Here is a 57,671-nt window from a genome sequence, read left to right as displayed (position 1 = left end):
AAAGTGGCGGCACGCTGACCGTTAATCGGCCGCAGGACGGATCGTTCGTCGTCGGCGGTCGTGGTTCGGCAAATGCCAACGGTGTCTACAACCTCAGTGGCGGAACCGTGGACGCCAACACCAATGTGTTCGTCGGCGGACGCGGCACCGGTACCGTGAACCAGTCGGGCGGCACCTTCGACGCGAGTGGCTTCGTGGCCATCGGACGCTACTCGGGATCCACGGGATCGTGGACGATTTCCGACGGAACTTTAAACCAGGCGAACGCCGACAACTGGCTGCTCGTCGGCGAAGAGGGGGAGGGAACGCTCACTGTCGATGGCTATGGCCTCGTCAATGCCGTTGGTGCGACACAAGTTGGCTACCAATCGTCGGGCGCAGGCGTCATCAATCTACGAGGTGGAACCTTCCGAGCCCGTTCTATCACTCGGGGAGCAGGCACGGCGACCGTCAACTTCAACGGCGGTGTGCTGCAATCTCGCCTCAGCACCAGTACGCTACTCGAGAACCTCACGGCCGCTAACGTGCAGACGGGCGGGGCGAAGATCGATACGCAGGCGTACGACGTGACACTTAGTCAGTCGCTGTTGCATGATGCGGCGCTTGGCACCTCGCCCGACGGTGGCCTCACCAAATTCGGCACGGGCACTCTCACGCTCACCACCGCGAACACTTTCACGGGCGCCACCAGCGTTAGCGAGGGAACGCTACGGCTCACGGGCGCGGCGTCGATTGCCAGTTCGGCCATCATCGAAGTCCACCCTGGCGCGTCGTTCGACGTGTCCGAGCTCGGCAGCACTTTTCAGCTGGCTGCAGGGCAAACGCTCATTAACCAGAGCGATACAACGGTTGTTGGCGACGTCACGGCTACCAGCGGATCCACCGTTACTGGCAAAGGTGTCTTTCGTCACAACGTCACCATTGCGAGCGGCTCGAGGCTGGCCGTGGGCGGTGCGACGGCCACCACCGCGCCCACGCTATCGGTGACCAACGGCGACTTCGAGACCGGCATCAACCCACCTGGTGATTCCGATGTCGACTTGTGGTTCGACGTCGATAGCTATGCCGGCGCCTCCGACTTCTGGAATACCGCACAACACGAGCAGGGACTCAGCCCCACCGCCGATGCCGGCGTGCTGCTAGGCGACGGCAACGGCGACGTTGGCGGGCCCATCGGGGTGGGCGGCCGCTGGATCTACCAGCAGATTGGCGCCAAGAGTGCAACCAGCAACTACACGGTCTCGCTCGACTATGGGGGAGACAACGCGGCCGCTGCAGATCGCGCCGTGTCGGTGCGGCTGGAAGTCTATCAAGGACAGTTCCCCGGTGCTGCCGACGACGTCGACATCGCGGGCCAGGGGCTGGCGCTGGTCGCCAGCGTCGACTCGCCAACAACCGATCTGTTTGGTGAGGGCAACTTTGCCTCGTTCAGTACCGCGCTCGACCTATCGGCCGCCAACGACACCGATCCGTTGTGGTTGCGCATCTCCAACCTGCCGGGCGCTGGTTCCGATCCTGGTTCCTGGGTAGTCATCGACAACGTGACGATCGACGAGAGCTTCGCCGCGCAAGGTTTCGAGACGCTAACCGTCGAGGGCGATCTCTCTCTCGAGTCGGGTTCGATCACCGCATTCGATATTGCCGGCGATGGTGTTGGCGATCGGCTTGAAGTGGCGGGCAATTTGCAAATTGCCGATGGATCTGTGCTAGAACTGGTGCTCGACTCCAGCGTTGCTCCCGAGTCGCTGGCAAGTGGCGATGTTTGGAACTTGCTGGACTTCGCCACAGCCACTGGTACGTTCGACCCTGCAGACTTCATCCTGCCGACCCTAAGCGGCAATTTGGTGTGGGATACTTCGAACCTGCTGGTGGATGGGACCATCGCCATCGCCCTGCCTGGTCTGCCGGGCGACTTCAACAGCGACGGGCTGGTCGATCTGGCCGACTACACCGTGTGGCGAAACCATCTGGGCGCACCCGATAGCGTGCTGCCGACGGGGAGCACGACGGATGGCTCGGGCATTGTCGATGGTGGCGACTACCTTACCTGGAAGCAGAACTTCGGCGCTGCGGCAGGCACCGCGCCGCCGACCGACCAGACCAATGTGCCGGAACCGGCCTCCCTGCTGCTGGTGCTGTGCGGAACCGCCGCAGCGCTGGCCTTGCATGGTAGAACCTCGCGGCGATGAAACCAGGGCGTCAGCTGCACCGGTAGCAGAGCAGCATCAGTGACATCACGCCGAGCAGTTGAACCAGCGACCCCGCTTCCGGCACACTCGCAGCGGTGGCCAACGGCGGCTGCGACTTGCCAAAGTTGGCCTTCCAAGTGTCGTACTGGTCTGGGCCAATCACGCCGCCGTCCAGGTCGTTCGGCAAAGTTCCGGCGGCGGCCCCGAGGTGGTTCCGCCAAACCGTATAGTCGGCGATGTCGACGGTGCCGTCGCTGTTGTAATCGCCTGCCAGCACGAAATCGAGCCGATAGATGTTGCCACCCAGTCCGCCAACGTCGTAACCGTTGTCGACAATCAACAGGTTCCCTTGTTCGTCTTCGGCAAAACTCACCACGCTCACGTAGTTACCATCTTGCGGCGCCAAAGCATCGTTCAACAGCACCAAGGTATCGCTCGGGTTGTTGGGGTCGAACGAGTCGATGTCGTCCAGATCGATCCCCCAGATGTTGCGCGACACCGAGTCGGCAAAGATGTACATGCCTTGGAACTCCTCGACCGGCCCGCGATAGACGATACCACCGGCCACGGAGTTGCCTTGGAAATCGCCATTGCCATGCCGATAGGCGAGGATGGGATTGACGTTGTCGGCCGGTGCGCGGCCACCCACGTTTGGGCCCGTCGGCGTAGCGACAAAGCCCTCGCGCAAACGCCAGCCGTAGTTGCGATCGTCGCTGGGACCGATGTCGCCGGCGATGCGGTCGATCTCTTCCCAAGTGCCCTGCCCTACGTCGCCGATATACATGTCGCCCGTCGCCGTATCAAAGCTGGCACGCCAAGGGTTGCGGAAACCATAGGCCCAAATCTCATCGAGTCCGTCCGCATCGACGAACGGATTGTCGGCGGGAATGGCGTAGTTGCGATCCGGGTCGGCGGCGAAGTCGTCACCGTCGATATCGATTCGCACAATGGACCCGAGCAGGTGATCTTTGTCCTGAGCGTAGTCGTAGGCGTCGTGCTGATTGCCACCGTCGCCCAGCGTGACATACAGATAGTTGTTGCCTTGGGCGGACTCCAGGGGGTTGAAGCCAATCCAACTACCATTGTGATTGAACGCGGGCTGATCGACTTCAAAGATCGTCTTGCTGAACGTGGCTCCGGCGGCAATGTCGCTGGGATCGGCCGTGTATTCACGCACCGCCAGCTTGAACGGCGGCGTACGTGGATCGCGGGGCAGCAAGCTCGGGGCGGGACCAGGGTAATTCACTGCCACGCTGACATAGAACTTGCCGTTGGTCGCAAAGTCGGGATGAAAGGCCGTGGAAAACAGCCCCACCTCGGGCACCGCCACTCCTTCGAAGAGGCTCGTGTCGCCGATAGCCAGAAACGGAGTGTTGAAGTCGACGCTGCCTGTGTTGCGATCGAGCAGCACGATCCGGCCATCGGCCTTGGTGATGTCGTCGCCATCGGAACCGTCGGACCCCACGCCGCCCAACTGCGACACAAAGAAGTAATCGCTATTTCCGGGGGCTACGTCCACATCGACCGGCAGGTGCAGCGCCGTGTTCACCACGTGCGGCATCGAGCCTGGGTTGAAGTTCGGCGATAAACGCGTAACGGTGTACGCGGCCATGGCGCCGGCCGCAGAGCCCCACAGGGCTACGGCCACCGCCAGGGCGGCTGACCAGGAGGTTGCACGGTGAAGTGGAAGGGTGGTGCCTGAAGTCATGAAGTGGAGATTCCCCTGTTGAACGTTCGTACGCGTTGCCGGTGTCGGGTTGTATGGGATGAGCTTTCGGTGTTTGTAGGGAGTCTGTCTGTAGGGTGATCGCATGATGGTCGTGAAAAGCTGTCGTGCGTGCTGTCCTGGGAAATCGAGCGGGAACCAGGCAAGCAGTAGGGACGCGGTCGCGGGCGTGGCGGACACAAGCGTTATGAAGGCACGACGAAAGCCTTTGACAAAGATCGATGAAAGGAGGATGAGACGTGGTAATCCGCCCAATGAATGGGCCGATTACCGCACCGCATTGACAGTAAGCCCAGCCATGGCCAATGTCAAGTTAATGGTGAGTTAACATCGACGCGCAAGCACAATGCGACGAATGGAGCGCGGCAAAAGAACACCGACTCGTTCGCGGTGTTACGCATCATTGCGAAAGTGTTGAGCCAAGTTTTGCAAATCGGGCTCCAGCAGCTCGCGTTCCGAAGGTTCGGCGATCTGCGTTAGGCAAGCCTCAGCTTCGCGCAAGTGCGCGCGGAAACTGGTTTCGTCCGACAACACCAGGGCGGCCCGCGCCACCGCTTCGTGACCATAGCCGATGTAGAAGCTCGAACTCTCGGCGGCCAATTCCAGCGACCGCAGGCCGTGCCGCATGGACGCCTCCCCCTGCCCTGCCAAGGCGAGCGTGCGGGAAAGCAACCAGTGACCAATCGAGAGATTTTCATCCGTGCAATCGGGCCGCTGCGTCCAATGCCACAAGGAGGCCGCCGCCGTGAGCACCATCGCGTCGTCTTCTGCGGGTGTGCGATCGGCGTTCTCGATCTGCGCCCAGGTACGATTGAAGCAACTCGCCGAAAAATAGCGGTGAGCTTGAACGAGATCGAAAGGTGGAGAGTCGGACATGGGGGGCTCGCAGCAACCAGGAGATGAAGCGAAGTGAGTAGGAAACGAGGCGCGTCGAAGGACCACTCTTGCAGGCCCTCTGCATCTGCTGGCAATGGCTTACATCACCCATGCCACGATGAACAGTACGAGCGCTTGAGCGTACAAGAATGTCTTAACGTGGCGACGTAGCGTCCCGTCTTCTTTGCAGATCATGTTACGAAATGGATCACTCTTACCCAGAGCCCAGAAACTGTCGGGCCCCGCATTGTTGGCTTTGGGGTCGATGCACCAAATTCCAAAGGCGTAGGCTACAGCAACGAGCGATAGTATGACCCGGCTCTCCAGCATCGCTATGTCCTCGGCCCAAAACCATCTCCACATGGGGCAACCATCAGCAAGGCGGAGTGTACCCTGATCTCACGAGCTCGACAATTCGTGTCGCGACAACGCTTTTGCGAAGTGCATTCGCCTCGCCTCACTTCGCAAGTTGTGCCTCCCACCAGTCTGGCAACTGGGGGTTGATCGATTGCCAAAGTACTCCGTGATAGGACGCTTTGCTCAACTCTAATCCGATCACTGCGATCGTGGCTGGCAGGGTTAGAGCGAAAACCAGCGGCCAACTCGGCACGGCAAACAGCGTACAGCACAGTACAAGCGTCACAAACACGGCCGACCAACCGAGTTCCAGCGGCCGGGCCACGCGAAACACGTTGCAGAACAGAAAGAAGTGGGCGACAACGAACGCCACGCCGAGCCCGAGCCACAGCGAAATCTGCATGCTCAGATAGGCTACCGCCACGCTGCCGAGTACTAGAACCGCGACATCGATGGCCGAGAGTCGGAAGCCAGGTTTAAATTTTCGGTTGGTCAAGGCGATCTGTCCGTCATTCGGGCAATGTGCCGGAGGTAGTGAAGGCCGAGTTCATTCTACCCGGGAGAAGTGGCCGGATTCGCAAGAGATCGGGTGAGCGACCAGGATGTCCGAATTCTTGCGAATCCGGCTACCATTGCGTGCTTCGATATCCACCTTTTACATCAACAGTCGTAGATATTTTACACGCCTTGCGGGAGAATGGATTTGCCGATGCTTGGGGCTCGGGAGTTGGTTTCCGGCGGCAAGTTGCCAGCGGGGCGCGGAGGGCCCTGCCCTGCCCCGCCCGGACTCCCAGTGACCTCGACCCGTTTGGCTCAACGGCTTTTTGGGTCCTTGGTTTTGGGCCAATAGGTTTTGGGCCCATGGAGTCGACATGCGGAGAACAACGCGATGGGTTTTGGCTGGGGGTGTTCGAAAGGATCGGAAAAACAAGGGTGTTTTTGACACAGGGGTGACCAAAACCGGGGAGTTTTGGGCCCATGAATTGTTTTGTCCCCCGATGGGGACAAAATCCTGGGGGACAAAACTCCTGCGGCCGGTCCGATCACTTGGGCTTGCGCTGTCAGTTGGGCTTACGCTGCTTTCGCTGTTTCGCTAACCTCTCGCGGTGGTTTACCGAAGGTGGCTAGGAACTTCGCAAAGATTGGACATGCTCGGTCGGATCTACGAGACAATTCGCGAGCGGCTGCACGTACCTCCCAGCCTGGTGGTGCTGTTGGTGGTGCTGGTGCTGCTGTACGACGTGGGCGGAGCGCTCGCGGCTGTATGGCAGATGGTCATGATGCTGCTGGCGACGCTCATCGGCGGGGGCGATCACGACGTCGTGGCCAGCGTGCTGTGGCGGACGTTGCCACTGGCCATCGCCGCGGCCGGCGTGACCTTCGCCCTGCTGAACCGCTGGCTCGATCCGCAAAGCATCAACTCGTACATCGTCATGGCGATGATCGTGCTAGCCGGTGCGATTGTGGGCAACGCGGCCTACGAGCGGTTTGGCTCGCGCACCGTGGTGCTGGCCGTGCAACCTGCCAGCGAGGCCAACGAACCGATGCCGATTGGACTGCCACGTTCAAAACTGCAGCCGGTCGGAAGCCAGCGACCCGGGGCGACGCTTGGCGAGTTGTCGCAACCGCAGCCAACCACGAACTCGGCAACAGTGTCGGTGGAGCAGACGGCCTGGCAACGATTGACGTCGATCCGTTGGTTTGCCAAGCCCGACCTCTCGCGACCGCCACAACCGGTTCAGCCGCTGAAGGTGATTCCCAAGGGTCCTGGCATCTATGGTGGCGTGGGCGGGGCAATCAACCAACTGCTCGGCTACCTGGTAGACTACGAACCGCGGCTGTTCGTTGCGTCGATTCTGGTGGGGGGCTTCGCCGGTTGGCGACTTCAGCGGCGCGTCGCGGTGGCCCACGCCGTGGTTGCTGGCAACCTGACCGAACTGTCGACGCACGAACGCAAGAAACTAAAGCAGGCGGCGTAGCGAGACGTCTGCACTCGAACCACTCAGCGGCGGTCGCTTGGGGGCCGGCGATGGTCTGGCATGCTGCAGCTTACTGCCTGCTACTCGGCATTCACCATCCACTGCATGAAGACGACATCGTGGTAGCGATCGAACTTGCGGGCGATTTCCTGCATCCGGCCCACTTCGCGATAGCCTTGCTTGCCGTGAGCAGCAATGCTGGCCTGCTGCTTGCTATCGATCACGGCGATGATCGAATGCAGGCCAAGGTCCGTGGCACGCTGCTGTTGGTCGCGGAGGATCATCGATCCCAGGCCGCGACGCATGTGGTCGAGATGCACGTACACCGAATTTTCCACCGTGGTCCGGTAACCTGCCAACAGGCGAAAGAACCCGAGCGCACCCCAGGCGACGACTTGTCCCTGGTCTTCGATAACCGTCACGGGGTGGATTTCCGCGCGGCTGGTAAACCAGTTGCGGCGCGTCTCGAGCGACATCGGCTCCAGCGCGTAAGTACTCGACGTGTTGAGCACGTAATGATTATGAATGTCGTTAATGGCCGCCAAATCGGCCTCGGTGGCCAGACGTAACAGGGGAGTGCTCATTGTCGCCGCAACGGATATCGTAAGAGAAAGACAGCCCCCCATTGTAACCAGCCGCGACCCAAAGCCCATCCCGCCCACATGAAACCGCAATTCCTGTACTTCGACCTCGGCAACGTGCTGCTGACCTTCTCCAACGAGCGTGCCTGCGAGCAAATGGCCGCGGTCGCCGGGGTGTCATACGAGGACGTGGCCCAACTGGTGATCGGTCCCCACGAACGCGAGAGCCTGTTGTGGCGGTTCGAGCATGGGCTGGTGAGCGAGGACGAGTTTTTCGAGCGGTTTTGCCGCGAACTGAACGTGGAGCCCGATCGCCGCGAATTGGAAGTGGCCGCGGCCGACATGTTCGCCCCCATCGAGTCGAGCTTTGCGCTGGTGCAAGACCTGAAGGCGGCCGGGCATCGGCTCGGCATCCTGTCGAACACGAATCCCGTGCATTGGCGCTTCCTGACCGATGGCAGATTCCCAGTGCTGTGCGACGTCTTCGAGCAGAATGTGACGAGCTTCGACGCCCGCAGCATGAAACCGGACCGGAAGGTCTACGACTTTGCCGTGCAAAAGTGTGGGGTGCCGGCCGAGGGGGTGTTCTTTGTCGACGATCGCATCGAGAACGTCGAAGGGGCCATCACCGCGGGGCTGAACGCCGTGCAGTACACCGATCACGACCAACTGGAGGTCGATTTGAAGCAACGCGGAATCGAATGGTGAGCAAGCGGTGCTAGCATCGTGTCGCTGCTGTTGCCCGCGGGCGGGAGAGCAACTATCATCCCCTCCCCGATAACCTCTGGCGCAACATTCTGAGGAACGACGCGATGCGACTGGCAGTGTTCTTGCCCAACTGGATTGGCGACGTTGTGATGGCTACGCCCGCGCTGCGAGCGTTGAAGAAGATGGTGGGCGAGCAAGGCGATTTGATTGGCGTCATGCGGCCCTACGTTTCGGAAGTGCTGGCCGGGTCGCCCTGGTTGGACGAGGAAATCCTGTATTCGCCGAAGGTCAAATCGGGCGACCGCCGCCAAAGCGGCGCCATTGCCAAGCTGCGTGCGGCTCGCGTCGACATGGCCGTATTGCTGACCAACTCGCTGCGTACCGGCTGGATGGCCTGGCGGAGTGGTGCTGCCAAACGAGTCGGGACGGCCCGCGACCTGCGTCGACTGCTAATGAATGTTCGGGTGGACACCGGAGCCGCCGCGACGATCGATGCCTACTTGAAGGTGGCCTACGCCGCGGGCTGTGGTATCGAATCTCCCCACCTGGAGTTGGGCACCACCAGCGAAGACGAAACAGCGGCCGATGCCGTGTGGAAGGCCCTCGACCTGCCGAACGACAACCGGGTGGTCGTGATGAATTCGGGCGGAGCATACGGTGCGGCCAAGCACTGGCCCGCCGAGCACTTTGCCGCGGTGGCCCGGCGGCTGGCTCACGAAGAGAACCTGCATGTGCTGGTGAACTGCGGACCGGCCGAGCGAGACATCGCTCGTGCTATCGTCCGCCGCGCCGACGACCGCCGAGTGGTGAGTTTGGCAGAGTTCGACGTGCCCCTGGGTTTGACCAAGGCGTGTATTCGGCGGTCGCGGTTGCTGCTCACCACGGACAGCGGCCCACGGTTCTTCGGCATTGCCTTTGGCAAGCCAGTGATTTCACTGTTCGGACCGACCTCGCCAGAACACACCCAAACACACTACAATCTGGAAACGTCATTGACGCTGGCGCTCGACTGCCAACCCTGTGTAAAGCGAACCTGCCCACTGGGACACCACGCTTGCATGCGGGATCTGTCGGTTGGGCAAGTGTACGGAGAGGTGATTCACGGTTTGCGAAGGTCCCAATCGGCAGCTGCGTAGCCGAGCTAACAGCAAGTATCCATGCGCATCCTGACTATTGGCGCCAAGTCGACCATCAACAACGCCTTAGCCGCTTGCGGCAACGTCGAGGTGTGGAGCATGTCGATGGGGGCCGATCAGCCCGCCGAGCCGGTGAACTGCTTGCCTTACAAGCGCAAAGGCAAGATTCATTGGGAGCCGATTTGCCAGGTCCGCGAAGCGATCCGGCAAGCGCGGCCCGATGTCATTCATGCGTTTTATCCCCGGCCGCTAGCCCACGCTGTGCTGGCCACCCAATCGTTGGGTCGTCGGGTGCCGATTGTTTCGTTCCGCGGAGTGACCTCGCAGATTAAGCGGTGGAGCCCTGACCAGTGGATCACGTACCTGTCGCCCAGGGTCACGGCCCATGCCTGCGAGTCCGGCGCCGTGCGCGACTCGCTTGTGGCCGCGGGAGTGCCAAGTGAGCGATGCCACGTGGTCTATAACTGTTTGGGCGGGGTTGGCACCGTGCCGCTCTCGCGCGATCTGGCACGCCGTGAACTCGATCTGGCCGACGACGCCCTGGTGGTGAAGATGGTAGCCAACATGCGGCCGGTAAAGGGCGCCGATGTGCTGCTTAAGGCCGCGATGGAGTGCAGCGACCTGCCCAACATCAAGTTCGTACTGATGGGGCGGGTGCTCGATTCCAAGATCGAGCAACTGGCAAGCGATCCACGACTGCAGGGACGCGTAAACCTGACGGGGTTCCAGCCCCGGGCCGCGCGGCTGCTGGCGGCGGCCGACGTGTTCGTCATGCCCTCCAGGGCCGAAGCACTGTGTGTTGCCGTGCTCGAAGCAATGACCGCCGGGGTCTGTCCCGTGGTGAGCGATGCGGGTGGGTTGAAGGAAGCCGTGCGCGCCGGGCAGGACGGCATTGTCTTTCCCAATGGGGATGTCGGCGCTTTGGCCGAGGTCCTGCGGCTACTGCACGCCGATCGAACGTTGCTCGCACGCTACGGAGCCAGCGCCCAGGACCGGGCTTTGAGACAGTTTTCCAGCGATGCGGTCGCTGCCAGGTTGCTGCAAATCTACCAACAGATGTGTGGCGGCAGGCAACCAATGGCTGCGTAAAGGCCTCACCCTGGCCGCTTCGGCCGTGAACCTGGTGTGGACTTGCGTCTTGGATGGCGAGAGAGAGTTACAGATATTCGTTGATGAGGTTCTCGATCATTTCCTGACGACCACTGGTGTTGGCGGCCGCCTCGCCTTTCTCGAGCATCAGTTTCTCGAGGCTGGCAAAGTTGTGCTTGCCGGCCTCGATGTCGGCACCTAAATCATCCGACCAGCTGGCATACCGCTGGTCGACGATCGACTGCAGGCGTCCTTCGGCACGAATTGCTGCGGCGATTTTCAGACCCCGGGCAAAGGCATCCATACCGCCGACGTGGGCGTAGAACAAGTCGATCGGTTCGAAGCTCTCGCGGCGCACCTTGGCGTCGAAGTTCACGCCGCCGGTTTTGAGACCGCCGTACTTCAGGATGGCATGCATGCACTGCGTGGTGAGGTAGATGTCGGTAGGGAACTGATCGGTATCCCAGCCCAGCAGCAAATCGCCGGTGTTGGCGTCGATCGACCCAAGCGCTCCTACTGAGCCGGTGACCTCGAGCTCATGCTGCATGGTGTGACCGGCGAGCGTAGCGTGATTGGTCTCGAGGTTCAGCTTGAAGTGATCCATCAGGTCGTACTGCCGGAGGAAGTTCAGGCAGGCCGCCGCATCGCTATCGTACTGGTGCTTGGTCGGTTCCTTGGGCTTTGGCTCGATGTAGAACTGCCCGGTGAAGCCAATCTCCTTGGCATAGTCGACCGCCATGTGCAGGAATCTTCCCAGATGATCGAGCTCGCGTTTGAGGTCCGTGTTCCACAGGCACTGGTACCCCTCGCGACCGCCCCAGAAGGTGTACCCTTCGCCACCCAGTTCGAGCGTCAATTCCATGGCCTTCTTCACCTGCGCCGCGGCGTAGGCGTACACCTCGGCATTGCAGCTCGTGGCGGCACCATGCATGTAACGCCGATTGCCGAACAGGTTTGCTGTGCCCCATAGCAGTTTGACGCCCGATCGCTGCTGTTCCTCCTTCAGCACCTTGGCGACTGCGTCCAGGTTCTTGTTGCTTTCGCCGAGCGTGGCCCCTTCGGGAGCGATATCACGATCGTGGAATGCATAGTACGGCGCGCCGAGCTTTTCGAAGAACTCAAACGCCACTCGGGCACGGTTCTGGGCGTTCTCGACCGACTCGCTGCCATCGTCCCATGGCCGCACGGCGGTTCCCACGCCGAACGGGTCGCTCAACGGGTTTCGCAGCGTGTGCCAGTACACGACGCTGAATCGCAGATGGTCCCGCATCGTGCGGCCTTCGATTACCTCATCGGCGTCGTAGTAGCGGAATGCGAGAGGATTGCGGCTGTCCGGTCCCTCGAAACGAATGGCGTCGATCTCTGGAAAAGCTGGCATAATCAATACATTCAGAAGGTCTGAGGAAGAGTTAGGTCAGCCGCCCTGCGGCTTTTTCACCGTGCTGCCCATTGTAGCGGCAGTGAACGGGCAGTGGGAGCGACCCGTTCGTGGACAGATTTGTCCTCTGCAAGTAGGCTAAATGGTTGGAACCAGAGACTGGCGCTGCACGCGATGCGCGCTAACAACTACTCTCTACGCAATCCGCGAGCGTCGCAGGCATGAAGTTACCTACTTTCTCACCGGGCCATTACAGCCTGTTTATGCTGCTGTTGGTTGTCACTCAGGCCGCCACGGCCAACGAAGTGACCAATCGTGTCCGAGTTTACTGGCCAGGAGGCGCGTTCGAGATCGACCTGTTCGGCGAAGACTCGCCACGGCACGTTGCCAATTTCCTGCAATACGTTGATGACGGAACGTACGACTACACCTACACTCATCGTTCCGCGTCGGGCTCGTCACGATTCCTCCAGGGAGGCGCCTTCTACTACTTCACGCCCTTCTCGCCGAGCACAATGCACTATTACCAGGTGCCAGCGAACCATGGAACGATCAAGAACGAATTCGACGCCAGCAACGGCCTGAGCAACACCTCCGGCACCCTGGCGGCGGCGCGAACATCCGATCTCGATTCGGCTGCCGCGGGCTGGTTTATCAACGTGACCGACAACTCCGCGGGTTTTGACCCAGGACCCTATACTGTTTACGGCGAGGTCAGCAGTGGTTGGGACCTGTTGAGTAGCTTAGTGAACTATCCAATGGTGCAGGACGTATTTACCTCCTACTCCTCCGGCGTGAGTACGGCCCCCGTGGTTAACTTTGGCACCACCGAAGATCCCGATTTTCGCCCGCCTGCTTTCTACAAGTGGGTTCGGGCACCGTTAGTGACCGGTGATTTCAATCTTGATGGCGTCGTCGACTCGGCCGACGAAGCAGTCTGGGAAGCCAGTCAGGGTGATCTCACAACTGGCAATCTCACCGCCGACGCCAACGGCGATTGGGTGGTCGATGACCTCGATCTGGCCATCCTGTACCAACACCTGGGCGAGGGAGAAGTTCAAGACCTGCCAGGTGATTTCAACGGAAATGGCATCGTCAACGACGCGGACTACCTGTGGTGGAAGACTCAGTTCGGATCGACGACTTCGCTGGATGCCGATGGCAATGGCGATGGCATGGTAGATCTGGCAGACTACGCCGTGTGGCGAAACAATTTGGGGGCCACGACTCCGGGATCTGTGGGAGCGGTGGCCGGAACTAGTGTCCCTGAACCCGCCACGGGCCTGATGGCCATGGGGGCACTAATTGCTTTGTTTGGCCACCGCGCAAAAAAAAGCGGGCCTCGAATGAGCCGGACACACGCCAAGCTGGCATGACGGTCAGGGGCAAGTCAACCGTCGTACCACATTTCATTCGAGGCCCCGCGGGCCAGCGATTCTGGGGCTGCCAAACTCCGGCGGACCGGAGCCAGCAACCGACCCTCTATACGGCAGCTAGCGTGCCAGGAATACCAGAAAGCGCCGATCGGTCTCGTCTGTTGTGATCGCAAAGTGTTGCTCCGTATGAAGTTAGTGTGAGACAGCGGCTCTTTTTCAGACGGTCTTATCCGCAGCAAACCGACGGGCCGAAGGGGGGTTCTGAGGCGTTCTGATTGGAGCAATTTGCCGCAAAGTGTAGGCAACCGATACACTGTGCCGATGGCCAGCCATGAGTTGCGAAGGTGAGTTTCAAAACGAGACTGGCGCGATGCAACTTGTTTAACAACAAGCACTTGGGCACAATGGACTGTTCACGACGGCGAACTCAGCAATGTTTTGGTGCACTGGGCCTCCGCGAGGCCGAATCCCAACTTGAGAACTCACCGACTGCATGAATATCGAATCGACGGCCGACTCGACCACCGACCAGCCACGGATGGTCCGCCCCCTCGACCAAGGGGCGCGGCAGGTCCTGATGTTGGTGAATCGAAAGGCGGGGGCCGGACGTGGTCAAGCCATTGTTGGACGCGCTGTGGAGACGCTCGCCAACCACGGGTTGAGCGTGCAACAAGTCTCCGAGATCGACCAACTGCACGATGCTACACTCGAACTAATGCAGGCGGGTGAACTGCGAGGAGTCGTCTCTGCGGGAGGTGACGGAACCATCTGTGCAGCGCTCAATTCGACACCGCCCGGCACTCCACTGGCCGTATTGCCGCTGGGTACCGAAAACCTGTTGGCCCGCTACCTCACGCACCGACGCACGCCCGAATCCGTTGCCGAGTTGCTGACCGAAGGGGTCGTAGTGCCGATGGACGCGGCCACCGCCGGAGACCAGCTATTCACCACCGTTCTTAGCGCAGGGCTCGACGCCGAGGTGGTGCGACAGGTACACGAGAACCGCCGAGGCAACATCACCCACCTGGCCTACGTCGCTCCGGTATTGCAGACCATTGCCGGTTATCGCTACCCGAAGGTTCGTATTACGTCGCTCGATTCCACAGGCGAACCGTTTACGGCCACCGGTTGCTGGTCGTTCATGCTGAATCTGCCACGCTACGCGATGAACCTGCCCATCGCTCCCCATGCCGTGGGCACCGATGGCCTGCTGGATGCCTGTGTACTGGAACGTGGTTCGTTGGGGACCGGCATGTGGTACGTGCTCAACATGCTGTGCCGGCGGCACCATGCGCTTTCCAGCGTGCACACTGCCCGACGCAGTAAGTTCCTGATCGAGAGCGCCGACGGTCAGCCGGTGTCGTACCAGATCGATGGCGACCCCGGCGGGATGCTGCCGGTGGAGGTCACTTCCCTGCCTGGTCGCATGTCGCTGGTAGTCAGCCGGAAGGTTGCCAGGAATCTTGGATTTGAGGTAAGTGCCGAGCGGGATTGATGCTACCCGGACCGTCGGTCATTATGGTCGAAATGCGGCAGATATACGCGTTGCCGCCGCGATGTATCCCCCGATTTGCCCACTCCCCTGCTCTCCGTCCCCCAAATTGCTGTGCCCAACAACCCTGCTCAGATTGGCTCGTTTCGTTGTGGTCCCGGGGAACGGTTGCTGGTAATCGCCGGCCCCTGCGTGCTGGAAACAGCGGACGCAGCGCTTGAGATTGCCGAGCGGTTGGCCACGATGGCCGAGGCGACCGGCGTCCAATTGATCTTCAAAGCCTCGTTCGACAAGGCCAACCGCACCAGCATCGACTCGTACCGCGGTCCAGGGCTGGAAGAGGGACTGCGGATGCTTGAGCAGGTGCGCACCGCCACAGGGCTGATGACCACCACCGACATCCATGAGCCCTCGCAAGCCGAGCCGGTGAGTCAGGTGTGCGATTTACTGCAAATTCCTGCCTTTTTGGTGCGTCAAACCGACCTGTTGGTGGCCGCAGCGCGAACCGGCAAGGCAGTTAATGCGAAGAAAGGGCAGTTTCTCGCCCCGGCCGACATGCGGCACGTGGTGGGCAAACTGGCCGCCAGCGGGTGCGAGAACATACTGCTGTGCGAACGAGGCACCTTTTTTGGTTACGGCCGCCTGGTCAACGATATGCAGTCCATTCCGCTGATGAAAGAACTCGGACCACCTGTGGTGTTCGATGCGACGCACAGCGTGCAGCAACCAGGCGGTCTGGGCGGCAAGACGGGCGGAAATCGGGCGATGGTCGAGCCGCTGGCCCGGGCGGCCATGGCGCTGGGATGCGACGGGCTGTTTTGCGAAACGCACCCCGATCCTGATAGCTCGCCCAGCGATGGCCCGAACATGGTGCCGCTGGACGATTTGCCCGCAATGATAGAGCGATTGCTCGCCATCCGCGAAACGGTTGGCCGCTTTTCCTGAGCCGAACACGAATCCCTCAACGAGACGATGCCTCTCATGCCGAATCGCCACCGCAACGCGATGCTTCTGACCTTGCCGCTGCTCATGCTGCCAGTGGTGCTCGCTGTTGCTGTGGGTACGACTGGCTGCGGTAATGATACCCGCAAGACGACCGCTGGGGGCCGCGTCGGAAAGTCGGCGGCCAGCAATCAGAAAAGCCAGACCTTGCTTACTACGGCGGCCAATCAGTTGGCGGACTTGCCTAACCAGTCGATCACCGAACTAAAGCCTCCCTCCGTCATTCTGGATGCCAGTCAAAGCAGCGACGGCAAAGACGTCGAGGCGGAACTCACCCTGCTTCCCGGGGCCGAGCGGCCTGTATACGTTCTGAGGGTGCCTGAGCGGAACGGGCGTTTCTCGGAAGTCGGCATTCGGCCGGGTGACCTGGTGAAGTGGTACGCCGACCGGCAATCGGAGTTGGAAAACGAATTTCGCGCAGGGAGCGGAGGTCTTACGCCCGAGCAGCTTCGCCAGATCATGCAGCTGCCCGAGGAGGAACGCGAGAAGGTAGACATTGAGATTGATCGAGAGTTGAACACCATCGAGGGCGATATAGTCTCGGTAAGCGTGTTCGAAGTGCCCGTGGCGCAGGTGGTCGACTCCAACACGCTGATGGTCGATTTCTCCGTACTAAGCGAGGAACAGCAAATTCGCCTGCCTTTCGATACGCTGTTCAAGCCGGGCGAAGACACCACGTTTCGTCTGGAGGTCATTCGCTACCGCGATTCGCGGCTTGAAGACCTGGTTGACGACCTCCGAAAGTATGCGGCTCGCGGTGCACCGCTGTTAGGGTGGGAGCCAAGTCCCGACCAGCAGGGCGTCGAGCAGATCGTCGAACGCCTGAATCAATGGCTGCGTCAGACCGCTGCCACGGTCGAGTGGCAGCCGACGTCGTTGTTGGAAAAGTTGCCGCAGTCGCTTCGCGACGATGAAGAACTTCAGCTCCTGGCCAGCGAAAAGGCGCTAGATCGCAACGCCTTCTCGCTGCCCACCGAGGAACAACGCGTCATCCAGGCCCAAGGCTACGAGGGACGCTTGCTCCAGGAAGCTAGCTGGGCACGCGACATCAGCAATCGCGTGACCGAAGGAGAGCAGGACGATGTCCGTCGCATCGACCGCATCTTCGATTGGGTAGTTCGCAACGTGCAACTTGACGAACCCAACAGCTCGCTGCCGACCTATCGACCTTGGCAGTCGCTGATGCACGGGCACGCCACCGCCGAAGGCCGGGCGTGGGTATTTGCCCAGCTTTGCCGTCAGCAGGACGTGCCCGTGGTGGTGGTTCGTGCGGGGGGCGAGGACGGGCCCCTGTGGTGTGGCGCGCTGATCGATGGCCAAGTCCGTTTGTACGATCCGCAGCTAGGGCTCGCAATTCAGAATGCTGAAGGCAACACGGCCAGTCTGGCCGAAGTGATCGAAGATCCCACGCTGCTGGCCACGCTCGACTTGGACGACGCGCCTTATCTGCCAGAGGGCACGGAACTCGACTCGCTGGAAGCTCACATCGTGGCGGGGCCCTTCGCTCTGTCGCGTCGCGCGGCACTGTTGGAGTTTCGACTGGCGGGCGAAGATTCGCTGCTGCTGCATGTCGACGCCGACAAGCTCGCCAAATTGCTTGAGGAGGTGCCCGGCATTTCGGAGGTTTCGTTGTGGGACTATCCCTTCGAGACCATCGCCCTCCAACTACACGGCCCCGAAGGAATGGCTTCGTCCGACGTAAGGCGAATTCGTGTGCTTGCCGCGCGAGAGTTCGAGCCGTTTGTGCACAAACCACTATTGTGGAAGGCTCGGTTGCTGGCGTTTCGGGGAAGTTCCGGGCAGTTGATCGATGCCAGCCGCGGCAATCTGGAGACCTCCATGCACGATTTGCGAGATGCGGGGCGGGCGTACACCAGCGAGCGGGTGCGACCCACCGACGACAAGATCGAAGCCCTGAAAGCGGATGATGCTCGTCGAGCATGGGAAGGAGCCAAGGCGAATGCTACTTACTGGCAAGGTCTCCTGTCCTATGAACGGGGCGACTATCAGGTTTCCAGCAACTGGCTCGAGAAGTCGGCCGCTTTGGCCAAGGAGAAGGTGGATAGCTCCAACGACGACGCGGCGGCCGCCTGGGGCAAGTGGCACGACGGGGCGATCTACAACCGTGCCCGGGCACTCGAGGCAATGGGCCAAATTGACCAGGCCCGTGAGTTGCTTGAGTCGAGTGAGGGCCCCCAAGCCGTAGGGAACCGCCTGCGAGCCAGGCGTTTGGCGACCCAGACTCAGGAAGATGCTGCCGAAAGCGAGTAGGCCCTGCACGAGCCCGAGCACTGCATGAATAAGATTCTCCAGCGACATTGGTTTCTCGTGCTGTTGCTGGCAGTGCTCCTAACGGGCATGACGCTCAGTTCGCACCTGCATGGTCCGCTCTCGCAGTTTCCTCGCGAAGTCGTGGTAGCGATCGTCATGTTCATCACGGCGCTGCCGATGTCGTTTGGTCAGTTGACCGCCGCAGCACGCAACGTACGGGCGGTGGGACTGGCACTGGTACTGAGCATTCTCGTGGCGCCGCCCCTGGCCTGGGGGATTGGGCACTTGTTACCCACCGATCTCAGCGTGGGGCTGTTGATCGCTGCTTGCGTACCGTGCACGTTGGCTTCGGCTGCTGTATGGACCCGCCGTGGGGGAGGCAACGATGCCATCGCCCTGTTTGTCACGTTGGTCACGAATCTCGCGTGCTTCCTCGTCCTGCCCGGTTGGCTATGGGTGATGTTGGGGCAAAAGGTCAAACTCGATGCTTGGGACTTGTCGCAGCGATTACTGCTGCTGGTGGTGGTGCCTGTGATAGTCGCTCAAGTACTACGCCGGTCGACGACCGTATTGGAGTTCGCCGCGAGCAGCAAAACCCAGCTGAGTCTGGCGGCGCAGGTGGGAGTTCTATCCATGGTGCTGTTCGGGGCCGTAAGCGCTGGCGAGACACTGGCGAGCGTCGACTCCTCGTCGGTCCCATCCTACATCTGGTGGTGGCTAGTGCTGTTGGTGCTCGTCATGCATCTGATGCTGTTTGCCTTGGGATGGTTCGGTAGTCGGGCACTGGGGCTGAAATACGCCGACCAGCTCCCAGTGGCGATCGCGGGGAGCCAGAAGACGCTGATGATCGGACTGGATGTGGCCCTATTGTTCAGCGGACTCGCTGTGCTGCCCATGGTGGCCTATCACATCGTGCAGTTGGTGGTCGATACGCTATTGGTGGATCGGCTGAAGAGCCGGGCTGAGTGACCTCACGGCTGCCCGCAGCACCGACAATAGGGAGTATTGCACGCCGCGCAGTGAGAAACTGGTTGGCAACGCGGGCGGCCGCCGAAAATACAGTGTCCGCAACCGGCACAAACGGGCAACCCAGCGTCGACCACCGCCAGGCAGCCGGGGCATTGGATGAAGTCGGACTGGGAGACATAAGGCCATCGCTTCGATGGGCCAACGGCGCCCGCCAACACTCCGCGTTCAACAGGTAGTGTCGACGCAACTTGTGTCGCTGCGGGTGGTAACGAATTAGACTATCTTGGGTGGGCGAGAACGCACACCATTGCCCCGTGCTGACCAAACCGCACACTGGCCGTGCCCGCTTTCGCCCGTTTTGTGCGGAATATAGCATAATTTCGCTGTTGGCACTTAACTTGCGTTGATGGCACTCGCTTTCAATTGGCTCCTTCTCTGATCCGGACGAAACTGAGACTTGAAGTACACGGTTATGGCAGACCACAAATTAGACTTGTTGCTGGTGGACGACGACGCAGAGCTGCGCGACGCCATGCAGGCTTACTTCTCCTCTTTAGGGCATCGAGTGGCGGCTGCCGATTGCGGCGAGTCGGCCCTCGGCACCCTGGCCAGCCACAGCTTCACCGTGGCAGTGGTCGATATGGTGATGCCTGGCATGTCGGGGCTCGATCTGCTGGCCAGAATGAAAGAGGAGACGCCCGAGACCGAGGTGATCCTGCTTACAGGCCAGGGCACCATCGAACGAGCCGTCGAGGCAATGAAGCTGGGTGCCTACGACTTCCTCACCAAGCCAGTGCGGATGAAGCAACTGGAGACGGTGGTGGGCAAGGCTGGCGAGTCGGCCAAGATTCGCAAAGAGAACACGCAGCTTCGCGCCCTGGTCGATCGCGGAACTCCCAAGCACAAGATGATTGGCAACTCGCCTGCCATGCAGGAGGTCTTCCGCCTGGTCGAGCGGGCTGGTCCCAGCGAGAAGCCAATTCTCATCCAGGGCGAAAGCGGTACGGGCAAGGAGTTGGTTGCCCGCGCCCTGCATGACGCCAGTTGCCGGTCCGACAAGCCGATGGTGGTGATCAACTGCGCGGCCCTGCCCGAACCGCTGCTGGAGAGCGAACTCTTCGGTCACGAGAAGGGGGCATTCACCGGCGCGGCAGCCTCGAAGCCCGGTTTGTTCGAAGTGGCTGACGGAGGTACGCTGTTCATTGACGAAATTGGCGAACTGGCCCCTGCCCTGCAGCCCAAGCTGCTGCGAGTGCTGGAGGATGGCTCGATGCGGCGAGTGGGTAGCCTGAAAGAGCGTCGGGTCGACGTGCGGATGATCGCCGCGACGAATCGCGACCTGAACGCCGAAGTGGAAGCCAGGCGGTTCCGCGAAGACTTGTTCTACCGCATCAACATCATGACCATCATGTTGCCACCGCTGCGAGCACGCACCACCGACGACGTGCTGTTGTTGGCTGACCATTTCGCTGGCGGCGGATGGGAGTTCGATTCTGAGTGCCGCGAGGCAATTGCCCACTATTCCTGGCCTGGCAATGTGCGTCAGCTGATCAATGCCATCGAGCGGGCGAAGATCCTCTCCGACGACGAAGTGCTGCGTAAGGAGAATCTCCCGCCTGAGGTGCTGGGAAATGTGAACACGACGGGGGCGGCGATTGTCGCGCCGGAGATCGATCTGGCGGCATTGACTCGCGCCCGCGTGGTACAGGCATTACAACACGAAGGTGGCAACAAACTGCGGGCAGCCAAGTCGTTGGGAGTAAGCCGCCGCAGCCTGTATCGATTAATCGAAAAGTACCACATCGATCCTAGCGAAGTCAGCTAGGTGCAATCAATTAGGGGCGGTTGGGCAAGTGCCCGGCACCGGTCTGGGAACCGCCAGTGCGATCATTTGCCTGGTGCCTCGAACGAAACAGGGCGCGGGGCCCAGGAGTTGCGTGCCTCCGTGGGCCCGGTGCGCCACTTCCGCCTTCTCATTCCGCCTGATTGATTCGGCGGCATCAGCCTTTGACGTTGATTTTTTTCCCTTTGGCTGCCTCGGGCTTCGGCAGGGTGATGTGCAGCACGCCGTCATGATATTCGGCGGCCACTTCGTCCTCTTCTACCGGCGAAGGCAACGAGACCGTGCGGCTGAACGAGCCAAATTTTCGTTCCATGTAGTGGGTCTTTTTGCCTTTCTCCTCCTTCTCCGCCCTGCGGTGACCGCTCACAGTGAGCATGTTGCCGTTAAGTTGAATCTCGATCTCCTCGGCCTTCAGGCCAGGAAGATCAACCTTCACTTCCATGGCGGATTCCGTTTCCTCAATGTCCAGCGAGGGAATGTGTCGTCCGCCAAACCAGGCTTCCTGCCCCTCTTCCCAGAGCTTCGAGAGCATGTGTTCCATCTCGTCGTACAGACTCTTGCCGCCGTTCCATCGGGTGGGTGGACCTTTCGTTCCACGGGTGGTTAGTCCGGCCATTTGATCTCCTCCTTTCCTCATTCGAGCAATCGACCGAAGACATTAGTGGGCCAAGGCTCGAGTTGGCAAGGAGCGTATCACGCAAGCATCACTCCTGAACCCAGTCGCGCGGCTTGGCATGCACTTCAATCTCGTTATTCACCTTCTCGACCCCTGCTGCACGGCTGGCCGTCTCCTGCGCGAGTTGCTTGAGATAGAAAGTGGGCACCTCGCCTCGCAGTACGACCATGTTGGCATCGATTTGACAACTTACGCCACTGAGGCCCGGATGGACCGCATCGCCCAGCAGCGATGATAGTGATGTGATGGCTGTTTGTGATTGCATCTTTGGCACACCATGCCTTGTGTCGGATGAAGGTGGAATCATGACATTGTCCTCCGTGAATCTAACTCTCGGGTCACGCCCTGGAGTTTTCATTCGTACAGAGAAGCAATTCACGTGCCGCGCACGGAAGTGCGTGTTCCCGCTCAGTAATAAAAGGGGGAAATTGCAAGGGGGGCTCAGTGTGCAGCGCGCATCGTGGCGCGCGGGTGCGCGAGAAGGCACAGCGGCCAGGCGAGCTAGTCGGATTGCACGGGTTTTTCAGCCCGCGGCGGCTCGACAGGCAGCACCAGTTCCAGGGCCGCCCCACCCAACGGTGAGACTTCCACCGCGATGGTGCCACCGTGGGCTTCGACTATCCGGCGGGCGATAGCCATACCCAGTCCGGTGCCCTTGGCCTTCGTGGTGTAGAAAGGCTCGAATATCCTTTCCCGTTGCTCGACATCCATGCCCGGTCCATTATCGGCCACAACCACCCTGACGGCCGTGTTTCCCTCGAGCTGTGCGGGATAGCCCGAGACGCGTATCTTCACCGGGTCGTCGCAGGCAGCCAGGGCATTCTCGAATAAGTTACGGAACACCTGTCCCAGACGGAATCGATCGGCGTGGCACTTGAGCAATTCGTCGTCGGTCTCCTCGGCAAATTCCACGTCGCGATCCGAACGCTGGAATCCCACGGCGCTCCAGGCCTCGCGCCAAATGGTGACCAGCGACGAGCGTTTGCGCTCCAAGTGCAAAGGAGCTGCGTAATTGCGCAATTCTTCCAGCAGGGCGTTTAGGGCATCGTTGGCGCGTTCGATGGCGTCTAGCTGCGTGGCCAGTGGGTCGTTGCCTTCGCCGTGCAGGCGGGCGACTTCCACGGCAATCTGGATCCGCTGCAGGGCGTTGCGACTCTCATGGGCCAATCGTGTCATCGCCTCGCCCAGTACGGCGAGTCGTTCTGATTGCACCAGCCGTCGCTCGGCCTCTTTCTGCTCGGTGAGGTCGTGGACAATGCCGGTAAACAGGCGTCCCCGCTCGAGTTTGATTTCGCTTACCGACAGCTGAATCGGGAATTGCCGGCCGCTTTTGTGCAGTCCGACGGCCTCGCGGCCGATGCCGATGATCTTGCGATGGCCGGTGGCAAGGTAGGAATTCAGGTAGCCATCGTGCTCGGAGCTGTACGGCTCGGGCATCAACATCGAGATGTTCTGGCCAACGACTTCGTGGGCCGAGTAGCCAAACATCCGCTCGGCCGCTGGATTGATCGACTCGCACCGCCCCCGCTCGTCGATGGTAATGATACCCTCGACCGCCGTTTCGAGAATTGCCTTCAGGCGGGCTTCTCCCTCGCGGGGAACTACAGAATGTGGAGTTTGCGGTCGATCCGCCATAGACATTCGATCGGGTGTGCGTGATATGTATCTGGGAACCAATAGTGTGCCAATTGGTACACCGTCCGATTGTCGGCACCAGATTGCCGGGATGCAAGGCAACCATGGGCCAAAACGCTCAGTGCGTTGCCGCACGCTCAATCTCACTGGTAAGGGGCGTTTGCCGAGTGACGCCATGCAGGTGACGGCAAATCAGGCGGTTTGAAGCGGTTTTGGGAAGAACTCCGGCATCTGTTTTGCCGTATAATTAAGTGGAGGCTCTCCGACCACCGGCGCCCGTCGGCAAGCGGTACTCTTTGAGGCGCCCGTATCGAAAGGAGCGAGCCATGAATCTCCATTCTGTCTTGTGTCCGACCGACTTTTCTCCCTATAGCGACGCGGCCCTGCGGTATGCGTCCCTGCTGGCCTCCGAGTCCGGCGCCAAGCTGTACCTGCTACATGTTGTCGACGAAAGTGCGGCCTATTGCACGGAGTACACCGGCATGGGCTACATGTCCGATATGACGCAGCGTCTGGAGCACGAATGTCAGGAGTTGCTCGAGCAGGTGTCGCCCACGGTGCCCGGGGTGCCATTCGAGCGGCAAAACTTGCTGGGTACTCCGGCAAGAACCATCATCGACTTTGCCGACCAACTTCAGGTAGACTTGATTGTCATCGGGTCGCATGGCCGGACAGGGGTTTCGCGAATGTTGATGGGCAGCGTGGCCGAAGCAGTAGTGCGAGGGGCCAAGTGTCCGGTGCTGACGGTCAAACACCCGCCTGTAGTGAGCGACGAAGAGCAGATCCCTAAAGGAATAACAATTGGCGCAGGTCAGCCTACGTAAGGAGCGTGAAGAGATGAGCGATTGGTTTGGAGGAAAGAAGCTGCTGGTGCCTGTCGACTTCAGCGAGGACAGCATCAAGGCCGTGGACGAAGCACTGGACATGGCCGATTCGCCCAGTCATGTACATGTGTTGCACGTGGCTGCCGATCTCGACATCACCACGCCGGGCGTGGTGTGGGAGACCATCAGCGAAGATACGCAGCGAAAGAACGTAGAGAAGTCGTTCAGCAAGACCTTTGCCGACGATAAGTACCAGGGAGTCGTGTACCACGTCCTGTTTGGTGACGCAGGGCATGAGATTGTCGAACAGGCCAACGCCATCAAGGCGGACTTGATCGTGATGCCGACGCATGGACGGACTGGCTTCCGACGCATTCTGCTCGGATCGACTGCCGAACGTGTTTTGCGGCTGGCTCACATCCCGGTCATGATGCTGCGGCACTAATCGCCGTTACACCTGTTGCAACGAGGGCAAGCCAGTAGATGGTCCGTAGTCAAACCGACCATTGGCTTGCCCTTCGCGGCTAAGGGCCATCATCTTCCGATTCCTGCTCGGCTGGGGCCTCTACCGTTGGCAAGCGATAACAGGCGGCCTCGAGGTTGTTTCGTACCAGCAGCAGTGGACCCGACATGGCGGGGTTGTTCCAGGTTACGCCGTCCTCGGCCAGCATCTCCAGCGAGCCGAGTTCGACGTACTTCTCGGGGTTGCACTCCACCAGCACCCCTTCACCCGTTTCGCTGAGGACGAAGATTTTGTCGCCCACCAGTAGATTCTGCCCGTGACCAAGGCCGTGTCGTCGGCGTTTCTTCCATTGCACTTTGCCCGATTCGATGTCGACGCAGCTCATCAACGTGTGATCGAGTCCATAGGCGTAGCCATCGCGAATCAGCAGATTCGAAAGCTTGGTCTTCAGCACCGGCTTTTCCCAAAGTATCTCGGCCTGCCACTTGTCGCCATCGCGGGTGATTTGTACCAACCGGCTTCCGACCGAGTAGCCCTTCGAAACCAGAAGGCGATCACCGGGGAGTGGAATCGGCTGCGAGCACGACGCCGCGCCGGACGAGCTGCCCTGTTGCTCGAACTCCCACAGTGGCTTGCCATCGCTGACGCGATAACCACCGACGGTCGATTCCTCGACCTGAATGATCTGGGGCTCGCCGGCGATCACAGCGTACACGGGCGAGGCGTACGAAGTCACCGGTTTGCCGCTTCGCCAGACCAAATCGCCGGACTCCCGATCGAAGGCCAGTAGCGAAGTGCTTTTGTCGCCCTCGGTTGCCTCGGCCACCCCACCTGCGATGACCACCAAATTCGAGTCAGGCACCACCAGAGGCGACCCTGAGTTGGCCCACAGTAGTGGCTTCAAACCGAATTCCGCCAGGTCGTGCGACCAGAGGGCTTCGCCAGTGCGGGCGTCGAGGCAGTTGACCACGCCGGTGGCGCCCATGGTGTAGACGCGCTGCTGGTGAATGGTTGGCGTGGCTCGGGGGCCGATACCGCCCAGGCCACCCTGCATGTCGCCCGGATCGTGCCGTGCGTTGTCGGTGTGTGTCCACACCACGTCGCCAGTCGACAGGCGGTAGCACACCACCAGTTCGTCTGCTCCGCGTTGTTCCTGCGTCACCGCGTAGTCGCCTACGATGGCAAACGACGACCATCCCGCCCCGATCGGTTTCTTCCAAAGGAGTTCGGGTGGCGAGGCTTTCCAGTCGCTGGCAAGTTGCACGTCAGGCACCTCGGCCCAGTATCCAGTTCCCAGAAAACGTGGATAGTCGTTGGGGGTCTCCTGCCAATCGTCGGCCACTTCGCTGAAGTCGAGCGAGTCGAGTTGCTCATCCGGATCGGTGCTCCAGGCAAACCGCACGGCCTTCCAGCGTCCATCGCCATCGTAGTCGACGTCGAGGCTCGAGAACCCTGCCACCACTACCGCCACGACACTTGCGCGGAGCAGCCACTTTTTGGTTAAACTCATTCGCTTGATTGGTGGCCAGCACAGCAGCAACCACCCCAGAGGCACCAGCCACGCCAGATTGGCGAGCACTACCGAAGCGACGGTCTGCACGTCCGACTCCAGGTGCAGCACACCGGGAATCCAGATCAGGGCGGCCAGCACCAGCAAGAAGCACCACCACAAGACAGGGAACCAGCGCACGGGCCAAGTGGCCCACGCCGCACGTGTAGCTTCAGGGTCCGACGACATGTCCAAGCTGACCTTGTATAGTAAATGTTTGCGAGTGCGAGCGGCCGCAGGCGGCTTGCTCTTCACGGCCTTTAGATAGTAGGCCGGTACTAATGACCGAACAACGCCAAACCAGATGAGCGAACCACAAATTACAGCCGTTGCCGGGGACACACGTCCACTATCCGGCAAAACCGCGCTGGTAACCGGCAGTTCCAGCGGCATCGGGCGGGCCATGGCTGTGGCCCTGGCCACCGCGGGGGCGGACGTTCACCTGCATACGCGGAGCAACCTCCGGGGAATGGCCGAGGTTCGTCAGCAGCTACAGGCCATCGGTGCAGGTGGGCGTGACTTCCAGTTCGACTTGGCTGAACAGGCGAGCAGCGAAACCTTTGTAAAGGCGGTTGACGAATCCGGGCCAGTGGACATTTGGATCAACAACGCGGGCGTCGACGTCCTGACCGGTGCGGCGGCCAATTTGTCGTTTGACGAAAAGTTGGCCGCCCTGTGGGCCGTGGACGTTCGCGCCACGATGTCGCTGAGCCGATTGATTGGTACGAAAATGGTCGCGCGAGGTTCCGGCACCATCATCAATATCGGTTGGGATCAGGCCGAGGTCGGCATGGAAGGCGACAGCGGGCAGATGTTTGCGACCGTCAAAGGTGCGGTGATGGCTTTCACACGCAGCCTGGCCCGTACGCTAGCACCCAAGGTGCGAGTGAACTGCATTGCGCCTGGCTGGATTCGCACCAAGTGGAGCGGCGAGGCGAGCGACTACTGGGACCGACGTGCCAAGTCCGAAGCATTGCTCGATCGCTGGGGCACGCCCCAGGATGTCGCTGCGGCGGTCGTGTTCCTGGCGTCGCCCGCAGCGAGCTTCATCACCGGCCATACGTTGCCCGTGAACGGTGGCTTCGCAGGGGCGTTCACAGAACCCCGCAATCTTCACGGCGAGTCGTAGCTCGTCGGCCTTGTGCATTTCGTGGAATCGATCTCTCTTCGCGACTGGGTACTTTGTCACGCGATCATATTCAATTCGTCACCGGTCGACTTGCCGAGCATTCGCTCCGTGCCATGGTGGAGACGCTCGCGCCGCAGGTGGGGTTCGAGTACACGATCAGTGTACTACCTATTACCGTGGCGGCACTCATGACTCCCAAGTGGATTGCCGGCAAGCTTTCGATCGAGCCACAGGCAACAAGCTTGTTGCTGCCCGGATACTGCCAGGGGGATACGACTCCACTCGCCGAGCTTGCTGGCGACCGCCGCATCGAGTTCGGCCCCCGCGATCTGCGGCAGCTCCCCCAGCACTTCGGGCAACGCCCCCAGCCGGATGATTACGGTGCGCACGGCATCGAGATCCTGGCCGAGATCAATAACTGCCCACGGCTGACGCTCGAAGAGATCCTCACGATCGCCAGGCGGTACGCCGAGGATGGCGCTGACGTGATCGATTTGGGCTGCGACCCTGAGGGGCCTTGGGGCGGTGTGGCTGACGTGGTTCGAGCAGTGAAGGACTTGGGTCTGCGGGTGTCGATCGACAGCCTCGACCCACGCGAAATCGCGCCAGCCGTGGCCGCGGGGGCCGAATTGGTACTGTCGGTGAATTCCAGCAACCGTGAGGCGGCCGTCGATTGGGGGGCGACCGTGGTCGCCGTGCCGGACGATCCCAAGACGCTCGCGGGCCTGGATCAAACGGTGGACTTTCTGGCCTCGCGGGGCGTGCCGCTCCGGATCGATCCCATCCTGGAGCCCATCGGGTTCGGCTTTGCCGCAAGTTTGCAGCGTTACTTTGCGACGCGCGATCGTTACCCCGACGCCGAGATGATGATGGGCATTGGCAACCTTACGGAGCTGACCGACGTCGACTCGGCGGGGGTAAACGTGCTGCTGCTGGCCATTTGCCAGGAATTGGGCATTCGCAGCGTGCTGACCACCGAGGTGATCAACTGGGCTCGCTCGAGCGTTCGCGAATGCGATATCGCGCGGCGGATGGTTCACCATGCGGTCACCCAAGGCGTGCTGCCCAAGCACATTGAGCGGCGGTTGCTCACCTTACGCGGCGAGCGGGTGGCGGAGCCCACCGTGGAGGAGCTCGACCGGCTTGCCCAGCACATTAAAGACAACAACTACCGCATCTTCGTCCAAGATGGCCTGGTGCATCTGGTTGCCAGCGATCTACACCTGGCCAACGCCGATCCCTTCGTGCTGATGAAGCAGTTGATGGTCAGCGGTCCTGATGGCTCGCTGCCGGCGAACCTCGACGCCAGCCATGCTTTCTACTTGGGGTACGAAATGCATAAGGCGCTCACCGCTATCACGCTCGACAAACAATACCAGCAGGATGAGGCGTTGGACTGGGGGCACCTCACCCGCGAAGAGCAACGTCACTATTTGAAGACCCGTCCCGCGAAGAAGTCGAACGACGTATGACCAGCAACAGTTCCGAGTCCGATGCGATATACCGTCTGCCCGAGCATGGACTGCCGGTGGTGCGTCCGCTACCCGTGGAAATCACCGCACTGGATGTATTTCGAGCACTGCGAACACTTCCGCACGTGGTGTTGTTCGACAGTGCGATGTCCCATGCCCAATTGGGGCGTTATTCATTCGTAGCGGCCGACCCTTTCGAGTGGCTGACCGCACCGGCCGATGGCTCGGACGCCTTGGCGAAGCTGGAGACCGCGTGGCAAAAATACTCCACGCCTACTGTCGATGGTCTGCCCCCCTTCCAGGGCGGCGCCGCCGGTCTACTGGGCTACGAGCTGTGCCACAGCCTGGAACGAGTGCCCCGCCCGCAGCACGATGAGTTCCAGGTGCCCGCGCTCGCCATGGGACTGTACGACCTGGTGGTGGCCTTCGATCACGAAGCCGGCAGCGGGTGGCTCATCTCGCAGGGCTTCCCCGAAACCGATCCGAAGCGACGCCGCCAGCGGGCGGTTGAACGTTGCGAAGAGTTCTACCGGCAAATCCTCTCCCCCGTGGAGAAAGTTGCCCCGCCTCCCGGCGAGCCGATTTTTTCTTCGACGCTCGCCCCCCAGTTCGACGTCGGCGAGGGACTCACCAGCGATTTCTCCCGCGACGGGTATCTCGCAGCAGTCGCCCGAGCGGTCGAATACATTCACGCGGGCGACATCTTTCAGGTGAATCTTTCGCAGCGACTGTTGCTTCCGGCCGTTGGTAGTTCTTTCGACCTGTACGAGCGGCTTCGCCAACGCAATGCGGCAACGTTCGCCGGTTTTCTAGACCTGGGCGAGTATCAAATCGCCAGCGCATCGCCCGAGCGTTTCCTGCGTTTAGCAGGCGATCACGTGGAGACTCGGCCCATTAAGGGCACCCGACCCCGGACCTCGCAGCCCGAAGCGGATTTGTTCGCGGGGGACGAACTGTCGCAAAGCGAGAAGGATCGGGCAGAGAACGTGATGATCGTCGACCTGTTGCGGAACGATCTGTCGCGCGTCTGCCAGCCCGAAACCGTGCGGGTAACCCAACTCTGTGGGCTCGAGTCGTACGCCTACGTGCAGCACCTGGTCTCCGCGGTCGAAGGTCAACTGCAGGGCGGCAAAACACCGATAGATCTGCTGCGAGCAACGTTTCCTGGTGGTTCGATTACCGGTGCGCCCAAGGTGCGAGCCATGGAGATCATCGCCGAACTGGAGCCAACAGCCCGCGGTGCGTATTGCGGCTCGCTCGCGTATATTGGTTTCGACGGCACCATGGACAGCAACCTGCTGATCCGCACTATTACCGCGGGACGCGGGTGGTGGCAGGTGCCCGCGGGGGGAGGAATCGTCGCCGATAGTGATCCACGGCGCGAATACGAAGAAACCTGGCATAAAGCCCACGGCATGCTGCGGGCTCGAGATTGAAGTGCACCCATGATTCTGGTTATCGACAACTACGACAGCTTTGTGCACAACCTGGCCCGCTACCTCCAGCGGCTAGGCAGCCAGACGCAGGTGGTGCGCAACGACCAGGTCACGGTCGAGGAAGTACGTCAAATGCGTCCCCAGGCTGTTGTGCTTTCGCCGGGACCTTGCACGCCCGACACCGCGGGTGTGTCGCTGGAGTTGGTTCGGCAGCTCCATACTGAGCTGCCGATGCTGGGGGTGTGCCTCGGACACCAGACAATTGCCCAGGCCCTGGGAGGCCGCGTGGTGCGGGGCGAACGTCCCTGGCACGGACGGGCGTCCGTGATTACGCATCACGGCCAAGGCCTATTTGCGGGTGTGCCATCGCCCCTTACGGTGGGGCGATATCATTCGCTGGTGGTCGACGAGGCATCGCTCCCCCAGCAACTGCTACCGACGGCCTGGACACTCGAAGGCGACACGTTGATGGCAGTCGTGCACCGCGAATTGCCGGTGGTTGGCGTGCAATTTCACCCCGAATCGGTACTCACCGAACATGGCTACGCTCTGCTTGGCAATTTTCTCCGTATGGCGGGCGTCGAGCCCAACCCAACGCCTGCTATGGCAACCGAACTAGTAGCACCGGCCGCAGCGCGGACCATGCCCACGCGACCTGTCACCTTTTAATTCACACCAAACTTTCCCCCCAGATGACCGGTGGCTCGGATGACCAACTTTCACAACTGTGCATTGCTCGAAGGGATCGTGACCACGCTCAACGACGATGGCTCGACGCACGTCGCCGCGATGGGGCCACGCGTGGACTGGCCGGTTACCGGTCTGTTGCTCCGTCCGTACCAGACTTCAATGACCTTCAAGAACCTCTGTCGAACCCGCAGGGGCATTCTGCACGTTACCGACGACGTGCTGCTTATGGCCCGGGCAGCGGTTGGAAGGCTGTTCGAAGCTCCCCCCATGGAGTTCGGCCCGGAAGGCTACCCACAACGACTGGCCGACTGCGTCCGCTGGTATGCCTTCGAGGTGGAAAAACAAGACGAGACGCGGGACCGTACCGAGATGATCTGCCGGGTGAAGGACGAAGGCCGGGTGCGCGATTTCTTCGGTTTCAATCGAGCCCGGCACGCGGTGATCGAAGCCGCTATTCTGGCTTCGAGGTTGCACCTGATTTCCGTCGAAACCGTTCTCGATCATTTCGAGCAGTACGCCACGATCGTCGACAAAACAGCCGGACCCAACGAACGGCAAGCATTCGCTGAACTGCAACAGTACTTGAGCGATCGCCTGGGGGAACAAGACACGCGGACCATGATGGAGTAAGTGGTGGCGGCTGCGAACGGCTCACTAACCATCGAGTGCGGGGCCCGGCTTCATTTTGGCCTGTGGGCGTGGGGCGAGATGCACACGCGGCAATTTGGTGGTGTCGGCATGATGATCGACCGGCCGCGACTGCTGGTTCGGTTCACCCCGGAAGAACGTTTCGAAGCGATTGGCAAATTGACGAGCCGGGTGCAGGCGGTGGCCGAGCGTTGCGCCAAGCGTTGGAACCTGCCTTGCTTGCCGCCCGTGCGTGTCGAGGTGCTCGAGCACCCACCACAGCATGCAGGGTTTGGGCTCGGCACGCAAATCAGCCTGGCTGTGGCTCGCGGGTTGGCAGACTTCCTGGGAAAGCGGAGCTCAAGCCCGCAGCAGCTAGCCATGGTGGCGGGCCGAGGACTGCGCTCGGCGATTGGTACCCATGGATTCGAGTGCGGCGGACTGTTGGTCGATGCCGGCAAAGGCCGTGAAGAAGCGGTAGGCACGCTCGGCGAGCGCGTAGCGGTGCCACGCGAGTGGCGCGTCCTGTTGGTGATGCCCAATGCTGTCGGCGGCATCGCTGGCGAGGCCGAGCTATCCGCCTTTGCCAATTTGCCCCCGGTGCCGGTGGAAACCACTCGCCAATTGCAGCGACTGGCGACCCAGACGATCGTACCTTCCTGCCAAGCGGCCGACTTCGACAACTTTGCCCGCGGCGTGTACATGTATGGCCATACCGCGGGGCTTTGCTTCGCCGCCGTGCAGGGTGGCCCGTACGCCAATGCCGAGGTCACGCGTGTGGTCGAGCTGCTCCGTTCGCTGGGGGCCGAAGGCGTGGGACAGAGTTCCTGGGGACCCACGGTGTTTGCGATGGCTCGCCATGAAGATCAAGCCACGGAGTTGCGTGCAAAGTTGCTCGCGCAACTTCCGAACGGCGGGTACACGATTGCGATGGCTGCCGCCAAGAACGACGGCGCCAAGCTGCATCGCGAACCGTAGCGAGCCACTGCGACTACAGCAGGCCGTAGCCAACCAGCGTTTGTCGGAGCGACGCCATTTCGCTCTCTTCCAGCGGCGTCATCGGCAGCAGCATTTCGCCGGAGTCACGGCCTAGCATCTGCATGGCCGACTTTACCGGAATGGGGTTAGTGGCCAAGCCCAGCATGTCTCGACACAACCCGAAGAGCTTGTAATGCCACTGGCGGGCCTTTTCGTAGTCGCCGGCATTGGCCGCGGCGACCAGCTGGAGCATATCGCCTGGCACCAGATTGCCTACCACGGAGACAACTCCGCGAGCTCCCACCGCCATCAGCGGCAGCGTCAGGCTATCGTCGCCCGAGAGCACCGTGAGATTCGTAGCCGCAATCACCTGCGAAGCCTGGTCGAGCGAACCGGTCGCTTCTTTCACCAGGGCGATGTTCTCCAGTTCGGCCAGGCGAACGATGGTATCGGGCTCGATGTTCTTGGCTGTGCGGCCTGGGATGTTGTAGATGCACTGGGGAATGCCAGTTTCTTCGGCCAGCACTTTGAAGTGCTCGTAGAAGCCCTTCTGAGTCGGCTTGTTGTAGTAAGGCGCGACCTGCAGGGCGGCGTCGGCGCCAACCTTTTCGGCAAACTTCGTGAGCCGCAACGCTTCGGCGGTGCTGTTGCTACCGGTGCCCGGCATCACTTTTGCGCGGCCGGCCGCTTTTTCCACAACGAAGGCGATCACCTGCTCGTGCACTTCGTGGCTCAACGTGGGCGACTCGCCCGTGGTGCCCACGGGGCACAAGCAGTTGGTGCCGGCGGCAAGCTGGAACTCAATCTGCTCGCCGAAGACCTCGTAGTCCACCTCGCCATTCTTCAAGGGCGTGGTCAGTGCTACGGAAAGTCCTGCAAACGCTTCGCCTTTGGTCGTCATCGCTATATTCTCGCTCATCTTGAGGATAAGTAACTCGGGTAAATGATACCGAGTTGGCCGGCGCACCGGCCAGGGGGCGACGCTATTGGCTAACTAGGCGTTTCATGTCGCGGACCGCCTGTTCCAGGCCGACCATAATGGCCCGGGCGATGATGCTGTGGCCGATATTCAGCTCATACATGCCCTCGATTTGCGCCACGGGGCGGACATTGCGATAGGTGAGCCCGTGCCCCGCGTTGAGCAGGATGCCGGCGTCGCGAATCTGTTTGGCGGCCCGCTCGAGTTCGGCAAATTGGTCGCTGGCCGGGCCCTTGGCCGAGGCGTGAGCGTAGGCGCCGGTGTGTAGTTCAATGGCCTGGGCGCCGGTGGCCAGACCCGCTTCGATCTGTTGGGGATCGGGATCGAGAAATAGGCTGACCACGATGCCCGCGTCCTGTAGCCGCCCAACCGCCGCGGCGACTTTATCCTGCTGGCCCACCACGTCCAGTCCGCCTTCGGTGGTCACCTCTTCCCGTCGCTCTGGCACCAGCGTGGCCTGCGAGGGGCGCAGTTCGCAGGCAATGGCCAGCACGTCCTCGGCCGTGGCCAACTCCAGATTGGTGGGCACGGCGACCGTTTCGATCATGATCCGCACGTCGCGGTCCTGGATGTGGCGGCGGTCTTCTCGCAGGTGAAGCGTGATACCATCGGCACCCCCGAGTTCGGCCAGGGTGGCTGCCCATACGGGGTCGGGTTCATTGGTTTTGCGGGCTTCGCGGACGGTGGCAACGTGATCGATATTAACGCCGAGTCGGGACATTCGCGGTGGCTTTCCTAACGGTGGTCGCACGGACCACTATTGGTCCGCCTGTTCGAGTACAAAACGTTGTCTGCGGTCGAGTCGCCCGTCGCCATTGGTGTCCGATTCGAGCTGCAATGTCCGGTTGGCACGATCGTATCGCAAACGATGCCGAACCTGGCCGCGATCGGATTCGATCACCATCGGTTCGCCTAAAGCGTCGATCGCTGCACCCAACGCAGCGGCACTGCGGTTGGGGGCCACCCGGGGGTGGGGGGCAGGCACACGTTGGCTGAGCCACAGTGTCGCTAAACCAGCCACCGCCATCAAGGCGACCGGTCTCCAGAACACCAGATGGACCGGCTCGTTGTCGATAGGTTCGCCAAAGGCGTCGTATTCCACCTGCTCGCCCAGAATGAGCTCCGACTCTTCGCGAAGGATCGTCGACGCGTCGGAGAAGCATCGAGCCGGGACTTGCAGCGTGTAGGTGCGCGACCAATCGCCACCAATGGCGTTGAATGATTCCGATTCTACCAACTGCGCATCGATGCCGTTGGCCTCCAGGCAACTGACCAGATAACCGGCCTCGGCCAGATTGGCCATTTTCGCAGCACTCCGCCATTCGTCCTGCGTGGCGGCTTCAATTTGGTCCCTTTTCTCGCGACAGACGGGGCAATCTTGGTTGGCGTACTGCAATGGGGTTAGATAAGCATCGCAAACTTGGCAACTGGGCATGGCTGTGATTCCGGAGGAAGAAACAAGGCTGACAGACGCCAACGGATATTGTCCCCGCTGGTCCGGGACGTGTCCACAAACTTTTTGCCGGGGTGCCGGGCCGAACCGCTCAAATAAACGGAGAATTCGCTATTCCACGGTCGTCACAAAACTCCGGTTCCTGGTGACGATTGTGTCGGTCGTTGGCCCCGGTGTTTCGGGAAATACACGGAGTTTTCCCGGCTTTATGCGGTCGTGTTGCCACTCGATCATCCCTTGGTAGTGACCCGGCCACACGGTCTGCCGAAGAATGTTGCCGAATTGCCACGTCTCTGCGCAAAAGGCACCCTGCGTGGACTTCTTTCACATTCGACGCCCGCTGTTCCTAACCTACGTTTGAGCGTTCTGGCGGGGACTTCAAACTGCCTGCCAGACGCTGGCTGCAACAGCCAACCATGAATTCAGGTTGAAGGAAGCTCACCCTCCCAACATAAGAAACAGAACCTTGCTCTCGCCTACTCCGACTGCCGCCAAGGGCACTACGATGAACTGCCACAGCCTCGCTCGACACATTGAAGAACTGCAGCCCGAAGCCTCGCCGCAGGACGTTGCCCGACTGTGCCTGCTGCTGACCAACGAATACGCCGAGCTCGACGACTTGCTCAATTGCGAAACCCTGCACCGCGCTTGGAAGGATACTGGATTGCGATTGCAACTGGCCACCGACCAGCATGCGGCGATGACGCAGGAACTGGAAGAGCTGGCCAACAGCGATCCGAAGAGCTTCACACAGGAGCAGATCTGGGTGCTGATTCGCGCAATCAAGGTACAGAGCCAGATTCTGCAGATGTACGTTGGTCACCCGCTACTCGACGTCTAATCGCCCCCAGTCGCTCTAGCTCAACGAGTCGAGCATGATTACGGCGACATTCATGTAGATGACGATGCCGGCGATGTCGATGATGCCCGCCACGAACGGGTTGCTCATCAATGCCGGATCGAGCCCCAAGCGGCGGAACACCATTGGCAGCGTACCTCCGCACAGCGTGCCACAGATCACCACCATCACCAGTGTGATGGGGATCACCAGCACCTCGGCAAACGTCGGCACCTCGAATATCGGTTGCCCGGACGCATCCTCTGGCGCAAAGCCCTTCAGCAGTATCACGGCACAAATGTAGCCGGCGGCCGCCAGCGATGAACCCAGGCACAGTCCCATGGCAAGTTCACGGCGGATCACCCGCCACCAGTCGGACAGCTTCACGTCGCCGTGCGTCATGGCGGTAATCACCAGCGTGGCCGATTGGCTGCCCGAATTGCCACCGCTGGAGATGACTAGCGGAATGAACAGCACCAGCCAGGAGACTTTCTGAAACTCCGCTTCGTAGTTCTGTAGCGCCAGGGCGGTGAGCAAGGCTGCCAGGAAGAGGATGCCAATCCAGATGCCGCGCTTCCAGGCAAGCGTGAACCAGTGCGTTTCCAGATAGCTGTCGTCCAGCGGATCGACGGCCGCCGCCATGTGGGCGTCTTCGGTGGCTTCCTCTCGCAACACGTCGATGATGTCGTCGTGCGTGATGATTCCCAGCAGGTGTTGTTGCTCGTCGACCACGGGAATGGCGATGAAGTCGAAGCTCGCCACTTTGGCGGCCACCGTTTCCTGGTCGTCGGTGGCCTGCACGGTGACGATGTCGCGTTGCATCAGCTCGGATATTCGCGTGTCGGGCTTGCCGAAGTGCGTCACCAGTTGTCGCGCGGAAATCAGTCCGCGGAGACGGTTGTCTTCGTCGACGATGTAGTTGTAATACACCGTCTCCAGGTCTTCGCTCTGGCGGGCAATCTCTTCCAGGGCCTGGTGCACTGTCAGGTTCTCACCCAGCCGCGCTACCTCCGTGGTCATCACACTACCGGCAGTTCCCTCGGGGAACTCCATCAGCCGCAGCGTCTCCCGTCGCTCGGCCGCTGGCAGCAACGGTAGCATCTCTTCCACCACATCGGGGTGGACGTCGCTGATCAGATCCACGCGGTCGTCGGCCGGCAGGTCTGCCACCAGTGGCGAGGTCTCCGCCGGATTGACCGTTTCGAGGATCTCGACCTTCATGCTATCGGGCAGGAAGCCGAACACCTCGGCCTGCTTGGCCGAATCGGACGCCTGCAGCACGTCCCACGCTTCCTGGGGGGATAGTCCCTCCATGAACTCGGCCGCCCGAGCCGGGTGTATTGCCGAGGCGAATTCGCGCAGTCCCTGCTCGTCGCCGGAGGCAAGCATCTCGCGCAGCTCGGGCAGTAGCAGGGTGTTGATCAACATGCAAGTCGCGATAAATCGTCTAGAGGGCAGGAGTTAGGCAGTTTAGTTGCCATCCGTCGCACCGTAAACGCCCAGAACCGTCCAAATCGCCCGTCCGCTTTGAGTTGACTATGGCGGCAGGGGTGCTTATGCTGCTAGAAAATCGGACAACTATCTTTTCGTGTCTTGCAGTTCGGAGTGACAGTCACGTGGCTGAGGCCGTCAGGCGCAGCTTCGCGACCGCCGCTCCGGCGGGATTTAGGGCGAATGTCGACAGTTAATGCCTCGGACGAGGTGCAGCCACGGTATGACGCGTGCGAAGCGCGGCTGGGCTACACGTTTGTAAATCGCCAGTTTCTGGAATCGGCCCTCACCCATGCTTCGGGTGCCGAGAATCGGCTCGCATCGAACGAGCGGATGGAGTTCCTGGGCGACGCCATTTTGGGTGCCGTGGTGTGCGAACGGTTGTATCGCGACTTTCCCGAGCATCTCGAGGGCGAGCTGACCCGGCTGAAGTCGATCGTCGTCAGCCGCCAAACTTGCGCCAAAGTCAGCACTGCTATGGGGCTCGAGGAGTTTCTGATCCTCGGCAAAGGGATGACCACCCACCCCGAGGTACCCTCCAGCGTGCTGGCCGCGGTGTTCGAAGCCCTGGTGGCAGCCATCTTTCTCGATGGCGGGCAGGAAGCCGCCAAGGAGTTCGTCGAACGGTGCATGGAACCCGAGATTGACCTGGCCGAGGCCGGCGAAATGGGCCGCAACTACAAGTCGCAGTTGCAGCAACTGGCCCAGCGCGAGCACGGCGTGACGCCCAACTATCGTTTGCTGGACGAAAAAGGGCCGGACCACTGCAAGTGCTTCCAGATAGCGGCCGAGATCGGTCCGCAGCGGTTCGCCCCCGCCTGGGGAAAGAGCAAGAAGGAGTCGGAGCAGCGGGCCGCCGCCAACGCCATCTACGGACTCCGCGGCGACAACGCACCGTACGAGGACGAAGCGCCTTTGGACGACGACGGTGAAGAGTGATGCAGCGAACGAGGTAATCGTCGTTGGCGCCGGTGCGGCCGGATTGATGGCTGCCATTCGTGCCGCCGAGCGTGGCAAGCGAGTGCTGCTGCTCGAGAAAAACACCAAGCCGGGCGTGAAGATTCTGATGTCGGGCGGTACCCGGTGCAACCTCACGCACGCTGCCGACCGTCGCACGCTGACCGACGCCTTCCCGCGTCACCAAGCCCGCTTTCTCCGCAGCCCGCTCGCGGCCCTCGGTCCCGAAGAACTAGTCGACCGCTTCCACGTCGAAGGCCTCGCTACGAAGGTCGAATCGACCGGCAAGGTGTTCCCCACCAGCAACCGCGCGCTCGATGTACAGCGAACGCTGCTGGGGATGTTTCAGCGTGCCGGCGCCAAGCTCGTTCTCGGTGTGGCCGTTACTGGCATCGAGCCTGCGGTGGATGGCTTCGTTGTTTCAACGGATGCAGACGAGTATCACTGCCGCAGTGTGGTGCTCGCCACTGGCGGGCAGTCGTATCCCGGCTGTGGCACGACCGGCGATGGTTATGCCTGGGCCAAGTCGCTGGGGCATTCGATCGTGCCGCCCCGCCCTGCCCTGGTGCCGCTGAAGACCACCGACGATTGGGCACACGAACTCTCCGGGCTGACGCTGCCGGATGTCGGCGTGTCGATTACCAAACCCGGCGAACGAAAGCCCCTGGCCGCCCGCCGCGGATCGCTGTTGTTCACCCACATCGGGCTGTCGGGCCCGGTGGCCATGGACCTCAGTCGCGAGGTGACTGCCCACGCCCGCAGCGCTGGACTGCAGGTGGTGTGCGATTTTCTTCCCGACCGGACGCAAGAGCAGTTGCTCGACGAGCTTCGCCAACTCAGTGGCCGGCGTGTGATTCGCGGCCTCGTGGCCGAGTGGCTCCCCACGCGGCTGGCGGACGCCCTGGTGGTTCAGGCTGGTGTGCCACTCGATCGCGTGGCGGCCGAACTCAGCAAGGCGGAACGTCAGAGTTTGATCGACCAGATCAAACGCAGCAAGTTCGATGTTAACGGGACGCTGGGCTTCGCCAAGGCCGAGGTAACCGCCGGCGGCGTGTCGCTCTCCGAGGTCGATTCGCGCGATATGCAGAGCAAGTGCACACCGGGGCTGTACCTGGTGGGCGAGGTGCTCGACATCGACGGCCCCATCGGCGGTTACAACTTCCAGGCTGCCTTCAGCACAGGATGGCTGGCGGGGGATAGCGTCTAGCGATCGGTTTGCGTTTGCCGCCGTCGTGGCGCTCCATTGACTCAGCAAATGCCGTTCTACCTAAGGAGCTGGTTCGCCGGTTGTCGTGGCCAGCGTGGCCCACTCGATGGTAAATTGGGCGTTGCACTTGGGGCACACCACTTTGCGACCGAGGAACTTGGCGGGCACGTCTTTCTCGTGCTTGCAGGCCTCGCACAGGACGTGAATCTTGCACGTCGGGTCGTCGAGCGGCACGTACACGTCGGTCGGGATTTCGCCGTAATCGATATCGGGGCCTTCCAGTAATTGCAGTTGCTCTGGCGAGATTTCCTTGAGCGACGACAGCCGGTTTGCCATGTTGCGGATCGCTTGCTCGAACAGGTTACGGGCCGCGCGGCCGTTGCCGAAATGGCGGTCGCGACGGTCGTAGTGCCAGGTGAGCCACTGGATGACACGGAGCCGCGCCGCGGGGGTGAGTTCGTAGCGGTTCTTTTTGCAGAACAGCCCAAAGATGCCGGACAGCTCCAGCGGCGTGTAGTCCACAAAGTGCAGCTTGCGGTTGAACCTGGACGACAGGCCTGGGTTCGATTCCAGCAGCTCCTGCATTTCGTCGGGATAGCCAGCCAGGATCACGACCAGTCGCTCGCGATCGTCCTCTGCCCGTTTCAAGAGCGCCTGCACCGCTTCATGCCCGTAGGGATCTTCACTCCGCGAGGCGATCAGGCTGTAGGCCTCGTCGACAAATAAGATACCATCTAGCGACTCTTCGACCTTCTTGTTGGTCTTCGGACCAGTCTGTCCGGCGTATTCGGCCACCAGGCCCGAACGGTCGGTCTCCACCAAATGGCCCTTTTCCAGTACGCCCAACGCCCGGTAGATCTTCCCTATGATGCGGGCGACGGTTGTCTTACCGGTACCCGGGTTGCCGGTGAACACCATGTGCAGGCTGATGTCGGTCTCGGGCAGGCCTGCCGCGGTACGCTTTTGCTGCAGCTTGAGAAAGTTGGTGAGTGAACGGACCTCGTGCTTGATCTCGCCCAAGCCAATCAGGTTATCGAGTTCGTCGAGCGCCTCTTCGACCGTCAGTTCAGGTTCCGCCGGCTTGGTGATGGCAACCTTCTCCGCCGGAGTGGTGTTTCGCTTTTTGAACTTACGGTTGGCTTGCGAAGTGGGCCTCGGCACGTAGATGCCATCGTCCGCTTCGCGCCGCATCTGCTCGATGGCCTGCGCACTTTCGCCAAGGTCGGCGGGGTTTTCCGGCTCCGCGTCGTCCAACGGGCGGTGTTTCAGGTGGCTATCCAGCTTAAGTTGAATCGAGCGGACGATGGCGGCCTCGGGCTCGCGCATCACCCCATCGGCGCGGGCCACGATGTTGCACAGCCGGGCCACGATGGTATCAAGCTGGCCCACGCGATCGCGTAGCGGCCTGATCCGCTCGAACGGACGCACCATGCTGTACCAGGTGAGTTTGGATGACTCGCCCGAGGCGTGCTTCATTGTTTCGTTGAGCTTCTCGCCGGAAATCCATTGCCCCCACAAGTGGTGGCAGAGCACCTCGGCTAGAAACCGCTCGTTCTTGGACCATCTCTTGTCGGCTTCGCAGATCGAGAGGTAGATTTTCAGCACCAAAGCTCGATGCAGGTCGTCCATCAGTGCAACAAATTTGCCATCGGTACGATCGATGAGCTGTGGGTAGTCCCGTTCGCAGAGCTCTCCGCTCGAGACATACAGCTTCCGGCAATCGCGAAGCGTGCGGCTGAACAGCGATGGCCGCGAAGGCAGGTCGTAGTCGGCCATGACGAGCGAGCAGGAGGCGAGAACGTGGCGGGAAACTGTACCCTTTGATTATCTCGCCACGTGGGAGGACTGCAAGCGGCGTCCGCAGGGGCAACGGCTACGCCAGGCCCTTGCGCACGGCCCACACGGCGGCTTGCGTGCGATCGGAGACACCCAGCTTCCGGAGCACATGCTGCACATGTTCCTTGACCGTCTCGTAGCTGATCCCCAGCGCCTCGGCGATTTCCTTGTTTGTCAGGCCGAACGCCAGTTGTTTGAGCACTTCCATCTCGCGCCGCGTCAGGGGCACTTCCAGATCGATTTCGGTGTCGGGATCACCCACCGGCCCCGAGGCACGGCGTAAATCGTCGCGCGACCAGGCGGTACCTCCGCCGGCAACCTCGGTAATGGCGCCGATCAGGGCGTCGCGTTTCACCGACTTGGTCAGATACCCTGAAGCCCCCAAAGCTACAGCGCGAGCGATGTAGGTTGGAGAGTCGTAAGCCGAGAACATCAAGACCGGCAGTTGCGGCTTGAGTTTGCGAATCTCCGCTAGACACCGCAGGCCGTCGACCTCGGGCATACGAACGTCGAGCAGGACCAAGTCGATCTGCATCTTCTTGGTCGATTCGATGGCTTCAGCGCCGTTCTCCGCCTCGGCCACGACATGAATGTCGGTTCCAGACGTTAGTTGTTTGACGCCGATCCTGACGACCGGGTGGTCGTCGACCACCAGCACCTTGATCGCCATGCTGTTTGGTCCTTATTCCAGCACTCCAGGGCCACCCCCCTTCTTGTGGGGTGCAAAGCTGGAAAGTGCAGGCACGAATACAGTAAGCAGATCGCTAGCTGCAGTCCCCCCAAGTAAGCTATTCAAACTCTAAAACAGGCTGCGGAGAAACACAACCTTGTAGATGAGGATTCTTTACATAAAACCGAATATATCCACTTTCGTGCGATCGGTGGTGGGGATTCTGAGGAGAAGTTGCATCGTAGGATTAGTGTTGTCTGTTTTCCACTAATTCCCCATACTTTGCAAGCTACAAGCTTCGGCTTGGGGCCACCGCGGTGGCCCTTCAGCAGGGACAACTCGCGACTCGAACCAAGAAAACTCTTCCCGATGCCCCTCGATTGCAACTTCTCCGTTAACGAGCTGACCACTTATCGATGGACCTTTGACGAAGATCTTTATTACGCCCAGAAGGCAGGTTTCGACTCGATTGGCCTCTGGCGACGAAAAGTGAACGACTTTGGCGAGGCTCGGGCTCGGGAGATGCTAGACGATTCCGACCTGACCGTCAGCTCGCTGAGCTGGGCCGGTGGCTTTACCGGTGGCGATGGCCGTACGCTCGACGAGAGCATTCGCGACGCCCTGGCGGCGGTGGGGGCTGCCGAGCGACTGCAGGCCGACTGCCTGGTGGTGCTGGCGGGCGGGCAAAACAGCCATATTCGTCCCCACCGTAACCGTCTTTTTCGCCAGGGTCTGGACGAAATGCTCATGGCGGCCGAAGTGGCCGGTGTGACCCTGGCCATCAAACCAATGCATGCCAGTTGCGCCCGCGAATGGACATTTCTCAACTCGCTGGAGGATGCTCTGGAACTGCTTGGCCAGTATCAGTCGCCGCATGTGAAGCTGGTGTACGATCTTTACCACTTTCCCGAACTGGCGGACGATCCCGCATTGGTGGCCGACCTAGTCCCTCATCTGGCCCTGGTGCAATTGGGTGACGCTCGCGTCGCACAAACTGCCGCCCAAGAGCGATGCCCGTTAGGGCATGGCGTGTTGCCCATCTGGGAAACGGTCGCCGCGCTGCAGTTTGCGGGATACAATGGGTGCTTTGATGTTGAATTGATGGGCGCCGAAATCGAGGTCGCCGACTACCAGACGCTGCTCGCCGAGACCTACCAGTCCCTGGTGGCCGGCGTGGATGCAGTCAGGCAGGATGAGCACCGACCCTTGGCCGAACGGTCCAGATAATCGCCCCCTTCGTTGTGCAACTTCTTACCCCGTGGTCCGGTGGCAGATTATCTGACAATTAACGACGAGATCGCCATCCCGCGGAGCGAATTGAATCTCACCTTCTCCCGTAGCCCCGGCCCGGGGGGACAGAACGTCAACAAGGTGAACTCGAAGGCCACGCTGCGGTGGGAATACGGGGCATCGATCTATCTGCCCAATGGCGTCAAATCGCGGTTTGGCCGGCTGTTTGCCAAGCGGATCAACGATGCAGGCGAGTTGGTGCTCTCCAGCAGTCGGCATCGCGAACAACGCCGCAACGTGGACGATTGCCTAGAGAAACTGCGGCAACTGGTGTTGGCAGCGGTGGCTGTGCCGAAGCCGCGCAAGCCGCGCAAAAAGTCGGCCGCCGCCAACGCGCGAAGATTGCAGGAGAAGCGAGCGCGATCGGAGCGGAAGCAGAGTCGCCGCACGCCGCGATTCGACGACTGATTGCTTTAGCGTCGGGCCCCATGCCGGGCGATGCGATCGCGTAGTTCCGCTGCCAATTCGTATTGCTCGCGAGCAATGGCCTCGGCTAGTTGCTTGGCCAGTGGCGGCTCGATCTCGTATTGCTCTTCCAGCGAGGTCTTCATCTCGCCTAGACGCACGAGGAACTCGTCCTCGGCCAGATCCTCTTCTTCGGCCCCCTGCAATCGGTAGGAGTTCTCGATCAGCTTGCAGCCTTCTTCGATTTCTTCCACCGCACTTGTGGGGTCGAGCAATTCCAGGGCCGCCAGCGCCACGGCCTGGGTGCGATGGAACAACACAAAGGGGCGATACTGCTCGTGCATCTCGGCCCATTCGGCGTGGGGTGCGTGCAGCGACGAAAAGTCCATCAATGCCAGTGAGTGATCGGCATCGGCAGCGGCGCGGTCGAAATCGCCCAACGACAGCCAGGCGATGCGACGATGATAGTACTGTACGAACTCGCGATCGATCTCGATACAGCGCGTATCGTCCAGTTCGAACTCTTCGCCCTCGGCAGCGACAAGCTGCTGCAGGTATTCCATGTAATTGTCACAACCACCGGGACGACCCCCATCGGGCCGGCCGGTCACTTCTAGCTGCAGAACGCCCATGTCCATGCGCAATTGCAGGACGTCGCGACCGTCACGACCCTGCACTTTGCGGGCTGCGACGTCGCCAAACTCGTAGGGCCACTCTTCGAATAAGTGGTCCAGGTGCTGGGGCCAGTCGGGCATCGATCAATCTCAGTGCTGCGAATTCGGGGTTGGCTGCCGGTCCGTTCGTGGAAGTTGCGGTAGTAGGTCACTAACCCTTAATTCTACGCATATCCCACCCGACCTGACGAGGCAGAAAAACCGCAAATAACGCCTGCCAAGAGCGCTGCCGTCCGGAAAAACCGGCCATTTTTCAGAATCAACCCCTCCCGATCAGTCGCCCACGCCTTCATCCAGGAGCATGGCATCTTGCAGCAGGTTGATCTCAGCGCGATCATGCCGGTCGATGTCGTCAAGTAGTTGGCCAATCTCTGCGCAAATTCGTTCGAACTCGATGGCCTCCCACTCGCCTAGGTCGCTTATTGCGTCCAGCAACTCGCCAGTGCGATCGCGGAACATCTGGTGCTCGTCACGAAGCTTGGCAATCTGCTTGGCCTTGCTCGGTTTCGATTCCACCACCATCCGCAGGTAGCCGTCCTGCTCCTCGATGTCCATGAGCCGCTCGAGGTGGCGGGTGAACGATTCCAGGGCGAACTCCACACTTTGCCTTTTGCGTTGATAGCTGATGGCAGGCGATTGCCAACTGGTGGTCACGCGTAGCGCTCGCTTGACGTGCTCCAAGGCTTCGTGTTCCATCCAACTTTGGCTGGCGTGCGAGACATCGTAGGTCGCTTTAAACATTTCTTTTCTCCTCGCCGCGGTCCGGGTGGGGTTGCGCGCACGGCGGTCGACGGCAACCTGTTACGGACACAACGCGGCCACTGGGGTGAAGGCGGGGTGAACTTCGGTATTGATTAAGATGGGCTGGTAAACACCCATTTCACTCCGCGGGGAGTGCTTGCTGGCCCGACAGTTCAAGAGATGCCAATCGACGCGAAAGCAGATGACAAGGACAAGAAAGATAGATGTCGAAGGAACGAATTTGCGCATCAGCCGCTGCGGCTATGTATTTTAGCGACTCGCCACCGACACAAAAGCAAATTTTTCGGAAATGCCGGAAACCCCGGCCTCCGCTGATTTTGGACCCCACCCTCCAGAGTGGAACATGGCGTCGAGGACACTGATCGTTGGCTTGCCAGGCGAGGCGCTAAACCGCAATCATCGGGCGGTTGTCACTCCCCACGGCCCTGGTAAGCACGGGATTGGTTAGGGAACCTGATTCGCTTCCGATCGCGCATTTTGGCGCGCTGGAAGGTTGACGATCGCTGGCACTAGGGTTGGGGGCTTCACGGCGGGGCCTTTGTCGCAAAGTTACAAGCCGTTGCAATTGCTGCCTACCTGGTTTGCAGGATGCTAGCTGCCAAAAAACGCGGGAAACAGCCTAATTGCATAGGTTTCCTGCCAAATCCGATTCTTCCCAGCCAACCTTGGCACGTCGCGTGCGTACAGAAGGGTGCGGGCGACGAGGAGCGGCCGAACTGGTCACCTCGCCCAGTGCTCCTATAAAGCACCAGTGGGTTGCGGAGCAACCCAGCCCAACTGCTTTAAGTGGTTGCTGACGGCAGTCTTTTCCTATTCCTCAACCAATGGAGTGACAGAGATGTTGGTTCTAACCCGAAAGTCCGACGAGAAGATTCGTATTGGCGACGACATTGTCATCACCGTGTTGCGAACCAAGGGCAAAGCGGTCCGTCTGGGAATCGAAGCTCCCAGCGACATGCGTGTGCTGCGTGGCGAAATCGCCTTCGATGGCGACGATGCTGCCGATTCGCACCGCGTTGCCGAACAGGCGGAAGCCAAACCGCTGCACGCCCGCGTACCTCGCTCGCAGGTGGCCTCGGTCATTCCAGCTTTGGTAGCCGAAGGTGGACCGCTGGCCGAATTCCTCAATACGGCGAGTGTGGTAGCACGTTAATCGAGCCTTGCGGGCTGGTGGCAGTTCGTTCCGCGGGCGGGGTTTTGTCGGCAGTGGATTCCTCCATGGTTGCCGACGCCATCATCACCTCGCCCGCCGGAAGCGGAAAACGTTCCAACTCGGCCAATTGCTCAAACAGGATGCGGCGCACTTCCAAAATACTTTGTGGGTGCCGATGCACGCTCAGGTGATCGGCCTCGACCACCAGTTGCGACCGCACGTTGGGCAGTCCATCGAGTTGGGCACTTTCCAGCGACACGACGCCATCGCCCTCCTGGCTGAACCAACTGGCAAAGCCGCTTTCGGCTTGGCGCCCTGCGATGTTGTGATACGACACCCAGGGCCCCGGATCGGCGCCGCGCAACGTGGTCAGCAGTACCGAATGCGGATCGAGCGAGTCGAGGCTCGTGCGGATGTCCAAAGGTGCGTCCTGACGGAAGTAGTCGCGGTTGTCCCGCATCAGCGCCTGGCGGCTGGCGATTAGTTTCATCGGCAGGTGAATGAACTTATTGCCGGCCCACTGGGTCAGGTCGTTGGCGAAACTACTACCCCGGTGCGGCGTTCCAATGGTCACCACGCGACGAACCGATGGATTGGGCTGGAAGAAGAATGCCTTTTGCAGTTGCTTCTTCAGATCGGGCTCGGCCTGCAACTCGTTGAACGGGCGTTCGGTCATCGTGGCCCAGAACTGGTCGCCGCTGTCGATGCTTTGCAGCTTCGATACCAATCCGCCCATGCTGTGCCCGACCAGTACCATCTGATCGAGGGCCGGCGACGACTGGCGGGGGTCGATGGCTGTGCGAGCCTTGGCCAGGTCTTGTCGCATTTGCGACGCGCTAACCCAGAACGGCTGCCCGGTGGGGTACAGGTAGAACCAGAACTGGTAGTGTTGTCGCACGTAAGGGTCGCTACGCAGGTCGTTGAACATCTCCATCCAGGTCACCGGACTCGACCAAAGTCCGTGCACCATCACGACTGGCATCTTGTTGGGGTTGTACGGCTCCAGCATGTAGAGCCCCTGAAGTTGCTCGACCTCGCCCGGCTTTATCAGCCCCAGCGTGGAGACTTCCTCGATCTTGAAGTCGGGTTGATTCAGGAAGTAAGCCAGCGGCGTACTGATGTCCGATTCCAGCGGAACCTGCATGCCGTCGATGGCCAGCGTCTGGCGGTCGAGGGGATCGTGTAGCTCCAACACAAACCGCGGCTTGGCGGGCGTGCCATCGACGGGCAGTTCGCTGCGATCGATGCGCAGAAACGCCGTGAGCGGGAACGTCAGCTTGTCGGGATAAAACTTCTCGGCGCCCAGTTCGTCGGGGTGACTGCGCCGCTCGGCGATGATCGGCACTCCCAGCCCGTAGGTGTGGTAGTGGTTGCGGAGGCCAGCAATCTGGTAGTCGCTGACAAACTTGAAGTTGTCGAAATCTTCGGCGTGCCAGCCGCTGCTCTTCATCTCGATGTCGAACTTGCACTGTTTGCCCACCGTATGCACTACGCCCTGCGTACCTGGTCGTAGCTGCCCATCGGCTTGCACCAGGCGCAGAGTGCCTTCGAGCGACTGATTGTACAGGTCGCAGGCGCCGCGGAACTGCGGGTCGTAGGGATTGAGTGTCTCGGTTCGCTGGCGGTCGAATAGATAGTCGTAGGCGTACATCAGCGAGGTGCCGTAGTACGATAGCGCCTCGGAACGTTCCTGCATCTCGGCCTTTTTGCCGGCGATGTAGGCCAACTCGGCCACCGAGTACTGCACTTCGCGATCGGTGCTATCCGCCTGCAGTTGCTGCAGACGCGTGATGGTGGCCGACAGGTCACGCTCGGCCAGCCTTTCCAGATCGTAACGCCGCAAGACCTGGGCCGTCCGCTCCGAAGGCTTGGGGCCGCTCCGCGACAGCAGCTGGAGCGTGTTTTCCAGCGGATTCTTCGGCGTGTTGCGCACCGTGACCCACTGGCTGCGATCCGAGGCACAGCCACTCAGGGCGATCACCGTCAGGCAGGCGGCCACCAGCAACCGGGGCAGCGCAGGACGGCCACCGGGGCGCATGGAAACGCTCGCAGTGGCGGCAAAGGGTTGGCGCTGGGAGGGCATGGATCCGTCCATGCGAGGGGAGTTCCGGGAAGAGTGACAGCTGAATTCGCGCGGAGAATAGAGGCCAATCGGCGGCAGGTCAACGCGAATCGGGTGCTAGCAGCTTCTTGCGGCTAGACGCCGCCCACAAAAAAAGCGGCCGCTTGATCTGGAGAGATTCAAGCGGCCACTTGCGAGGGGTGTTATTAATCGCCCGCTGCCTGGCTGGGGAATGCCCAAAGTGGCGGTCGAGCGATCGTGCGATCGGCAGTCAGCCGACCATTTCACTGCTGGTCATGTGGGATGTAAGTTCCGAAAGACGTGAGGCAACGGCACTGGAAACGGGGTACGTTTCCGCCTCGTCCTCGATCTCAAATTCAGTGGCAGCCTGCTGAAGCTCACCACGCAAGATCCGCACGTCACGAGGTGCCTCGAGGGCAATTGTGACGCGATTTCCGGCAACTCGTCGCACTTCTACTACGATGTCGTCGCCGATGTGGATACGTTGTCCAGCCTTCCTGCTGAGTACGAGCATTTCCTATCTCCTTAACTGTATTAGCGTGTCGCTGTACGATGCTCTGAACTGCCAGAGCCTGGCCTCGCGGTGAGTTGTCGAGCATGTATTGCAATAGAGATGCCAATTCTCGAACTTGATGCAATTTTGACTAAAGGACCTGCGAAACACGCTGTTTTTCTATCATGGTCCGCTTGCTACCACCGGCAGTGGGGCTCTCGTTTTGAGAATCACCGTCTGTCAATGAGACAGGTTCGCTGCTAGCTTGGATACGCGAAACGCAGACCATTTCACTCCCCTGCTCGAGCTTTCACGGAACACCACATGCCATCGCTCACCACCGAAGGATGCCTCGCCCGCCGCCAGCTGTTGCTCGACGCCATGCGCGAGCTGAAACTTGACCGTGTGATCCTCACCCGCGGCGAATCGATCAACTGGCTCACTGGAGTGCATTTGGGGCCGCTGTTCACGCCCACCGCCGCACTCGATGCCGATGGACGGGTGACGCTGGTGCTGCCCGTTCGCAAGATCGACACCCCCGCGGTGGCAGACGTCGTGGCGGGCTACGAGGCCAAATGGCACTCCACGATGCGGAGCGACCAGCCACAGGCCAGTTTACAGGCACTGGGCGAAGCGGTGGGAAGCGGGGCCAAGCAGCTCGGCGGCGAGTTCTCCGTATTCCCGCAATACTTCGAGGCCGACGCCAGCAGCCAATGGACCGATATCGAGCCGGCGATGTTCCGCCTCCGCCGCCACAAACATGCCGACGAACTGGCGATGATGGCATTTGCCAACCGGGCCAATCGCAAGATGTACGAGACGGCTCGACAGATGGTCCGGCCAGGCGCCAACGAGATCGACGTGTTCAACCAGTTGCAAGCCGCGGCGGTGAGCGAACTGGGCGAGCCACTCACCTACATCGGCCAGGACTTTCGCGCCGCCGCGCGCGGTGGTGCGCCCCGCGATCGGGAGGCCCAAGCGGGCGAGCTCTGGATCTTCGACCTGGGCGTCGGCTACCGTGGCTACTACACCGACAACGCCCGCACGCTATCGGTCGATGGTAATCCCACCGAGCGGCAGGTGGCGGCCCACGCCAAGCTGAGCGAGGTTTTCCCGTTGGTCGAGTCGCAGGTTCGTCCAGGTGTAAGCTGCAAGGCAATGTTCGAGGAGGTGCAGAAGTTTCTCGACGCGGCCGACCTGGGCACGTTCAACCACCATCTGGGCCACGGGGTGGGCCTCGCCCCACACGAAGGACCCCACCTGAACCCCCACTGGGACGACACCTTCGCCGTGGGCGACTACTTCACCGCCGAACCAGGACTGTACGCCGAGGACCTGAATGCGGGCCTGCGGCTCGAGCAAAACTACGTGGTCACCGAGACCGGCGTGGAGCTCGTGACCGATTGGCCGCTGGGGGTGTGAGCACAATTTTCCCCTCCGGGTCGGGCTCTGAGCCGCGGGGAGGGCGAGGGACCAGATCGCTATCAGTGAACTTCCGGCACGTAAAAAGTTATCACTAGCGTCAACAGAACCGCAACAGCGACGGCGTAAACCACTTCGCGCTTGGTCAGCTTAAGCGGCTGGCCAAATGGCAACTTCAACATGGCCACGCCGATGGAAGTCGCTATGACTGCGGTGATGAGAGCAACGGGGAACAAGGTCTCAGCCCGAGTTCGTTTCAATTGATACTGCGATATGGTCTTGCCAGAGCACTGACCGTCGTCTGCCTCATTCCGGCGAGCCTGCGTTGCCAGCCCTGAACTTTACGACTGCTTCACCTTTGTACTCTTTTCCTTGGCCGTCAATGCCGACAAAGAACCACTTTTGCTGAAAGTCTTTCAGGTCATTGCTGCCAGCCCAATTCTGCTGGTCGACGGCGGGACTCCCTGGTTCGATCTTGGCGTCCGGACAGGCGTACCAGTCCTCGAAAGTGCTTTGATCCAATACTCCCGAGTTATAGCTGCTCTGGTCGGGTGGAAAGATCCAACGCTGGCCATCCCATGCCAGGATGCCAAACTGAGTGATGGTTAGTGGGCGGTCGAGAGCAGCGACTTCCGTCTTGAAGTGCCAGCGGTACTTCCAGTCGTTGGGATCAGCGTTCGGTCCGCTCGGGCCTCCGACAAGGACAGGTGTGTGTGTCACAGCGAGGCCAGTTGGCAATGTCTCAAGCTTGGATTGTAATGCCGGTGGTTTTAGAGGGACATCTCCGGAACCACAGCCGTAGCCGGAGATGCATCCCAAAATAAGTGCGAATATCCGTCGCATGACTAGGAGGCCATCTGTATCGTGCACATTAAACGTACTTACCGCTTCGTACGGCAGTTTGTTTTGGATTGTACACACTTCCCTAGCACCATGCCAAACACTGGGACAGACTCCTACAGCGCCGTCGCCGCGCTCACTTCGTACTCCGGCGTCTTCTCTTTTCGCTCTACCATTAATGGTTCGATGCGATCGGTCGCCACGTGGTACTGCGGATCTTCGGATAGGTTCACTTCCACCAAATCGCCAGCGCGGTCGAGCAGGCGGCGGCATTCGTTGCTCAGGTGCGTCAGGTGCAGGCGTTTGCCGGCCGCCTCGTACCGTTCGGCCAACGAACTGATCGCCTCCAGGCCCGACTGGTCGTACACGCGGGTGTAGTAAAAGTCGATCACGACGTCCTCGGGGTCGTTCTTGGGGTCGAACAGGTCCTTGAACGACGAGGTCGAGGCGAAGAACAGCGGGCCGTGCAGTTGGTAGATCTTGCTGCCGAACTCGTTGTGCTTGACGTCCACGCCGATGTGCTTGGCGTGCTGCCAGGCGAATACCAGGGCCGAGGCGATTACGCCCAGCACCACGGCCGTGGCCAAGTCGTGCATCAGCACCGTGTAACCCGCCACAAGAATCATCACCGCGTAATCCGAGACCGGTACCTTGCGAGCCATCCGCAGCGATGCCCATTCGAAGGTGCCGATCACCACCATGAACATCACGCCCACCAAGGCAGCCATGGGAATCATTTCGATCCACGGCGCGAGAAACAGCACGAACAGCAGCAGGCACACCGCGGCCGTCACGCCGGACAGTCGCCCGCGACCGCCCGAGTTCACATTAATCAGCGACTGGCCAATCATGGCGCAGCCACCCATGCCGCCGAATAACCCACATACGATATTGGCCACGCCCTGACCGACGCATTCGCGATTGCCCTGGCCGCGGGTTTCGGTAATGTCGTCGATCAGCGAGAGCGTCATCAGCGACTCGATCAGCCCCACTCCGGCGAGTGTCACCGCGTAGGGCAGGATGATCCAGAGCGTCGCGAGCGTCAGCGGCGGCAGGGCGTACTCCAGGAAGAACGGCCGCGGCAGTCCCGCACTCAGGCTGACCGACTCGGGATTCACCCCGGCCATGGCGGCAGTTATTTCGGCCTCGGTGGTTTCGCTACTCGGCGCAGTGGATGCCGGTGCCTGCGTCGTGTGATTGCCAGCGGCCAGGCTGGGATCGACCTCCGCCGCCGCCTGCGCCTTGGCGTTGGTCATCAGCATATCGCCCACGGTGAGCACGACTTGCGACTGGTTCTCGGCAGCAAGTTCGGTGCTGAGCGAATTGTTCATCGCCACCGAAATGCCGGTCACCACCAGAATGGCCGCCAGCGATGCTGGTACCGCGCGAGTGAGCTTGGGCAGCAGCCAGATGATGCTCATTGTGAGCGCCACCAGGCCGAGCATGATCCACAACGCGGGCCCTCGCATGTAGGCCAAATGCCCGGCGTTGCTCACGGTCTTGAAGCTGCCAAACTGGGCCAGCAGGATCACGATCGCCAGCCCGTTGACGAATCCCAGCATCACCGGATGCGGCACCATGCGAATCAGCATGCCGAGCCGGGCCGAGCCCACCAGGATCTGGATCACACCGCATAGCACCACGGCCGGAAACAGGTATTCTACGCCGTGCATCGCCACCAGGCTCACCACCACCACGGCCATCGCCCCGGTGGCTCCCGAAATCATACCAGGGCGGCCCCCCACGATGGCCGTGATCAAGCCGATGAAGAAAGCCGAGTACAGCCCCATAATGGGCGAGACGCCCGCCAGGAAGGCAAACGCCACAGCCTCGGGCACCAGCGCGAGCGCGACGGTCAGGCCGGAAAGGACATCGTTTTTGAGATTCTGAGGTCGGGCAGCAAACAGATCGAGCATGGAGCAGCTAAGTGATTTCGCCTTGGTGAAGTTTCTCGGTTCAGTCCCTGATTCTGCAAAACTAGCGCAGCCGCCAAGCGGAATATTCCGCCAACGAGCAACGCCTGAGGTACAGCAGGTTGCCGCAGACTCTCCGCCAATTTCGACCAGAGCGACAAAAATGCCCTAAAAATCGACTGGCAGCGGCAAGGGGGGTGGGCCAGCACGGAGTGGGTAAGCTCACTACCCTATCACGCGGACTGACTGAGAACAATTGCAAACATCCGTTGGAAGGCGATTTTGGGGAATGGCCAGCCACTTTGGGAGCTGCGGACAGCCACCGGCGTCTGGGGCGCACCCAGGCACGCGGCCACGGCGAGAGCTGAGGGTATCCCCCTGCGTCGCCAAGCCACTGCGGGGGAGACAATTAATCTTCCGGCTCCGTCAGTCGCCCTGCCTTGGCATCCTCCGACAACTCGCTGAATCGCTCCAGCCACGCCGCAGTGATGGCGGCCGAGATGGTCTCTTCTTCCTGTAGCTCCTTCACGCGGGCGCCCCAGTAAAAGCTAATCCAGCCGTCGGTGTGGGGGGCCGAGCGGCGGATGAACTGCTCCACTTCGTCGGGGCCCGCTTTGAGTGCAAAGATTTCCTCCACCACCAGTGGCTTACCGATGTCGTAAGCCCGCAGTGCCTCGACAGCATCGTCGACTTTGCCGCGCTCGGGGTAGAAATGCACCGCGACGAAATCGAGCGACTTGGACACTTCGGGCGAATAAAACAGTGGCTTGCCTCCACCGAAGGCAAACACCCAGGGAATCACACCCACGGTGATAAGGTGGTCTTGGTCGTGTTGACGAATAGCGGCCACCATTTGCTCGACCCAGGCCGCAGCAATCGCACGCGGTTCACGGCCGTGTCGATCGAGCGTGATGCGCTGCACAAAGTACTTGTCGCCCAGTGGCCCCGCCAGCCAGTCACTCGCTGGCTCGTTGCCAGCGATAATCGGCTCGTTCATCAGGTCGTAACAAAGAACTGCCGGCTGTCCTTTGCAAGCCTGAGCGATGGCCTCCCAGAACCTGGCTTGCGCGGCCCAGCGACCTTGTTCGTCGAGCTGGTCGTACCACGGCGGGATGTTCGCCTTGTGGTAGCAAGCCAGTCCGGTGATATCGAGATACAGGCCTACCTCGTCGGCCAGTTTGATCAGCTTCTGCAGTTGCGCAACCGCCTGGGCGTTGGGCGTTTGAGGGTCGTGCATGAACTTGCCGAACTGCAGGTGCACGCGGACGCAGTTGGCGCCAAGCTGTTTGATCTCGCCAAAGTCTTCTTGCACCGTGTCCCATTCGTCGAGCCAGTATTCGTCCAGCAACCGTCCCTGACGATCGTGGTCGTAGTTCACCCCCCACACGACGAATCGTTGGTCGTGCTCGCCCTGCACAAAGTGATCGCCCGATTTGCTGATACGAATCGGCTCGAGTGGCTCCGCCAGCAACGGCCTGATTGCCAGTGCAGACAGAAGGAGTGCCACCGTTTGGACAAACGCATTTACCGATGTACTTATCGCAGGCATGTGAGTTCTCCACACTCGCAGCGAAGGTTAAACGTCGACTCCCTATTAATGCTTATAACACGTGCGTTGGTGTCATAGCGGGGACGGCGTCCAGAGAAGACCAACGAATGGCATTTGGTTGCGTTAGCGCAGTTTGCAGTTTGCCAATTTGTATGACTAGCGGGAATGGAAGATTGAGCCATTTTCATAGTCGTTGGGACATTTTTATAGGTCGCGACCCCAATCGGCAGTGAATGTCGACCCGTTTGTTGCATCTGATACGGCTTACCACGATTGTTGGTACCTACAAAGTCGGAAGAAAAGTTGACTTGCGCCGTAACACACCTTACCATCTGAACTTATCGGCGTGGGAGGAAAGCGTCGATCCAACCCGCTCCGTCGTTCCCTCCTTTGGAGCATGTTGCTTAACGTGGCGCATCGACTGCATAGAGTCGGTTTACGACCGGCGGCGATTCGTTGCTGTCTGAGCAATGATCAGAGCTTGGGCTCTGCTGAGGATCCAGGCGATCAGGAATGCCCTATGCGTTTGAATGGTATTTGTAATCGAGGGCGTCACGTGGCAAGGTTGGCCACGACGGCGCTTGCTCTGTTGGCGGTTGTTGCGGTTCCGAAGTATGGCTTCGGCGATGATGTGCCCGCCACCTCGCTCGAAGCTTCCGTAGCCAAGAGCACCCGCCAGTATAATGACGAAGTCCAGCCGCTGTTGGCCAAGCACTGCTTTGGTTGCCATGGCGCCGACCTGCAGGAGGCGGACGTCCGCCTCGATTCGCTAGATCCTAATATGGTCGCCGGCCACGATGCCGAGCGTTGGCATGCCGCGCTCGACATGATCAACCAGGGGTATATGCCGCCCGACTACGAAGAGCAGCCAAGCGACGAAGAACGTCGCTTGATGGTCGAATGGATGACCGAGTCGCTGGACTTGGCACGCAAGGCGAAGAGCAACAAACCTCAGCCGCGAGTGCGACGATTGACTCGTGAGCAGTACACCAACTCGCTGGCCGAGTTGCTGCATCTGCCGCTTAACTTTGGCAAAAACCTGCCGGCCGAAGCCAAATCGAAAATGGGCTTCACCAATAGTGGCAACGCTCTGCTGACCTCGGGCCTGCACGTCGAGTACTACCAGGCGATCGCGCGAGCCGACCTGCAAAAGGCGATCGTAGCGAAAACGCCACCCGAGACATTTCGCTACCGAGTGACGGTGGGCAAAGGGGTTGGTGCCGGGCGTCATGCGGCGGTGATTGGTGGATTTCAATCCGCACCCATAGCGCGGCAGAACGTGCTGGTGGAGATCTTGGACCAACATGGCCAGCCGCGCCAGCCAACATCGCCGGATGAGCAGAAGCAACTGCGCGGTATCGAATCGAACATTGGCGTTGGGATGCGTGGCTCGAGCGGCGACCGCTACCAGGTGCTCGATGAGGGACTGCTGCTGTACTCGGCCTTGCCGCACCGCGAGCAAGCTCCCAAATCGTGGCAGGGACCCTCGCCCAACATGAAGATGCTGCTCCGGCGGTGCTTTCCCAGCGAAGGCCCGTTTGTTTTGCGCGTGGTGGCCTCGCTGGCCGAGGGTGACGACGACCTGCAGCGGGAAGGGCTAATCGAACTCCGGTCGTCCCAGCCCGTGGTGGGATTGAAGGCCGATTCAGATGAGTTGGCGTCCATTGAAAACACGATCGTCCTCACGGCCACCGAGTGTACGAAGCAAGACCAACTGGTTGCCCGTGGCGACTACCTAGTACCGCAGGATGTGACCAAGCCCTCCTCGGCCGAGTTCGACTTCGAGGTGCCAGAGACCGGCTACTACCACATCGACTTCCTGCACCCACCTGCGTCGGCCGACGCGATGCCTTCGGTGTCGCTGACCATCGACAAATCGGCGCAACACCTGCGCGTGGAGCCAACTGCTGGCGACGGCGAGCAAGTTTCGATCACCCCGCTCTCCCATGCCTACCTGACCGCGGGCACACATCACCTCACGCTGGGCGGCAAGTTCTTTGTCGGGTTCCGCGAGGTGGCCATCTCCCCCCTGCCCTCCGACCACCCCGCCTCGGCGGCGATAGAGCAGGAGCGGGCTACCGCACGAGAGCAAACGCTCAGCCAGTCGGCTGCGCTGAGGGCTTTCGTTGGCAATCGCACGGACGACGGAATGGAGTATGCCGAGCTGGGTGCACCCCAGGTAGTCGCCAACGCCAGTGATCAGCCCGCGACGTTCGAGTTTCATGGCTACTTGGAAGATCTTCCCACGCCCATCCTGGACTTGAGCGAGAAGACATCGCTGTCGAACATCATGATCGTCGGCGTGTGGAACGACCATCTGGCAAAGAACCCGTCCGACCGGGGTGTGCCGGTGGTGGTCAAGTCGATTGAGTTTGCCGGACCCTACTATCCCGAGTGGCCACCCAAAAGTCACACGGAGATCTTCTTCGACTCGCCGCTCCGCGACTCGAATCCTGAAGCCTACACCCGTGAAGTACTCGAGCGATTTATGACGCGGGCCTTCCGCCGCGAGGTATCGGACGCAGAAATCGAACGCTACGTGGAGTTCTGGCAGGCGACCCGCGGCGACTTCGATCGCTATGAGGATGGCGTTCGCGAAGTGCTGGTGGCGGTGCTTTGCTCGCCCCACTTCCTGTACCTCGAGATGCCCGCACGTCAGGAGTCGGGCGAGGCGGCACTCGCCGAACGGCTGGCGTATTTTCTGTGGAACTCGCCCCCCGACGAGCAATTGGCCAAGTTGGCACAGGCAGGCGACCTGCGTAAGCAAGTCGCCGAGCAGGTTGAGCGAATGATTGCGGACGAGCGAATCAATCACTTCATCGATGCCTTTACCGACGAATGGTTGCGGCTCGATCGGCACGCAGCGATGAGCGTCAACATCGGCGCCTACCCCGATTACACACGCTTTGTAAAACGCGACATGGCGCTCGAGACCTCGCACTTCGTGCGGCACGTGTTGCAGAACAACATGAGCCTGATGACGTTTGTCGAGTCCGACTTCGCCATGCTCAACCAGAATCTGGCCGAGTTCTACGGCATCCAAGGCGTCGAGGGAAATCACTTCCGACCCGTGAGCGTCACGCCGGACATGCACCGTGGTGGGCTGCTGTCGCAGGGGGCGTTTCTAACGGGCCACTCCGACGGCACTCAGGCTCATCCGATCAAGCGGGCGGTGTGGGTAAAGGCGAAGATCCTGGGCTCCCCC

51 protein-coding genes (2 of these 51 only partly in view) are annotated in these 57,671 nt (G+C 60.6%); 27 read left to right on the top strand and 24 right to left on the bottom strand.

Annotated features, from left to right (window positions below; translation table 11 throughout):
- Positions 1-2,189 carry the 3' portion of a family 43 glycosylhydrolase gene (locus tag NG895_RS16210; RefSeq protein ID WP_252853568.1) on the top strand. Its footprint begins 1,711 nt before the window's first position, so only the last 2,189 of its 3,900 coding nucleotides appear in the window; its start codon lies off the left edge, out of view; the stop codon is at positions 2,187-2,189.
- A gap of 10 nt (positions 2,190-2,199) precedes the next feature.
- On the opposite strand, the gene NG895_RS16205 is transcribed toward NG895_RS16210, so the two are convergent.
- The 4 genes from NG895_RS16205 to NG895_RS16190 form a co-directional block, all read right to left on the bottom strand.
- A complete protein-coding gene (locus NG895_RS16205; RefSeq protein ID WP_252853567.1) occupies positions 2,200-3,897 on the bottom strand; it encodes a PQQ-dependent sugar dehydrogenase in 1,698 nt (565 codons plus the stop codon).
- Between the two features lie 411 nt (positions 3,898-4,308).
- Positions 4,309-4,791, bottom strand: coding sequence for a hypothetical protein (locus tag NG895_RS16200; protein ID WP_252853566.1), 483 nt, complete (start codon positions 4,789-4,791; stop codon positions 4,309-4,311).
- Between the two features lie 99 nt (positions 4,792-4,890).
- A complete protein-coding gene (locus NG895_RS16195) occupies positions 4,891-5,154 on the bottom strand; it encodes a hypothetical protein (protein WP_252853565.1) in 264 nt (87 codons plus the stop codon).
- 94 nt (positions 5,155-5,248) lie between these two features.
- Complete coding sequence (locus NG895_RS16190; protein ID WP_252853564.1) at positions 5,249-5,644, bottom strand: hypothetical protein; 396 nt, start codon at positions 5,642-5,644, stop codon at positions 5,249-5,251.
- Between the two features lie 652 nt (positions 5,645-6,296).
- Between NG895_RS16190 and NG895_RS16185 the strand changes: the two genes are divergently transcribed.
- Positions 6,297-7,127 (top strand): hypothetical protein, encoded by an 831-nt coding sequence (locus NG895_RS16185; RefSeq protein WP_252853563.1) that lies wholly within the window; start codon positions 6,297-6,299, stop codon positions 7,125-7,127.
- Positions 7,128-7,207: 80 nt separating this feature from the next.
- Here NG895_RS16185 and NG895_RS16180 read toward each other — a convergent pair whose 3' ends face one another.
- A complete protein-coding gene (locus NG895_RS16180; RefSeq protein ID WP_252853562.1) occupies positions 7,208-7,711 on the bottom strand; it encodes a GNAT family N-acetyltransferase in 504 nt (167 codons plus the stop codon).
- 78 nt (positions 7,712-7,789) lie between these two features.
- Between NG895_RS16180 and NG895_RS16175 the strand changes: the two genes are divergently transcribed.
- From NG895_RS16175 to NG895_RS16165, 3 genes are all read left to right on the top strand, one after another.
- A complete protein-coding gene (locus NG895_RS16175) occupies positions 7,790-8,416 on the top strand; it encodes an HAD family hydrolase (RefSeq protein WP_252853561.1) in 627 nt (208 codons plus the stop codon).
- Between the two features lie 104 nt (positions 8,417-8,520).
- Complete coding sequence (gene waaF / locus NG895_RS16170; RefSeq protein ID WP_252853560.1) at positions 8,521-9,552, top strand: lipopolysaccharide heptosyltransferase II; 1,032 nt, start codon at positions 8,521-8,523, stop codon at positions 9,550-9,552.
- Positions 9,553-9,573: 21 nt separating this feature from the next.
- Positions 9,574-10,641: a glycosyltransferase family 4 protein gene (locus NG895_RS16165; RefSeq protein ID WP_252853559.1), complete on the top strand. Its 1,068-nt coding sequence runs from the start codon at positions 9,574-9,576 to the stop codon at positions 10,639-10,641.
- Between the two features lie 67 nt (positions 10,642-10,708).
- Here the strand turns inward: NG895_RS16165 and xylA are convergent, their stop codons facing one another.
- A complete protein-coding gene (xylA, locus tag NG895_RS16160; RefSeq protein ID WP_252853558.1) occupies positions 10,709-12,019 on the bottom strand; it encodes a xylose isomerase in 1,311 nt (436 codons plus the stop codon).
- Positions 12,020-12,240: 221 nt separating this feature from the next.
- Here xylA and NG895_RS16155 point away from each other — a divergent pair, with 221 nt between their 5' ends.
- The 6 genes from NG895_RS16155 (at position 12,241) to NG895_RS16130 (ending at position 20,954) form a co-directional block, all read left to right on the top strand.
- Positions 12,241-13,395, top strand: coding sequence for a peptidylprolyl isomerase (locus NG895_RS16155; protein ID WP_252853557.1), 1,155 nt, complete (start codon positions 12,241-12,243; stop codon positions 13,393-13,395).
- A 493-nt stretch (positions 13,396-13,888) separates the two neighbouring features.
- Positions 13,889-14,890 carry a diacylglycerol/lipid kinase family protein gene (locus NG895_RS16150; protein ID WP_252853556.1) on the top strand — a complete coding sequence of 334 codons (1,002 nt, stop codon included), beginning with the start codon at positions 13,889-13,891 and terminating at the stop codon, positions 14,888-14,890.
- A gap of 111 nt (positions 14,891-15,001) precedes the next feature.
- Entirely contained in the window at positions 15,002-15,832 is an 831-nt protein-coding gene (gene kdsA / locus NG895_RS16145; RefSeq protein WP_252853555.1) for a 3-deoxy-8-phosphooctulonate synthase, read from the top strand.
- Positions 15,833-15,868: 36 nt separating this feature from the next.
- Positions 15,869-18,160, top strand: coding sequence for a transglutaminase-like domain-containing protein (locus NG895_RS16140; RefSeq protein ID WP_252853554.1), 2,292 nt, complete (start codon positions 15,869-15,871; stop codon positions 18,158-18,160).
- Between the two features lie 24 nt (positions 18,161-18,184).
- Positions 18,185-19,129 carry a bile acid:sodium symporter family protein gene (locus tag NG895_RS16135; protein WP_252853553.1) on the top strand — a complete coding sequence of 315 codons (945 nt, stop codon included), beginning with the start codon at positions 18,185-18,187 and terminating at the stop codon, positions 19,127-19,129.
- Between the two features lie 472 nt (positions 19,130-19,601).
- On the top strand, positions 19,602-20,954 hold the full coding sequence (locus NG895_RS16130; protein WP_252853552.1) for a sigma-54-dependent transcriptional regulator: 1,353 nt from the start codon (positions 19,602-19,604) through the stop codon (positions 20,952-20,954).
- A gap of 175 nt (positions 20,955-21,129) precedes the next feature.
- On the opposite strand, the gene NG895_RS16125 is transcribed toward NG895_RS16130, so the two are convergent.
- From NG895_RS16125 to NG895_RS16115, 3 genes are all read right to left on the bottom strand, one after another.
- Positions 21,130-21,588 (bottom strand): Hsp20/alpha crystallin family protein, encoded by a 459-nt coding sequence (locus NG895_RS16125; protein ID WP_252853551.1) that lies wholly within the window; start codon positions 21,586-21,588, stop codon positions 21,130-21,132.
- Positions 21,589-21,676: 88 nt separating this feature from the next.
- On the bottom strand, positions 21,677-21,913 hold the full coding sequence (locus NG895_RS16120; protein WP_252853550.1) for a BON domain-containing protein: 237 nt from the start codon (positions 21,911-21,913) through the stop codon (positions 21,677-21,679).
- Positions 21,914-22,149: 236 nt separating this feature from the next.
- Positions 22,150-23,283: a two-component system sensor histidine kinase NtrB gene (locus NG895_RS16115; protein WP_252853549.1), complete on the bottom strand. Its 1,134-nt coding sequence runs from the start codon at positions 23,281-23,283 to the stop codon at positions 22,150-22,152.
- A gap of 326 nt (positions 23,284-23,609) precedes the next feature.
- Between NG895_RS16115 and NG895_RS16110 the strand changes: the two genes are divergently transcribed.
- Together NG895_RS16110 and NG895_RS16105 are read left to right on the top strand one after the other, a co-directional pair.
- Positions 23,610-24,107, top strand: coding sequence for a universal stress protein (locus tag NG895_RS16110; RefSeq protein WP_252853548.1), 498 nt, complete (start codon positions 23,610-23,612; stop codon positions 24,105-24,107).
- A 13-nt stretch (positions 24,108-24,120) separates the two neighbouring features.
- A complete protein-coding gene (locus NG895_RS16105; protein WP_252853547.1) occupies positions 24,121-24,552 on the top strand; it encodes a universal stress protein in 432 nt (143 codons plus the stop codon).
- Positions 24,553-24,631: 79 nt separating this feature from the next.
- Here the strand turns inward: NG895_RS16105 and NG895_RS16100 are convergent, their stop codons facing one another.
- On the bottom strand, positions 24,632-26,308 hold the full coding sequence (locus tag NG895_RS16100; protein WP_252853546.1) for an outer membrane protein assembly factor BamB family protein: 1,677 nt from the start codon (positions 26,306-26,308) through the stop codon (positions 24,632-24,634).
- 115 nt (positions 26,309-26,423) lie between these two features.
- On the opposite strand from NG895_RS16100, the gene NG895_RS16095 reads away from it, so the two are divergent.
- Genes NG895_RS16095 through NG895_RS30635 form a run of 6 tightly spaced genes read left to right on the top strand, consistent with a single transcriptional unit; the run spans position 26,424 to position 32,451 of the window.
- Entirely contained in the window at positions 26,424-27,248 is an 825-nt protein-coding gene (locus NG895_RS16095; RefSeq protein ID WP_252853545.1) for an SDR family NAD(P)-dependent oxidoreductase, read from the top strand.
- 53 nt (positions 27,249-27,301) lie between these two features.
- Positions 27,302-28,720 carry a DUF6513 domain-containing protein gene (locus NG895_RS16090; RefSeq protein WP_261361217.1) on the top strand — a complete coding sequence of 473 codons (1,419 nt, stop codon included), beginning with the start codon at positions 27,302-27,304 and terminating at the stop codon, positions 28,718-28,720.
- Positions 28,717-30,156, top strand: a complete 1,440-nt coding sequence (locus NG895_RS16085) for an anthranilate synthase component I family protein (RefSeq protein ID WP_252853544.1) — start codon at positions 28,717-28,719, stop codon at positions 30,154-30,156. Before NG895_RS16090 ends, NG895_RS16085 begins: the two co-directional genes overlap by 4 nt.
- A gap of 9 nt (positions 30,157-30,165) precedes the next feature.
- Complete coding sequence (locus NG895_RS16080) at positions 30,166-30,825, top strand: anthranilate synthase component II (RefSeq protein WP_252853543.1); 660 nt, start codon at positions 30,166-30,168, stop codon at positions 30,823-30,825.
- Positions 30,826-30,864: 39 nt separating this feature from the next.
- The gene (locus NG895_RS16075) at positions 30,865-31,476 is read left to right on the top strand and encodes a DUF447 domain-containing protein (protein ID WP_252853542.1); all 612 of its coding nucleotides are present in this window, start codon (positions 30,865-30,867) and stop codon (positions 31,474-31,476) included.
- A 3-nt stretch (positions 31,477-31,479) separates the two neighbouring features.
- Positions 31,480-32,451: a GHMP family kinase ATP-binding protein gene (locus tag NG895_RS30635; RefSeq protein WP_252853541.1), complete on the top strand. Its 972-nt coding sequence runs from the start codon at positions 31,480-31,482 to the stop codon at positions 32,449-32,451.
- Between the two features lie 13 nt (positions 32,452-32,464).
- On the opposite strand, the gene dapA is transcribed toward NG895_RS30635, so the two are convergent.
- The 3 genes from dapA to NG895_RS16055 all read right to left on the bottom strand — a co-directional run bounded on the left by dapA (position 32,465) and on the right by NG895_RS16055 (position 34,865).
- Entirely contained in the window at positions 32,465-33,352 is an 888-nt protein-coding gene (gene dapA, locus NG895_RS16065) for a 4-hydroxy-tetrahydrodipicolinate synthase (protein WP_252853540.1), read from the bottom strand.
- A gap of 82 nt (positions 33,353-33,434) precedes the next feature.
- On the bottom strand, positions 33,435-34,151 hold the full coding sequence (locus NG895_RS16060; protein WP_252853539.1) for a pyridoxine 5'-phosphate synthase: 717 nt from the start codon (positions 34,149-34,151) through the stop codon (positions 33,435-33,437).
- Positions 34,152-34,187: 36 nt separating this feature from the next.
- Positions 34,188-34,865 carry a hypothetical protein gene (locus NG895_RS16055; protein ID WP_252853538.1) on the bottom strand — a complete coding sequence of 226 codons (678 nt, stop codon included), beginning with the start codon at positions 34,863-34,865 and terminating at the stop codon, positions 34,188-34,190.
- Positions 34,866-35,388: 523 nt separating this feature from the next.
- Here NG895_RS16055 and NG895_RS16050 point away from each other — a divergent pair.
- Positions 35,389-35,724, top strand: coding sequence for a hypothetical protein (locus NG895_RS16050; RefSeq protein ID WP_252853537.1), 336 nt, complete (start codon positions 35,389-35,391; stop codon positions 35,722-35,724).
- A 15-nt stretch (positions 35,725-35,739) separates the two neighbouring features.
- On the opposite strand, the gene mgtE is transcribed toward NG895_RS16050, so the two are convergent.
- Positions 35,740-37,149, bottom strand: coding sequence for a magnesium transporter (mgtE, locus tag NG895_RS16045; RefSeq protein WP_341871462.1), 1,410 nt, complete (start codon positions 37,147-37,149; stop codon positions 35,740-35,742).
- 246 nt (positions 37,150-37,395) lie between these two features.
- On the opposite strand from mgtE, the gene rnc reads away from it, so the two are divergent.
- Both rnc and NG895_RS16035 read left to right on the top strand, forming a co-directional pair.
- Positions 37,396-38,151 carry a ribonuclease III gene (gene rnc / locus NG895_RS16040; RefSeq protein ID WP_252853536.1) on the top strand — a complete coding sequence of 252 codons (756 nt, stop codon included), beginning with the start codon at positions 37,396-37,398 and terminating at the stop codon, positions 38,149-38,151.
- Entirely contained in the window at positions 38,141-39,376 is a 1,236-nt protein-coding gene (locus NG895_RS16035; RefSeq protein ID WP_252853535.1) for a BaiN/RdsA family NAD(P)/FAD-dependent oxidoreductase, read from the top strand. The genes rnc and NG895_RS16035 overlap by 11 nt, the downstream gene beginning before the upstream one ends.
- Before the next feature lie 60 nt (positions 39,377-39,436).
- On the opposite strand, the gene NG895_RS16030 is transcribed toward NG895_RS16035, so the two are convergent.
- A complete protein-coding gene (locus tag NG895_RS16030; protein ID WP_252853534.1) occupies positions 39,437-41,152 on the bottom strand; it encodes an AAA family ATPase in 1,716 nt (571 codons plus the stop codon).
- Positions 41,153-41,249: 97 nt separating this feature from the next.
- Positions 41,250-41,882: a response regulator gene (locus tag NG895_RS16025; RefSeq protein ID WP_252853533.1), complete on the bottom strand. Its 633-nt coding sequence runs from the start codon at positions 41,880-41,882 to the stop codon at positions 41,250-41,252.
- Positions 41,883-42,251: 369 nt separating this feature from the next.
- Here NG895_RS16025 and NG895_RS16020 point away from each other — a divergent pair, with 369 nt between their 5' ends.
- Both NG895_RS16020 and arfB read left to right on the top strand, forming a co-directional pair.
- Positions 42,252-43,109 carry a sugar phosphate isomerase/epimerase family protein gene (locus NG895_RS16020; protein ID WP_252853532.1) on the top strand — a complete coding sequence of 286 codons (858 nt, stop codon included), beginning with the start codon at positions 42,252-42,254 and terminating at the stop codon, positions 43,107-43,109.
- Between the two features lie 39 nt (positions 43,110-43,148).
- Positions 43,149-43,580, top strand: coding sequence for an alternative ribosome rescue aminoacyl-tRNA hydrolase ArfB (gene arfB / locus NG895_RS16015; RefSeq protein WP_252853531.1), 432 nt, complete (start codon positions 43,149-43,151; stop codon positions 43,578-43,580).
- A 5-nt stretch (positions 43,581-43,585) separates the two neighbouring features.
- On the opposite strand, the gene NG895_RS16010 is transcribed toward arfB, so the two are convergent.
- Positions 43,586-44,332, bottom strand: coding sequence for a UvrB/UvrC motif-containing protein (locus tag NG895_RS16010; RefSeq protein ID WP_252853530.1), 747 nt, complete (start codon positions 44,330-44,332; stop codon positions 43,586-43,588).
- Positions 44,333-44,524: 192 nt separating this feature from the next.
- Entirely contained in the window at positions 44,525-44,992 is a 468-nt protein-coding gene (locus NG895_RS16005; protein ID WP_252853529.1) for a hypothetical protein, read from the bottom strand.
- Positions 44,993-45,851: 859 nt separating this feature from the next.
- Between NG895_RS16005 and NG895_RS16000 the strand changes: the two genes are divergently transcribed.
- Positions 45,852-46,166, top strand: coding sequence for a carbon storage regulator (locus tag NG895_RS16000; RefSeq protein ID WP_252853528.1), 315 nt, complete (start codon positions 45,852-45,854; stop codon positions 46,164-46,166).
- Here NG895_RS16000 and NG895_RS15995 read toward each other — a convergent pair.
- Together NG895_RS15995 and NG895_RS15990 are read right to left on the bottom strand one after the other, a co-directional pair.
- Positions 46,138-48,249, bottom strand: a complete 2,112-nt coding sequence (locus NG895_RS15995; protein WP_252853527.1) for a lipase family protein — start codon at positions 48,247-48,249, stop codon at positions 46,138-46,140. The genes NG895_RS16000 and NG895_RS15995 overlap by 29 nt on opposite strands.
- 250 nt (positions 48,250-48,499) lie before the next feature.
- Entirely contained in the window at positions 48,500-48,763 is a 264-nt protein-coding gene (locus tag NG895_RS15990; RefSeq protein WP_252853526.1) for a carbon storage regulator, read from the bottom strand.
- Between the two features lie 303 nt (positions 48,764-49,066).
- Between NG895_RS15990 and NG895_RS15985 the strand changes: the two genes are divergently transcribed.
- Complete coding sequence (locus NG895_RS15985; RefSeq protein WP_252853525.1) at positions 49,067-50,164, top strand: M24 family metallopeptidase; 1,098 nt, start codon at positions 49,067-49,069, stop codon at positions 50,162-50,164.
- A 62-nt stretch (positions 50,165-50,226) separates the two neighbouring features.
- Here NG895_RS15985 and NG895_RS15980 read toward each other — a convergent pair whose 3' ends face one another.
- From NG895_RS15980 to NG895_RS15965, 4 genes are all read right to left on the bottom strand, one after another.
- Entirely contained in the window at positions 50,227-50,424 is a 198-nt protein-coding gene (locus NG895_RS15980; RefSeq protein WP_252853524.1) for a hypothetical protein, read from the bottom strand.
- A 46-nt stretch (positions 50,425-50,470) separates the two neighbouring features.
- Positions 50,471-50,884 carry a hypothetical protein gene (locus NG895_RS15975; protein WP_252853523.1) on the bottom strand — a complete coding sequence of 138 codons (414 nt, stop codon included), beginning with the start codon at positions 50,882-50,884 and terminating at the stop codon, positions 50,471-50,473.
- 236 nt (positions 50,885-51,120) lie between these two features.
- The gene (locus NG895_RS15970) at positions 51,121-52,920 is read right to left on the bottom strand and encodes a SulP family inorganic anion transporter (RefSeq protein ID WP_252853522.1); all 1,800 of its coding nucleotides are present in this window, start codon (positions 52,918-52,920) and stop codon (positions 51,121-51,123) included.
- A 406-nt stretch (positions 52,921-53,326) separates the two neighbouring features.
- Positions 53,327-54,466, bottom strand: coding sequence for a cellulase family glycosylhydrolase (locus NG895_RS15965; protein ID WP_252853521.1), 1,140 nt, complete (start codon positions 54,464-54,466; stop codon positions 53,327-53,329).
- A 556-nt stretch (positions 54,467-55,022) separates the two neighbouring features.
- On the opposite strand from NG895_RS15965, the gene NG895_RS15960 reads away from it, so the two are divergent.
- A protein-coding gene (locus NG895_RS15960; protein ID WP_252853520.1) for a DUF1592 domain-containing protein crosses the window boundary here: on the top strand, positions 55,023-57,671 show its 5' portion. The gene runs 522 nt beyond the window's last position; 2,649 of the gene's 3,171 nt are visible here — the first part of the coding sequence; it begins with the start codon at positions 55,023-55,025; the stop codon falls past the right edge of the window.

It is taken from the genome of Aeoliella straminimaris (genome assembly GCF_024054565.1).
GTDB classification, from domain to species: Bacteria; Planctomycetota; Planctomycetia; order Pirellulales; family Lacipirellulaceae; genus Aeoliella; species Aeoliella straminimaris.
Note: the sequence above shows the minus strand (reverse complement) of the source record. Positions and strands in the feature narration are given on the sequence as shown.

Coding starts and splice junctions, on each gene's coding strand:
- NG895_RS16205 (WP_252853567.1), bottom strand. CDS start 3,897: ATGACTTCAGGCACCACCCTTCCACTTCACCGTGCAACCTCCTGGTCA.
- NG895_RS16200 (WP_252853566.1), bottom strand. CDS start 4,791: ATGTCCGACTCTCCACCTTTCGATCTCGTTCAAGCTCACCGCTATTTT.
- NG895_RS16195 (WP_252853565.1), bottom strand. CDS start 5,154: ATGTGGAGATGGTTTTGGGCCGAGGACATAGCGATGCTGGAGAGCCGG.
- NG895_RS16185 (WP_252853563.1), top strand. CDS start 6,297: ATGCTCGGTCGGATCTACGAGACAATTCGCGAGCGGCTGCACGTACCT.
- NG895_RS16180 (WP_252853562.1), bottom strand. CDS start 7,711: ATGAGCACTCCCCTGTTACGTCTGGCCACCGAGGCCGATTTGGCGGCC.
- NG895_RS16175 (WP_252853561.1), top strand. CDS start 7,790: ATGAAACCGCAATTCCTGTACTTCGACCTCGGCAACGTGCTGCTGACC.
- waaF (WP_252853560.1), top strand. CDS start 8,521: ATGCGACTGGCAGTGTTCTTGCCCAACTGGATTGGCGACGTTGTGATG.
- NG895_RS16165 (WP_252853559.1), top strand. CDS start 9,574: ATGCGCATCCTGACTATTGGCGCCAAGTCGACCATCAACAACGCCTTA.
- xylA (WP_252853558.1), bottom strand. CDS start 12,019: ATGCCAGCTTTTCCAGAGATCGACGCCATTCGTTTCGAGGGACCGGAC.
- NG895_RS16155 (WP_252853557.1), top strand. CDS start 12,241: ATGAAGTTACCTACTTTCTCACCGGGCCATTACAGCCTGTTTATGCTG.
- NG895_RS16150 (WP_252853556.1), top strand. CDS start 13,889: ATGAATATCGAATCGACGGCCGACTCGACCACCGACCAGCCACGGATG.
- NG895_RS16140 (WP_252853554.1), top strand. CDS start 15,869: ATGCCGAATCGCCACCGCAACGCGATGCTTCTGACCTTGCCGCTGCTC.
- NG895_RS16135 (WP_252853553.1), top strand. CDS start 18,185: ATGAATAAGATTCTCCAGCGACATTGGTTTCTCGTGCTGTTGCTGGCA.
- NG895_RS16130 (WP_252853552.1), top strand. CDS start 19,602: ATGGCAGACCACAAATTAGACTTGTTGCTGGTGGACGACGACGCAGAG.
- NG895_RS16125 (WP_252853551.1), bottom strand. CDS start 21,588: ATGGCCGGACTAACCACCCGTGGAACGAAAGGTCCACCCACCCGATGG.
- NG895_RS16120 (WP_252853550.1), bottom strand. CDS start 21,913: ATGCAATCACAAACAGCCATCACATCACTATCATCGCTGCTGGGCGAT.
- NG895_RS16115 (WP_252853549.1), bottom strand. CDS start 23,283: ATGGCGGATCGACCGCAAACTCCACATTCTGTAGTTCCCCGCGAGGGA.
- NG895_RS16110 (WP_252853548.1), top strand. CDS start 23,610: ATGAATCTCCATTCTGTCTTGTGTCCGACCGACTTTTCTCCCTATAGC.
- NG895_RS16105 (WP_252853547.1), top strand. CDS start 24,121: ATGAGCGATTGGTTTGGAGGAAAGAAGCTGCTGGTGCCTGTCGACTTC.
- NG895_RS16100 (WP_252853546.1), bottom strand. CDS start 26,308: ATGTCGTCGGACCCTGAAGCTACACGTGCGGCGTGGGCCACTTGGCCC.
- NG895_RS16095 (WP_252853545.1), top strand. CDS start 26,424: ATGAGCGAACCACAAATTACAGCCGTTGCCGGGGACACACGTCCACTA.
- NG895_RS16085 (WP_252853544.1), top strand. CDS start 28,717: ATGACCAGCAACAGTTCCGAGTCCGATGCGATATACCGTCTGCCCGAG.
- NG895_RS16080 (WP_252853543.1), top strand. CDS start 30,166: ATGATTCTGGTTATCGACAACTACGACAGCTTTGTGCACAACCTGGCC.
- NG895_RS16075 (WP_252853542.1), top strand. CDS start 30,865: ATGACCAACTTTCACAACTGTGCATTGCTCGAAGGGATCGTGACCACG.
- dapA (WP_252853540.1), bottom strand. CDS start 33,352: ATGACGACCAAAGGCGAAGCGTTTGCAGGACTTTCCGTAGCACTGACC.
- NG895_RS16060 (WP_252853539.1), bottom strand. CDS start 34,151: ATGTCCCGACTCGGCGTTAATATCGATCACGTTGCCACCGTCCGCGAA.
- NG895_RS16055 (WP_252853538.1), bottom strand. CDS start 34,865: ATGCCCAGTTGCCAAGTTTGCGATGCTTATCTAACCCCATTGCAGTAC.
- NG895_RS16050 (WP_252853537.1), top strand. CDS start 35,389: ATGAACTGCCACAGCCTCGCTCGACACATTGAAGAACTGCAGCCCGAA.
- mgtE (WP_341871462.1), bottom strand. CDS start 37,149: ATGTTGATCAACACCCTGCTACTGCCCGAGCTGCGCGAGATGCTTGCC.
- rnc (WP_252853536.1), top strand. CDS start 37,396: ATGTCGACAGTTAATGCCTCGGACGAGGTGCAGCCACGGTATGACGCG.
- NG895_RS16030 (WP_252853534.1), bottom strand. CDS start 41,152: ATGGCCGACTACGACCTGCCTTCGCGGCCATCGCTGTTCAGCCGCACG.
- NG895_RS16025 (WP_252853533.1), bottom strand. CDS start 41,882: ATGGCGATCAAGGTGCTGGTGGTCGACGACCACCCGGTCGTCAGGATC.
- NG895_RS16020 (WP_252853532.1), top strand. CDS start 42,252: ATGCCCCTCGATTGCAACTTCTCCGTTAACGAGCTGACCACTTATCGA.
- NG895_RS16010 (WP_252853530.1), bottom strand. CDS start 44,332: ATGCCCGACTGGCCCCAGCACCTGGACCACTTATTCGAAGAGTGGCCC.
- NG895_RS16005 (WP_252853529.1), bottom strand. CDS start 44,992: ATGTTTAAAGCGACCTACGATGTCTCGCACGCCAGCCAAAGTTGGATG.
- NG895_RS16000 (WP_252853528.1), top strand. CDS start 45,852: ATGTTGGTTCTAACCCGAAAGTCCGACGAGAAGATTCGTATTGGCGAC.
- NG895_RS15995 (WP_252853527.1), bottom strand. CDS start 48,249: ATGCCCTCCCAGCGCCAACCCTTTGCCGCCACTGCGAGCGTTTCCATG.
- NG895_RS15990 (WP_252853526.1), bottom strand. CDS start 48,763: ATGCTCGTACTCAGCAGGAAGGCTGGACAACGTATCCACATCGGCGAC.
- NG895_RS15985 (WP_252853525.1), top strand. CDS start 49,067: ATGCCATCGCTCACCACCGAAGGATGCCTCGCCCGCCGCCAGCTGTTG.
- NG895_RS15970 (WP_252853522.1), bottom strand. CDS start 52,920: ATGCTCGATCTGTTTGCTGCCCGACCTCAGAATCTCAAAAACGATGTC.
- NG895_RS15965 (WP_252853521.1), bottom strand. CDS start 54,466: ATGCCTGCGATAAGTACATCGGTAAATGCGTTTGTCCAAACGGTGGCA.